Origin of the sequence: Paenibacillus catalpae, from assembly GCF_900112695.1 — a bacterium.
GTDB lineage: Bacteria > Bacillota > Bacilli > Paenibacillales > Paenibacillaceae > Pristimantibacillus > Pristimantibacillus catalpae.
Window position 1 is genome coordinate 589001 of sequence record NZ_FOMT01000005.1, and the last position, 57671, is coordinate 646671.

Consider the following 57671-nt stretch of genomic DNA (forward strand, 5'->3'; position numbering starts at 1 on the left):
TTCTTAATGAATGGCTTTCAGATCAGAGGCGTTATTAAAGCGTTCGATAACTTTACGATTATTATTGACAGTGAAGGTCGCCAGCAAATGGTGTACAAGCATGCGATCTCGACGTTTACTCCACAACGCAACGTATCTTTGATGCAAGACAACAGTGCTTCGGAAGCATAGAACGTAACGGTATTTGTGAAACCTTCTACTCACAGATAACGTTTAACTTGATAGCGGAAGGCAAGAACAACCCGCTCCAGCAGGGTTGTTCTTTTCATTCCGGGGTATATTGTAGGATATACAAACAGATATTGGAATTACAGGAGGGAGCCCTATGGCTGAACAACCAAGACGAAGCAAACAAAAGGAGCAGAAACGCGGGACGGCAAAGAAAAAGAAAAGAATGACGCCGCGCAAATGGTTTTTTGCTTTGTTTTTTACCGCCGTGTTTGCGGTCGTCTGCGGAATCATCGGATATTTGTTTATTACCTTGAATGGCGAACGAATCTTAACGGAACAGGCAGATAAGCTTGTACTCGGCGAAGCGTCGATTATATATGATGTGAACGGCAAAGAGGTTACAAAGCTGTACGACGCGAGCGCGAACAGGGAAAATGCCGAGTTTGACGAAATGCCGAAGCTCCTGCTGGATGCTTTCGTAGCGACGGAGGACCAGAGGTTCTACGAGCATTCCGGCATTGACTTCTTCTCCATCGGACGTGCAGTGGTGAAGGACGTTATCGCCAGAAGCAAAGTAGAAGGCGCAAGCACCATCACCCAGCAGCTGGCGAAAAATATATTTTTGACGGCTGATAAAACCTTTTTCCGTAAAGCGACTGAAGCATCAATTGCGGTCGCGCTTGAGAACAAATATTCCAAGCAGGAAATTTTGACGTTGTACCTGAATCGGATTCCTTTCGGTAAAGGGATTTACGGAATTAAAGGCGCGGCGGATTATTATTTCGATAAGGATCTTAAGGATTTGAAATTATGGCAGATTGCAACACTTGCTGGAATGCCTAAAGCACCCAACCGTTATAATCCGATTAATGATCCGGAATCCTCTATGGCACGAAGGGCAGTTATCTTGAAGCTGATGTATGACCAAAAATTGATTACACAGCAGGAGATGGAGGAAGCGAAAGCTGTTGTTTACGAACCGCCTGCTAATCTGGAAGAAAAGAAAAGCGATCCGTATAAAGCTTATATCGATTACGTTATCGAAGAAGCCGTTAAAGTCATACCGAATATGACGGAGGAAGAGCTGCGGATTGGCGGTTACCGGATTTATACGTCTCTTAACCCTACAGCACAACAAGCAGTGGAGAAAGAGTTTGCGGATGACGATAACTTCGAAAAGAGTACGGATGATCAGAAGGCACAAGGGGCTATGATCATTATGGATCACCGTGACGGTACGATTCAGGCGATGGCCGGCGGTCGTGATTACGTCCGTAAAGGCTTGAACCGCGTAGAAGTGAAACGTCAGCCGGGTTCGGCCTTTAAGCCGATCGTTTCTTACGGTCCGGCGCTGGAAACCGGGGACTACTATCCTTGGACGGTCATTAATCAGGAGCAGCAAAAATGCTTCGGCGACTATTGCCCAAGGGATCCTCATGGCGCGGGGGCTGTATCGATGCAGCAGGCGATCAAGGAATCCCGTAACCTGGCAGCCGTTTGGATGCTCAACGAAGTTGGAATCAACAACGGTATTGCTTTTGCAAAGAAGCTTGGCATTGAACTGGCACCTGAGGACCGTAACCTTGCGATTGCGCTTGGCGGTTTGACGAACGGGGTAACACCGCTGCAGATGGCAGAAGCATACAGTGTATTTGCCAACGGCGGCAAATCGGTTGACCCGCATACGATTACGAAGATCGAGAATACATCGAACAAGAAGGTATTTACTTATCGTGCACCGCAGGCGAAGCAGCTGATGAAGCCGGAAACAGCCTGGTACATGACACAAATGATGCAGACCGTTCTGGAGAGCGGCGGTACGGGTACAGGCGCCCGGATCGACCGGCCTGTAGCAGGTAAGACCGGTACATCCCAGCATGGTATCCCCGGCTTTAACTCGAGCGCGAACAGGGATGCCTGGTTCGTCGGCTATTCGCCGGAATGGACCGCTGCCGTCTGGATGGGCTATGATATTACGGATAAGCAGCATGTCATTAAAAAAAGCAGCTCGCAGGCAGCTGCGATGTTCGGCAAGGTTATGAAGCAAGCGATGAAGAACGTCAAGAAATCCTCCTTCCAGCAGCCAAGCGGTATTAAGCAGGAAGTGAAAGAGCAGACGGCGGTTACCAACTTTAACGCGGTGTTCCTGGCGGATCAGGCGAAGGTTCAGTTATCCTGGACTGCTCCGGAGGACAGTAAAGGCGTGACCTACCGTGTTTACCGCAAGGACTCATCGGAATCGGAATTCTCGGTATTTGTAGATGCGATTACGACTTCGGTAGACGATATGAGCGTATTCCCGGGCATGACTTATCAATACTACGTTGTGGCCTATAATGCGGAAGAGGATAAAGAAAGCAAGGCTTCCGAGTCCATTACGATTGAAGTGCCGGAGACGGAAGTGGATATTCCGGAGCAGCCGATGGAGCCGGATACACCGGATGACGGTGAATTGCCGGAAATCCCGAATGACGGAACAAATGGCGAAGTGACGCCTACGCCGCCGGTTGATCCAAATCAGCCGGTTGAGACGGAGACGCCGCCAGGTGACGGTGGTACGGATTCTCCTGGGCCGGGCAACGACAACGGAAACAACGGGAATGGCAACGGTAGCGTGGATCCTGGCCAAGGTGCCGACGGACCGGTCGAATCGACCGATCCGGGTACGGGAGACGGAACGGTAACGGGCAAAGGAACTACCGATAAAAACGATGCCGGAAGTGCGGGCGGCAAAGCGTAAGGAGCTGGACGTTAGAAATGGGCAAGCTCAAGAAGTTAAGCTGGAGCACGATCATCATGATTGCAGCAGTGGCTGTATTATTATCCGGCTGCGGCTCATCCGGCGATTCTTCCAAGCAAAAGTGGGATAAGATGCCGGAGATGTCGATTGATTTGAATAAGCAGTATTCCGCGAAATTTGCGACCAATAAAGGCGATTTCACCATTAAGCTTTATGCGGCGGAATCGCCGGTTACGGTCAACAATTTTGTGTTTCTTGCACGTAACGGTTATTATGACGGTCTTACGTTTAACAGCATTATTGAATCGTTTATGATTCAAGGCGGTGACCCGAAAGGCAACGGCACAGGCAATCCCGGATATTCGATTCCGGATGAATTTGATACGAGCATCAAGTTCGAGCCCGGCGTCGTGGCGATGATGAACAGCGGAAAGCCGAATTCGGGAGGCAGTCAGTTCTTTATTTGTACAGGCCCTGACTCCGTGAATTTGAATCAGACTCCTACTTATTCGATTTTCGGCAAAGTAGACACGGGGATGGATACCGTCCTGGCCATTGCCAAGACACCGGTGAATGAGAAGCATGTACCCAAGGACAAGGTCATCATAGATTCAGTTACCATATTTGAAACCTAATAAAACCGAGCAACGGGATGGAGCGGCTTGTCCGCTTTGTCCCGTTGTTTATTTTGCTGCAAAAAAGGCTCCTGGCTGTTCCCTCATGGTCAATTTCTGGGTGAAAGCTTGGTTTATTTTTCATGCGCGCTGGAGAAGAGCGTTAAGTTATGGTAAGCTTTTTACAACGCTATCCATCATCATCGAAAGCCAAGTAATTAAGGCTTATCTCAACGGAAAGGTACGTTCCGTATGAAACGAAAATTTTCGGACCGGGCAAACTGGCGTCGCATTATACGCAAAAGCTACAATTGTCTGGCGCTCGACAGTGATGAGTTCAAAGGTCTCGTTACGTTTTACCGGATTCATGAATTGCGTGAGCCGCTTTGGAAGGAATATAACGGGCGGCGTTTATGTCTGGCGGATCGCGGATATCTATGGATGCAGCATTTTCCGCGGGGCGAGCATTTTGTCGTAACAACGATGTTTGACGATAAGGGCCGTGTCGTGCAATGGTACATTGATATTTGCAAGACGCAAGGCCTCACAGATCAACATGTTCCCTGGTTTGATGACTTGTATCTGGACGTGGTTGTTCTGCCAAGCGGTGAAGTTTTTCTGCTCGATGAGGATGAGCTTGAGGATGCTCTTCGTGATGGAGAGGTAACCGGGAAAGAAGCGGCATTAGCGCGCAAGACAGCAGGGAGATTGCTTTCCAGTATCCGGAACGGCAGGTTCCGGTATTTCACGCTTAGCTTGAAGCACCGCAAAAGCTTGACGGAGAGAGAGCTTAGAGAATCATGAAAAGTATTGTTCAAACGAGGAGCAAGTCACGCAAACGCCGCGGGCTGCTCCTGTTTCGTATCTGTATCGGATTATGTCTCGTAGGTTTACTATACTGCGGTTATCTTCTCTGGCTTATTAACAGCTATGATGACTCCGCTCCGATTGAAAAGGCAGACGCGGCTATTGTGCTTGGCGCTTCCCTATGGTCGGACAAGCCAAGCCCTGCACTAAAGGAACGTCTCGATTTTGCATATAAGCTGTACAAAGAAGGTAAAGTAAAGCAGCTCATCTTAAGCGGCGGTCTTGATCACAACGGCTCCAAGCTGACTGAAGCGGAAGGGATGCGGGTATATCTGCTTGAAAAAGGGATTCCTGCGGATAAGATGCTTCTGGATAATGCGGCAAGAAGTACATATGAGAATCTGCTTAACAGCAAGGTCATTGCCGCCGATCATCAGCTGAAGAAGCTTCTGATCGTGACTCACGATTACCATGCGCCAAGAGCGATGGAGATTGCCCGTTATCTTGACTATCAGAATGCGGAGGCTGCGGCATTCCATTCTGAAGTGCTGAATCCGTTTAAAAACCAGTCTCGTGAAGTTCTGGCATTTGCCAAGTGGAAGGTGGATGCAGTCCTCCTCCATTTCGGATACCGTTCTCCTGACTATCCTTAATAAAATCTGTTAATATGACCGATTCCGATAGAATACACTTGTTAGAAGCGGGATATGCCGGGCTTATCTTATCGGCATGCCTAAGCTAGTGACGGTGCGAAGGATAGGTGATGCGATAGATGAACGGACATGTCATATCGGGATCGAATAATGGAGCGAGGCCGTCCCGTCAAATTAATGTAGTACTTCGAAGCCAGGAACCGGTTCAAATGACAGCTTCTGCGCCAGTGGTCGATAATGAGCCGCTGCCAGCCGTCAAGCCGCTCCCTCCTGGAGATCATTTTGCCGATATACAGAAAGAGCTTGAGCCTATGGTGGGCATGGATAATGTGAAGGCCCTCATCTATGAAGTTTATGCGCTTTTATATATAACCCGTATGCGGTCGGAAGCAGGCTTGTCCGGCGGCTCCCATGTCTATCATATGATATTTAAGGGGAATCCGGGGACAGGCAAAACGACGATCGCAAGAATTGTCGCGAAGCTGTTTCAGAAGATGGGCGTACTTGCGAAGGGCCATCTGATCGAAGTAGAGCGTGCTGATCTTGTTGGGGAGTACATTGGGCATACGGCGCAGAAAACACGGGATTTGGTGCGGAAGGCAATTGGCGGCGTCCTGTTCGTGGACGAAGCGTACAGCCTTGCGCGAGGCGGGGAGAAGGATTTTGGTAAAGAGGCGATTGACACACTGGTAAAAGCCATGGAGGATCACCGCAATCAATTTGTGCTGATCCTGGCGGGATATCCGGCGGAGATTGATCATTTTCTGCTTACCAATCCCGGGCTGCCCTCCCGCTTTCCCATCCAGATTGACTTTCCAGACTACTCGATTGATCAATTAATTCAAATTTCCGAGCTTATGGCGAAGGACAGGGATTATAATTTAATGCCGCAGTCCATATTTAAGTTAAGGCAGCATTTGATTCAAGAGAAGATGAGTGACTTGTTCTCATTCAGCAACGCGCGGTATGTACGGAATATGATTGAGAAAGCGATCCGGTACCAGGCGGTAAGGCTGCTGAATCAATATGCGAACAGCGTTCCCCCAAAGCAGGAGCTGATGGCGATAAAGCCTGAAGATTTCAAATGGGAACCGAAATAATGCTGAAATAACAACACTCTAGAAGGAGTACTCATGCAAAATAAAACATTTAATACGACAACTACCATGCAAGAACGCGCCGTGCTGGTCAGTCTGGTCACTCCCAACATTAAGCGGGGCATAAGCGATCCGGAGCATTCGCTGGAGGAGCTTGTTGCCCTAGCGGAGACGGCTGGTACAGAAGTGTTGACTACGATTACCCAGAATAAAGAAGCACCTGATACCAGATGGTTCATCGGCAAAGGCAAGGTAGAGGAGCTGCGGGCTGTTGCCGAGGAATTGGGGGCAACCACTGCGATTTTTGACCAGGAGCTTTCCGGTGCACAGGTGCGGAATCTCGAAGAAACGCTTGATTTGAAAATCATTGACCGTACGCAGCTTATTCTGGATATCTTTGCGCAGCGGGCGAAGACCCGTGAAGGCATTGTTCAAGTTGAGCTTGCACAGCTCAGCTATTTGCTGCCGCGTCTGTCCGGGCATGGCAAGAACCTGTCACGGCTTGGCGGCGGTATCGGCACAAGGGGTCCCGGTGAATCCAAGCTCGAGACAGACCGCCGTCATATCAGAGGCCGGATTGCTGATCTCAAGGCACAGCTTGACGAAATGGTCCGTCACCGGAAGCTGCACCGTGAGAGACGCAAGAAATCCGGCGTTATTCAAGTTGCCCTTGTGGGTTACACGAATGCAGGGAAATCTACGCTGCTGCGGGAGCTGACCAGCGCTGATGTGTTTGTCGAGAATCAGCTGTTCGCTACGCTGGATCCGACTTCCCGTACCCTGGAGCTGCCAAATGGCCGTGAAGTTGTCCTGACCGATACGGTAGGTTTTATTCAGAATTTGCCACATGACCTTGTTGCTGCATTCCGTGCAACGCTGGAGGAAGTGCTGGAGGCAGATCTGGTCCTTCATGTCGTGGACGGCAGCTCGCCAATGCGTGAGGAACACATGGCTGTCGTAGAGCAGATTCTTGGAGATCTTGGAGCAGCGGGGACACCTAGCCTAACGATTTATAATAAAAAGGACCTGTGCGAAGAGAAGCAGGTTGAACTTCCAACTCCGGTGACTGATACATTGGTCATCAGTGCTTACGTGGAAGATGACTTGACCTTGGTTCGGAACAAAATTCAGGATAAACTGACAGGAGATACCGTCATGTTTACTCTGCCGGCCGACCGCGGTGACTTGATTGCACTCGCTTATCGCAGTGGTGAAGTGGTAGGCAATGATATTAGCGAGGATGGCGAATCCTTGCGCCTTACCGTGCAAGTGAGCCGCCAGGCTTATGAATTAAACGGCCATAAGCTTCAGCCATATATAGAATAATGGAATTGGGTTACGCTAATAGAGGGAGAGACAGGCAGGAATGAGTGACAATCAACATCAAGATAGTCAAACGATTTGGAATGAACTTGAGAAATTAGCCGATCAAGCGGAGGAGCTGGCTGCCGGGCAGCTCCGTTCCATTGATCGGATTGCAGAAAAGAATCAGTGGAAAGTGATCCGTGCGTTTCAACGTCATCAAGTGAGCGATTTCCACTTCACCGGCTCGACGGGTTATGGCTATAATGACCGGGGCCGTGAGGTGCTTGATCTTGTCTATGCGGATGTATTTGGAGCAGAGGCGGCGCTTGTACGCCCGCATTTCGTATCGGGTACGCACACCATCGGGTGCGCGCTCTTTGGCGTGCTCCGACCGGGTGATGAGCTGCTTTATATTACAGGTAAACCATATGACACGCTGCACAAAGTAATCGGTAAACCTGGCGATGGGACAGGCTCCTTGCAGGACTGGGGCATCCGTTACAACGAAGTGGACCTTCAGGAGGATGGAAGCCTGGATTGGGATGGTATTGAGACAAGCATTAATGAGCGTACAAAGGTAATCGGCATTCAGCGCTCTCGGGGCTATAGCTGGCGAGCGTCATTTACCGTTGCCCAGATTGGCGATATGGTCCAGCGGGTGAAGCAGATCAAGCCGGATGTCCTTGTATTCGTTGATAATTGTTACGGGGAATTTACTGAGCTGCTTGAGCCAACCCAGGTTGGGGTAGATCTCATGGCAGGTTCACTTATTAAGAATCCGGGAGGCGGACTCGCTTCAACCGGAGGATATATTGCCGGAACTGCCGCTGCAGTCGAGCAGGCAGCTTTTCGTCTGACTGCGCCTGGTATTGGGGGAGAGGTTGGCGCCATGCTGGACACCCTCCGCGGGATTTATCAGGGCTTGTTCCTCGCCCCGCATCTCGTTGGACAAGCGGTGAAGGGAAGCGTATTTGCCTCAGCCCTGTTTGAGCAGCTAGGGTTCGAGACGAAACCTCATTGGACGGAGCCCCGCACGGATCTTATTCAGGCGGTCCGATTTGGCGGTGCCGAGCAGCTTATTGCATTTGTTCAAGGCATTCAACAGGCAGCTGCGGTAGATGCTCATGTCGTGCCGGAGCCATGGGATATGCCGGGATATGAGCATCCTGTCATCATGGCGGCAGGGACCTTTATTCAGGGCGGAAGCTTGGAGTTATCTGCCGATGCGCCGATCCGCGAGCCTTTTATCGCTTATATGCAAGGCGGCTTGACGTTTGCCCATGCGAAGTTTGGTGTACTTACAGCGTTACGTCGACTCATTACGAACGATCTTATCACAATTAAACGTAATTAAACCTAACACAACTTGACACGTTTTTGGTAGGACGTTATTATATACGTATAAATGAGCGACTGGAAGGTTGATGCGACATGGGTGACGATATTCGTAGAAACATGGCCTTATTTCCGATCGGTATCGTAATGAAGCTGACGGATCTAACGGCGCGTCAAATTCGTTATTATGAGCAGCATGAATTGATAGTTCCGGCCAGAACGGCAGGTAACCAGCGACTGTTCTCTTTTAATGATGTAGAGCGGCTATTAGAGATTAAAGCATTGATTGAAAAAGGTGTTAACATTGCCGGCATTAAGCAAGTCATGAATCCGGTTTCAAAAGAATCGGACGACGCGACAATTGTAAGCGAGCAATCAGAAGTGAAGCGCAAGGAGCTGTCCGATGCGCAGCTGCACCGCCTTCTGAAGCAGCAATTGCTGGAGAAACGTCCCGGCCAGGCTTCACTTATTCAAGGCCAGCTGTCACGTTTCTTGAACAAGCGCTAGTCTATTCCTAATAATTAAACAAGCAAGAGTCGATGCTTACGAAGCAAGAATTGCTTCACAATTCTTTAAGCCGATGCTTACGAAGTAAGAATTGCTTCACAATTCTTTAAGCCTATGCTTACGAAGTAAGAATTGCTTCACAATTCTTTTAAAGGAGATGAATGCTGTGAGCTTCACAAAAGAGGATATTAAACGCATTGCGGAGGAACAGAACGTTCGATTTATCCGTCTTCAATTTACCGATTTGCTTGGCACGATCAAGAATGTTGAAATTCCCGTAAGCCAGTTGGACAAAGCATTGGATAATAAAATGATGTTCGACGGATCTTCCATTGAAGGTTACGTTCGTATCGAAGAATCTGACATGTACTTATACCCTGATCTGGATACTTGGGTTGTATTCCCATGGGTTGCTCAAGACCGTGTTGCCCGTCTGATCTGTGATATTTATATGCCTGATGGCACGCCGTTTGCCGGCGACCCGCGCGGTATTCTGAAGCGCGCACTGATGGAAGCGGAAGAAATGGGCTTCACTGCAATGAACGTTGGTCCGGAACCGGAGTTCTTCCTGTTCAAAACCGACGAACGCGGAGAACCAACAACTGAACTTAATGACCAAGGCGGTTACTTTGACCTTGCTCCGATGGATATGGGCGAGAACTGCCGCCGTGAAATCGTACTTACGCTGGAAGAAATGGGCTTCGAGATTGAAGCTTCCCACCATGAAGTGGCTCCCGGCCAGCACGAAATCGACTTCAAATACGCGGATGCGATCAAAGCCGCAGACCAGATTCAAACCTTCAAGCTTGTTGTTAAGACGATTGCAAGACAGCATGGACTCCATGCAACCTTTATGCCGAAGCCGCTCTTTGGCGTAAACGGTTCCGGTATGCACTGTCACCAATCGCTCTTCCAGGGCAGCACAAACGTATTCTATGACGAGAAGGATCGCCTTGGTTTAAGTCAAACGGCTCGTTATTACATGGCTGGTGTTCTGGAGCATGCCCGTGCAATGGCAGCTATTACGAACCCTACGATCAACTCCTACAAACGGATGGTGCCAGGTTATGAAGCGCCTTGTTATGTAGCTTGGTCGGCGAGCAACCGTTCGCCAATGATTCGTATCCCGGCATCCCGCGGCCTCAGCACGCGTATCGAGGTTCGTAACCCGGATCCGGCGGCGAACCCGTACCTGGCTCTTGCTGTAATGCTGAAAGCAGGTCTGGACGGAATCAAGAACAAAACTCCGCTGCCTGCTCCAGTAGACCGCAACATCTACATCATGACGGAAGAAGAGCGCCTGGAGTCCGGCGTGCCAAGCCTTCCATCCGATCTGAAGGAAGCCCTCGACGAGATGCTCCGCAGCGACGTTGTCTGCGACGCACTTGGCGAGCATGCCCTTGCTCACTTCTACGAGCTGAAAGAAATCGAGTGGGACATGTACAAAACACAAGTTCATCAATGGGAACGCGATCAGTATCTGACGCTGTACTAGGATAAACAAAATAAAAATCCACTGCCTAACTTGGCAGTGGATTTTTATTTTTTATACAAAGATGGAGGACTATCCGGAATAAGGTTAGCCAGAATGATGTAGATGATCAGATTGGCGGGGACAAATAATACGAACAGTAGTCTTACGAATAAAGAGGACAGATTGCAGTAGTCAGCAATTCCGCCGCAAACACCGGATATGGATTTATCAAAGGATGATTTCGTTAATTTCTTGTTCAAATCTGCTCACCTCAGAAATATTCAGTTCTATTGAAACAATACCATATTTAGGCAACTAGGTGAGCGATGATTCCAAACAAATCCATAAAATAAAAAAAGAGGCTGTTCGCACTATCCGAATAATTAAATCGGGATAGCGGGAACAGCCACTTTTATGATGTGTGAAATTAGTGGAAGTCACGGAACAAGCCAACTACTTTGCCAAGAATCGTAACGGTGTTCAAGCGAATCGGCTCCATTGTGGAGTTCTCCGGCTGAAGGCGGATATGATCTTTCTCTTTGTAGAATGTCTTCACGGTTGCTTCGTCATCTTCCGTCATGGCAACAACGATATCACCATTGTTGGCTGTCGGCTGCTGGCGGACAATCACATAGTCTCCGTTATGTATGCCGACTTCGATCATGCTGTCGCCAACGACATTCAGGATAAATACTTCATCGTCACCGACGAAATGAGCGGATAGCGGGAAGTATTCCTCAATATTTTCAGTCGCCGTAATCGGCATGCCTGCCGTTACTTTGCCGACAATTGGTACTTGCGCTACAGCTGGGAGGATAATGCCGTCAACACCGTCTTGATCCAAAATTTCGATCGCCCGTGGTTTCGTTGGGTCACGTCTGATAAGACCTTTCTTCTCCAGACGATCCAAGTGGCCATGTACGGTGGAGCTTGATGCAAGGCCAACCGCTTCGCCGATTTCGCGAACAGAAGGCGGGTATCCTTTGTCCCGAACCTCATTCTTAATAAATTCAAGAATCGACTGTTGGCGGTTCGAAATCTTAGACACGCGAATCACTCCAATATAATATTTGAAGAAAATTATAACATAGAACCGGAGTTCGTACAAACATAAGTTCTTAAAAACAAAAGTTCGCATTTTTGTTGACTGCAAACATTTGTTCGTGTTATTCTAAGAACATAAGAAAACAGAACAAACGTTCGGGGAGCGATAATAATGATCATGAATCCATCTTTTTATAAGAGTATCCATAAGGAAGAAGCCGTTAAATCTTTCAAGCCGCGGGGCCATAACATGAATCGTCATGCTTTCAAACTTATTGTAAGTGCCACAGTATTCGTTCTTCTCTTTACAAGTTTCCTGATGATGCGTACGAATGCTTCATCCGATTATATAGAAGCAGCCGCAATAGATGAGCAGACCGTCGTTGTGTCGGCAGGTGATACATTGTGGGGGATTGCCGATCGCTTTGTTGACAACTCCAAGGACATTAGACAATACATCTATAAGATCAAACAACGGAACCAATTACGTTCCGCAGAGCTTCAGCCGGGACAAGTCTTGATTATCCCTTAGCAGCTATAGATTCAGATGGACAGGAAGTTCGGACACGGGATGTTCGAATCTTGCCTGTCCTTTTGTTATTCTTCGATCATTGCCTTGACAATTACTCGCGATAAAAGTCAAAATAGGTAGGAAGGATGAGTACTGAGCAAACGAGGTGAATGCAGTGGAAGAAATCATCGCGCGTATTAATGAATTATCCCGTAAAAATAAGACAGTTGGGCTAACCGAAGAGGAAATCGCTGAACGTGCCGTATTGCGTAAACAATATCTGGACAACTTCAAAAGAAATTTCCGTCAGCAGTTGGATTCGATTGAAATTGTAGACGGCGATTCGAAGGATGTAACTCATTAAGTTGGTCTAATCTTTATATAGCAAGCAGTGACGCCGTTCCATGAACGGCGTCTGCAATATACACTAGGAGGAATAAGCTTGTCTCGTACGTGGGAGCGCAAAGTGCGCAAAAATACGAACCAAATCAATAAAGCGCGTAAAAAGCATGGTGCATCACAGATTGGCACGTCAGCAGCACCCAAGGTAGAGCGGTTTAAAGGCCGCAACTACATATTTCCGATCTTTCTCGTATTGATGATCAGTATGTATACCATTCTGGTTACAACGGCTCCGGATTTCGAGCCAACAACGATGTTATGGGTCACGATTGGCTGCTATTTATTCCTTGCGCTGATCTTCCTGCTGCGCCGTCCTTACCTCGCGGTAGGCAAGGATTATATCCAAACCCGCAAATTAACGGGTGACAAACAGCTCCATGTGTCAAATATTAAGGGGATTAGCGTTCAAAAAGGCGCTGTTGTTATTATGCAGCAAAAAGGCGCGAACTGGGTGTTCTCGCGTTTGCTCAACCGTTATCCAACGGATGAAATGAGCAGCAGACTGCAGGATTTTGCAAAGACACACAACTTGCCTTTTGAAACCAAATAGAAGAAGAGTAGGAGAGTTATGCGAATTATGGGGAAGCAAGCGGTTCTATTTGATCTTGATGATACGTTACTGTGGGATGACCGCAGCGTAAAGGAAGCATTCGAGGCAACATGTCAAGCAGGTGCAGATGCTGCTGGCGTTGATCCGGAGCAACTGGAAGAAGCCGTGCGCAGAGAAGCGCGTGCCCTGTATGAATCCTATGAGACATTTCCGTTCACGAAGATGATTGGTATTAATCCGTTCGAAGGCCTCTGGGCGAACTTCCGTGAAGGCGAGCAAGAAGAGTTCCGCAAGCTTGAGCAGCTGGCACCTGGCTACCGCAAGGAAGCTTGGACTCGCGGGTTGCGTTCACTTGGCGTTGATAATCAGGAACTAGGCGAGAAGCTGGCTGAGCAGTTCCCAGCAGAACGCCGCCGTCGTCCGCTCGTTTATGATGAAACTTTCCGCGTATTGGATGCACTTAAAGGAAAGTACAAGCTGCTCCTCCTTACGAACGGATCTCCGGATCTGCAGCGTGAGAAACTGGCAGGTGTTCCTGAATTGGTTCCTTACTTCGACCACATCATTATTTCCGGTGAATTCGGAGAAGGTAAACCGGCTGCTTCAATTTTCCGTCATGCTTTGGAACGTCTCGGCATTGAGCCGGATCATGGCATTATGGTTGGCGACAAGCTGACTACGGATATTCTTGGAGCGAATACGATCGGCATGACATCCGTATGGGTGAACCGTCATGGTGCTGTACGCAATGATGACATTATCCCATCGCATGAAATTGCTCATTTGGAAGAATTGCTGCTATTGCTTGAGCAATAATGGACAAGACAAAGCCCCTCGCCATCGGAAGATGGAGCGAGGGGCTTTGTTCTACTTAATCATTTTACGAATGCAGGGTCTTCGAATGGATGAGCAATCCAGCCTTCTGTTTCGATGAAGAGACGTACCGCTACGATTTGACGGTTATCCATCAACGTAAAGAAGTGAGGAATTCTCTCAGGTACGGAAATAACGTCACCAGCTTCAAGTTCAACATCGAAGTAGCCCACTTCTTCTGTCCCTTTGATAACGAAGATACCTTTACCGGCAGTGATGGCACGTACTTCATCTTCTGTATGTGTATGCACGGATTCAAATTTTTTCAGCAGTTCATCGAGGTTAGGAGTAGCATCGGATAATGTAATGATGTCCCAAGTTTTATAACCGCGGCGACCAGCAAGATCAGTAATTTCTGTATTAAAGGTAGACAAAACCTCTGCTTTCTCTTCGTCGGAGAGAACAAATTTCTCTTGCAGATGTGCAGGGAGCTTGGATGCATCCCAATGTTCGTACAGAACTTCTTGATTTTCTAAAAATTCACGTACGTTCTGTTCACCAGAAATACGTTCGTTCGTATTGCGAATGCGGATTTCAGCCATTCTCAATCCCTCTTTCCCTATAGAAATTAACCGATAAGTCCAATTATATAGCAAAAGTAGTCAAATGTCGATGGACTGCCTTTTCAGAAAGCGGCTATTCTGTTACACTATTTGTTAATGATTTTCGGAGGAAGGGTGTACGAAATTTGTTGAAACCGACCATACAAGAATTGATGCAGCAACGGATACTCATCCTGGACGGAGCGATGGGAACGATGATTCAGCAGGCTGATCTGACTGCTGATGATTTCGGCGGGGAAGAGCTTGACGGATGTAATGAAATGCTCGTTTTAACGCGTCCGGATGTCATTTCGACGATCCATGAAAAGTATCTGGAAGCCGGCGCCGATATTTTGGAGACCAACACATTTGGCGCGACAAGCGTCGTGCTGGCGGAATACGATATCCCGGAAAAAGCACGTGAAATTAACCTTGCTGCTGCCAAGCTGGCAAGAGATGCGGCTGATAAATTCTCGACACCTGAACGCCCGCGGTATGTAGCCGGCGCGCTTGGACCAACGACCAAAACGCTGTCCGTTACCGGCGGCGTAACTTTCGAAGAGCTCGTAGACAGTTATTACGAACAGACGCTTGCACTGATCGAAGGCGATGTGGATGCCATTCTGCTGGAGACGTCACAGGATACGCTGAACGTAAAAGCCGGGAGTATCGGGATCCGCAAAGCGTTCGAGACTATGAACCGCGAGCTTCCGATTATGATCTCCGGTACGATTGAGCCAATGGGGACTACCCTGGCAGGCCAATCGATAGAATCCTTCTACATTTCCCTTGAGCACTTGAAGCCGATTTCTATCGGACTGAACTGCGCAACAGGACCGGAATTCATGCGTGACCATATTCGCTCGCTGAGTGAAATTGCCGACACGGCTGTAAGCTGTTATCCTAACGCAGGGTTGCCGGATGAGAACGGTAATTACCATGAATCTCCAGAATCTCTTGCGCGAAAAATGTCGGCATTTGCGGAACAAGGCTGGTTGAACATCGCTGGCGGCTGCTGCGGGACGACTCCTGCGCATATTAAGGCCTTGGCCGAGACGATGGCCACTTTTGCGCCGCGTACGCAGTACGGAACTCACCCGGCTGCTGTCTCCGGTATTGAGACGGTATTCATTGAAGACGATAACCGTCCGATTATGATCGGGGAACGGACCAATATTTCCGGTTCGCGTAAATTCAAACGTCTGATCAAAGAAGGCAAGTTTGATGAAGCATCGGAAATTGCTCGTGCCCAGGTAAAAGGCGGCGCCCATATCATCGATATCAACCTGCAGGATACGGATATCGATGAGGCTTATGCGGTTCACGAATTCCTTCCGCAGGTCGTGAAGAAGATTAAAGTACCGCTGATGCTTGATTCGACGTATGACCATATTATCGAGCTGGGACTGAAATATTCGCAAGGTAAAGCGATTATTAACTCCATTAACCTTGAGGACGGCGAGTCGAAGTTTGAGAAGATCCTGCCGCTTATTCATCAATACGGTGCGGCGGTTGTCATGATTCTGATTGACGAGCGCGGACAGGCGGTATCCCGCGAAGCGAAGATGGAAGTAGCGGAACGCTCTTATAACTTGCTTGTTAATAAATACGGAATGAATCCGGAAGACATTATTTTCGACCCGAATATGTTCCCGGTTGGCTCCGGTGACCCGCAATATATCGGATCGGCTGTTGAGACAATCGAAGGCATTAAGATGATTAAAGAGAGATTCCCGAAAGCGAAGACGATTCTGGGACTCAGCAATATCTCGTTTGGTCTGCCGGATGCCGGCCGCGAAGTACTGAACTCGGTTTATTTGTATCATTGTACAAAGGCCGGTCTTGACTACGCGATCGTTAATACGGAAAAACTGGAACGGTATGCTTCGATTCCGGAAGAAGAGCGCAAGCTGGCTGAAGATCTCATCTACAATACCAATGATGATACACTAGCTGCCTTTGTTGCCGCTTTCCGCGAGAAGAAAGTCGTGAAGAAAGAGAAGGTATCGAACCTGTCTCTGGAGGAGCGTCTTGCTTCTTATATCGTGGAAGGGACAAAGGAAGGGCTTATTCCTGACCTTGACGAGGCGCTGAAGAAATATACGGCGCTTGAAGTTATCAACGGACCGTTGATGCGCGGGATGGAAGAGGTTGGACGTTTGTTCAATAATAACGAGCTGATCGTAGCAGAGGTTCTGCAGAGCGCGGAGGTTATGAAGGCATCGGTAGCTCATCTCGAACAGTTTATGGAGAAGAATGAATCATCCGTGAAAGGGAAAATCATTCTGGCAACGGTAAAGGGCGATGTGCATGACATCGGCAAAAACCTTGTCGAAATTATTTTGTCGAATAACGGTTACAAAATTATTAACCTTGGCATCAAAGTACCGCCTGAGCAGCTGATCGAAGCGCAGCGTAAAGAGAATGCCGATATTATCGGCTTATCCGGTCTGCTCGTAAAATCCGCTCAGCAAATGGTCGTTACGGCACAGGACTTGCGTAATGCTGGCATCTCTGCTCCAATTATGGTCGGCGGCGCGGCTCTTACACGTAAGTTCACGAAGACCAGAATCGGCCCTGAATACGATGGCTTAACGCTGTACGCGAAAGATGCGATGGACGGTCTGGATCTCGCGAACAAGCTGATGGATAACGGGCATCGCAGTCGAATGGAAGAGGAAATGCGCATCTATAAGGAGTCTGGCGGTGAAGCAACCGAAGAGAAAAAAGCACAGCCGCAGCTGACGCGCATAGAGCGTTCCAAAATTTCGGTTGATGCGCCTGTCTATATCCCTCCGGATACAGACAGACATATTTTGCGGGATGTACCGATTCCGCATATCATTCCTTATGTGAATATGCAGATGCTGCTTGGCCATCACCTTGGCTTGAAAGGCAATGTGGATAACCTTCTTCAGGAAGGCAACGAAAAGGCCGTTCAACTGAAGGAAACGGTTGACGGAATTCTGCAGGAAGGTACGACGGACGGTATTCTGACGGCAAATGGCATGTACCGGTTCTTCCCGGCTCAGTCGTCCGGCAATGATATCATCATATACGATCCACAGGATCATTCGAAAGAAATTAAACGCTTCACCTTCCCTCGTCAGCAGGTTGAGCCATTCCTTTGTCTGGCGGATTATTTGAAACCGGTAGAGAGCGGAGTAATGGACTATGTAGGCTTCCTCGTTGTAACGGCCGGTCATGGCGTACGAGAGCTTGCTACGGAGTGGAAGGACAAAGGCGATTATCTGCGTTCACATGCACTGCAGTCGGTGGCCCTTGAGGTCGCAGAGGCAATGGCGGAACGCGTCCATCATATGATGCGTGATGTCTGGGGCTTCCCGGATCCGGCATCGATGACCATGAAGCAGCGTTTCGGCGCGCGTTATCAAGGTATCCGCGTATCCTTTGGTTATCCGGCATGTCCGAATTTGGAAGACCAAGGGCCTTTGTTCGAATTGATGAAGCCGGAGGATATTGGCGTAGAACTGACGGAAGGCTTCATGATGGAGCCGGAAGCATCTGTATCCGCGATGGTATTCGCTCATCCGGAAGCCCAATATTTCAACGTTGAAAAAGTAGAACGATAAGTGCAAGCTAAGCCTCCGTAAGCGCATGCTGGTTCACCAGCCGCCGCTCTCGGGGGCTTTCATCCTATAACGTGGCGATTAAGTGTCGTGAGGTGACAGCAGAATGGAAATTTGGTTTCTGGGAACGGGCGCAGGCCGTCCGATGAAGCATCGCAATGTAACATCCATAGCACTGAGACTGCCGGATCCGGACTGCTCGCTCTGGATGTTTGATGCGGGTGAAGGAACTCAGCATCAGTTAATGCGCACGCCGCTTAAGCTGGGCAAGCTGGAGGCGTTATTCGTTACCCATTTGCATGGCGATCATACATACGGCATTCCGGGATTGCTCAGTACCCGGTCTTATGTCGGCGGCAACAGTCCGCTGCAGCTGTTTGGCCCTCCCGGTATCCGGGAGATGATTGAAACAGCACTCACTCTGAGCAGCACACATCTTGATTATGAGATCACCTATCATGAAGTATTTGAAGGGGTAATCTATCAGACGGAACGTTACACGGTGGAGGCTTTGCCGCTCGAGCACCGCATTCCTTGCTTTGGCTACCGCATTACCGAATGCGAAAGCCAAGGCAAATTAAATGTAGAGCTGCTGCAGCAATTAGGTGTTCCTGCGGGACCTTTGTTTGGCCGGATTAAAAAAGGCGAAGATATTACGCTTCCTGACGGAACCTTGATTCGAGCTGCAGACGTTACGGGAACACCGGTATGCGGAAGAGTTATTGCCATTGCCGGCGATACAAAGCCATGCGACAATGCTTCCCGACTGGCACAAAATGCAGATTTGCTTGTGCATGAAGCCACCTTTGCTGCAGGTCAGGAAGAGAAAGCTCATCTGTACGGCCATTCCACAACAGTTGAAGCGGCAACAACCGCGAGAGATGCCAATGCGAAACGGCTGATCATGACGCATTTCAGCACCCGGTTTGTTGAGGAAGATCTTGCGGCGCTTGAAGAGGAAGCCAGAGCGATATTCCCGAATTCCTCAGCTGCTCATGATCTCTATCACACGGAGGTTCCGAGGGTTAGAGGCTAGCTTGTCTGCAGGGCTCCTTACAAATTCATCATGCCTCGGTAATAATCCGTTAATGAAGCCGTATTATGCTGGCCTTAAATCTGCGGGTAAGGGGATGAGGACAGATGGATACGGGAAGTCATTTGCTGTTTGGTGCAACGCTTGGCGGTCTTGCCATGCTTAATCCGGCAGTCGCGGTTCATCCGGCAATCGGCTATGCGGTTCTGGCCGGCACGGTGATTGGCAGCCATGCGCCGGATTTCGATGTATTCGCGAGGTTGAAGGGGAAAGCGGCCTATATCCGTAACCACCGGGGCATTAGTCATTCTGTACCTGCTCCATTGATTTGGGCTGCAGCAATCGGACTGAGTTCGGCTTGGCTGTTCGGCGTAATGGAGCATGTTCTGCTGGTTATGTTTTGGACGCTGGCAGCGGTATGTTTTCATATTGTCCTGGATCTCTTCAACACGTACGGCGTACAGTGTCTCCGGCCGTTCTCCAGAAAATGGTGGCATTTAGACGCTCTCTGCCTGTTTGATCCCTATTTGTTTGGAGCTCACTTGATTGGTTTAATCTGCTGGATGCTCGGAGTGCTTCCGCCAGGGCCGCTGTTTGCCTGTATTTATGTTCTAACATTTGTCTATATAGCCGTGCGTCTGCGGATGCGATGGCGGGTGAGAAGAAGGCTTAAGCTCCACCTTGGCAGTACGGCCAGGATCACACTGGTTCCGAGTCTGGCCGGAGGGAGCTGGCAGTTTACGGCGGATTGCGGTGACTGCTATCGCGCAGGCACAATATCAGGTAGTCAGATTCATCTGGAATCAACCGTGCTGAAGCATGAGCCGAGCGAGCATACGCCGGTCGTAAAGGCTGCAATGGAGGCTGACGGGGTAAAAGCATTCCTTGGCTTTGCCGAACAGGTACATCTGCAAGTCGAAGAGAAGCAGGATGGTTATGAGGTATCCTGGAAAGATGTGCGGTTCTGGCGTGACAACCGAATGGCATTTGGTGTTGAAGTTACACTGGACCGGGACATGAAAGTGCTCGGGCATCATGTCGGATGGAGCAAACGCTCTTGGGAATCACCACATGTATAAGACAGACCCGCCCTTACCCGGGGGCGGGTTTGTTGTTTTTTTGCGGTAAAATATGTCTTTCCTGAATCCTCTAGCCAAGCGAACAAATATTCGCTAAACTGTTGGTATCAAGGGGTGACGACCGTTTATGTTCAAGAAGAAAACTTTGCCTGAATTAATTGAGGAATTACGCTCAAATGAAAATATAGTGAATTGGTATGAAATGCAGCCGCTGGAAGCGAAAACAACGCCGTTTGACGACAGTGTGGACCCGCGTATTCGGGAGGCACTGCAAAAACGCGGTATTACGGAGCTGTACACCCACCAGGGAACAGCTTTCCGGCTGGCATCCAAAGGCGAGAATATCGTAGCGGTAACCCCGACGGCATCCGGCAAAACGATGTGTTATAACCTGCCTGTTCTTCAGGCTATTGCTAAGGATGAGACAAGCCGGGCTTTATATTTGTTCCCGACAAAAGCGCTGGCACAGGATCAGAAAAGCGAGCTGAACGAAATTATCGACGAGATGGGGATTGATATCAAGAGCTACACCTATGATGGAGACACCTCACCGGCGATTCGGCAGATCGTCCGTAAAGCCGGCCATATCGTCATCACGAACCCCGATATGCTTCATTCCGCCATTCTGCCTCATCATACGAAGTGGGTCAGCCTATTCGAGAATTTGAAATATATCGTAATCGATGAGCTTCATACGTACCGCGGCGTGTTTGGCAGTCATGTAGCCAATGTAATCCGAAGATTGAAGCGGATCTGCAAGTTTTACGGAAGCAATCCGACTTTCATCTGTACGTCGGCCACCATTGCGAATCCGAAGGAACTGGCGGAGCAGCTGACGGGGAGTCCGATGCGGCTGATCGACGATAACGGAGCGCCAAGAGGCCGAAAGCATTTTGTATTCTATAATCCTCCTATCGTAAATGTGCCGCTGAACATCCGGAAAAGCGCCACCGTTGAAGTCAATCATCTGGCGAAGGATTTCTTGAAGAACAAGATCCAGACGATCGTATTCGCCCGCAGCCGCGTAAGAGTGGAGATCATCCTCAGCCATCTTCAGGAGCTGGTTAAGAATCAGATCGGCACGAAGTCTATCCGGGGCTACCGGGGTGGTTATCTGCCCAAGCAGCGGAGAGAGATTGAGAAAGGACTTAGGGACGGCGAGATTCTTGGCGTTGTAAGCACAAATGCCCTGGAGCTTGGCGTGGATATCGGGCAGCTTCAGGTTTGTGTCATGACCGGATATCCGGGCAGCATCGCGAGCACCTGGCAGCAGGCAGGACGTGCGGGAAGAAGGCATGGAGAAGCGCTTATTCTGATGGTGGCCAGCTCTACGCCGATCGACCAATATATTGTTCAGAACCCGGAGTATTTCTTCGACAGAACTCCGGAATCCGCGCGGATTAATCCGGAGAATCTGATTATCCTGGTCGATCATATCAGATGTGCAGCTTATGAGCTTCCGTTCAAGAATACCGAGGAATTTGGGCCGGCAGAAGTAAGCGAGATTCTGGAATACCTTCAGGAGGAACGCGTGCTGCACCGTAATGGGGATACCTTTTACTGGGCAAATCAAGCCTTCCCGGCAAGCGAGATCAGCTTGCGCTCCGCTTCGCAGGAGAATGTAGTCATCGTTGACCAGTCGAATGTAGCGGATGTCAGAATCATTGGCGAGATGGACCGGTTCAGCGCCATGACCCTGCTGCATGACGAAGCGATCTATTTGCATGAAGGCGTGCAATTCCAGGTGGAGAAGCTGGATTGGGATCATAAGAAAGCGTACGTGCGGGAAGTGGATGTCGAGTATTACACGGATGCCAATCTCGCGGTGAATCTGAAGGTTCTGGAGATCGACAAGACCAGAAGCTCAGGGAATGGTGCTGTCCATCAAGGCGATGTGGCGGTAACGATGATCCCGACGATTTTCAAAAAGATCAAACTGACGACGTTCGAGAACATTGGATCAGGGCCTATTCATTTGCCGGAGCAAGAGCTTCATACCCGCGCAACGTGGCTTGAGCTGAAGGATACGGATCCGGAGCTCGGAACCAAGATACTGGAGCAGCTGCTGCTTGGCATCGCCAATGTGATTCAGCATATCGTGCCGGTTATGGTCATGTGCGACCGGAGCGACGTCCATGTGACTTCACAGATCAAGGCTGCCCATACGGGCTTGCCGACGATCTTTATCTATGATCATTACCCGGGCGGAATCGGGCTTGCTGACGACGTCTACAAACGTTTTGACGAAGTGAAGCAGGCTGCTGCCAATCTAATAAAAAAATGCTCTTGCAAGGATGGATGTCCATCATGTATTGGAAACGAAATAGAAGGAATCAACGGGAAGCAGAAAAGCGTACAGCTTTTATCCCAGTTATAAAATCACCTGTTGGCCAGGAAAAGGAGGGATAACAATGAGCAGTCTGCGTGATAAGATGAACCGTCTTCGCGGAACCGGCAGCTCTGCTACTGTTCCTCCCGCGGAAGAGACGGGGGCCGTTCATCAAACGGTCGAACCGCAGCCTGAGCCTGCGGATACCGATCATCTGGAGACTTTGTCGGAGGAATGGTCGTCGATGGGCGTAAAGCTGCTTCACAATGAGGCGGGCAGCTTCCTGATCCGGCGGAAGAGTTATTCCGCGCTTCACAAGCACGGCATTCATTGTCTGGGGGAGCTTCCTGCCGCAGCTTGCGGATTGTCTGCGTTCCATGAAGCACCGGTTGCTCCGGAAGAGCTGATGTATTTGGACCTTGAGACAACAGGACTTGGCGTCGGGACAGGCAATGTACCGTTTATGGTGGGCCTTGCCTATTGGATAGGCGAGGAGCTGATTGTGGAGCAGGCGGTTATCCGCCATCCGGCTGAGGAGCGGGCTATGCTGTACTATTTGAACAGTAAATTGGGAAGCTACCGCTACCTCGTCAGCTATAACGGCAAATCCTTTGACTGGCCGGTTATGCAGACCCGATTCATTATGAACGGGTACAACCGGAAGCTGTGGGAGCCTCTCCATCTGGATTTCCTTCATCCTTCACGAAGCATTTGGAAAAATACACTCGCATCGCTGAGGCTAAGCCATGTTGAGGAAGAGCGGCTCGGCATTGAACGAATTGACGATGTGCCAGGATCGCTGGCTCCGCAGCTGTACTTTCAGTTTCTGGCTGACGGCAATCCCGAACCGCTGAGAGGCGTATATCAGCATAATGAGATCGATATGCTGTCTCTTGTGTGCCTGTCCATTCGGTTCGGACATCTGCTTAACGGGGCTATGGAAGGGTGTTACCAGCTGCCAATGCCTGAAGAATCGGAGGAGCTTATCCGTACTGGATTATGGCTGGAGAAGATGGGGCATGGCGACCGTGCGGAGCTGATGTTTCAAGCAGCCCTTGCGGCCGAGCGTACGGCATCTTCAACTCTGAACATGCTGGCTGCCAGAGACAAGAAAGCTGGAAATTGGCAGCGAGCTGTGTTATTGTGGCAGAAGGCTGTAATGCAGTCCGTCCAGCCCGGATCGGCTGGCATGAATGCCAGCGTAGAGCTGGCGATGTATTATGAACATAAGCTGAAGGATTATGACTCAGCTCTATCATATGTGTCAGAAGCATTGGAACAGGCGCTCAGCCATCCTCTCGGCAGGAGGGACGCGAAGCGCCGCGACGAAATCGAAGGCCTTCGCAAGCGGAAGGAGCGGCTTCTGCGCAAGACGACGGGAAGGAAGCTTGCTGAATGAACGAACAACTAGCACCCATGAGAGGCATGCTCCTGGATCTGGATGGCACCTTATATCATGGTACCCAGCGAATTGACGGAGCGGATCTGCTTATCCGGCAGCTTCGGGAGTGGAAGCTGCCTTATCGTTTCGTTACGAATAATTCGACCGTATCCCCTGAAACTGTTGCCGAGCGGCTTCGGAATATGGGGATTGATGCAGATCCTTGCGATGTATGCACCTCTGCGCAGGCTGCGGCACAATATATAGCAAATAAGAAGCCCGGTGCATCCGTTCTCGTCGTTGGCGAGAGCGGGCTAATGGAAGCCGTTGAAGCAGCGGGCCTACAGCTTACGGATGAGCAGCCGGAGTTTGTCCTGCAGGGTCTGGATCGGCAATTATCGTATGAACGCTTGACTCAAGCGGTACGTTCGATACATCAGGGAGCCGAATTTGTATTAACCAATCCGGATTTACTGCTGCCTGGCGAAGGAGGTTTGTTCCCCGGTGCCGGGTCGATTGGCGCTATGCTGACAGCGGCTGGGGGCAAGGAGCCCACACTGATCGGCAAGCCGTCCAAGATCCTGATGGATTACTCGCTTCGCCAAATTGGCCTGTCAGCCGGGGAGACCTGGGTCGTCGGCGACAATATGGCGACGGATATCGCTGCCGGGCATGCCTCAGGCTGCGGAACATTGCTTGTGTTAACAGGCTTAACGACAAGTGATAACTATGAGTACTATGCACAGCGCGCAGGCTGCAGGCCTGATGTCATTTGTGACGATTTACATAAGCTGCTCTCGTATATTTCGTCCACAATCGGGATATAAGAGAAAGCAATAGAGCGGACAGGAAGGAAGCGAGCTTTAATGCCGGAATTGCCGGAAATGGAAAATTACCGATTACGATTATCGGAGCTTATTATCGGCTCGCCGATTACGGGCACGGAAGTGACACGGGACAAATCTATTAATATTAGTGCCGAACAATTTGAAGCCGAGCTGGTCGGCCGGACCATATGGTTCGTGGAACGCAGAGGCAAACATCTGTTATTTCATCTCGATAACGGTAAACGCCTTGTGCTTCATTTGATGCTGGGAGGCACGATATTCTACGGAACGGATGAAGAACGTCCTGACCGCACGGTCCAAGTGACGATTCGGTTTGCAACGGGCAATTTATATTTTATCGGGCTGAGGCTTGGTTATTTGCATTTCATGTCGGTGAAGGAAGCGGATGCGAAGCTGTCTGAGCTTGGGCCGGATCCTTTCGATAAAAGACTAACGCTTGAGCATTTTAAAGCACGCTTTGCCAAGAAGAGAGGAGCTCTTAAAACGGCTCTTGTTGACCAGCATGTATTGTCGGGTATCGGGAATTGCTATGCGGACGAGATTGCTTTCGCAGCCAAGATTCGTCCGGATGCAAAAATTCCTTCCTTGACAAGCGAAACATGGGAACGACTCTATGAATCGATGCATAGTGTGTTAAAGGAAGCGATTTCAAAGGGCGGCTACATGGAGCTGCCATTAACAGCAGGGGATACGTTGACCGGCGGGTATAACGATCACTGTCAGGTATACGACCGTGGAGGCGAGCCTTGCTTCGTCTGCGGCACCTTAATCGAGCAATTTGAGATTTCGTCGCGCAAAGCTTTCGTTTGCCCGACATGCCAGAAGGAACAGTAATAGCGATGTATGTCGGCCGTCATCTCAGTATAAAAGAAGGCTACTCCGCCGCTGCCAAAGCCGCCTATTCAGGCGGCATTAGTGCTTTTCAGTATTTTCCGAAAAACCCCCGCAGTCTTGGTCTTAAATCCTTTGACCGGAAAGATGCCGAGCGATGCGCGGAGCTATGCAGGCAGTACGATATTCAGACCATTGCCCATTCCCCTTATCCGACGAATTTGGCTTCGGAACGTGAGGATGTTCGCCAGCGTACAGTGGAATCGCTGCTGAATGATCTGGATATTGCAAACAGCTGCGGATCAATAGGCGTAGTCGTTCATTTTGGCGTATATAAGGGGAAAGAGCCGCTGACCGGTTATCAATCGATTATCCAGTCGATAAATGACGTGACGAGCCGATGGAACGGGAATGCCAAGCTGCTTATTGAGATTCAATCGGGCGAGCATACGTTTATGGGTACAACCATTGAAGAGCTGGCCCAAATCCGGGGGTTATGTGCAGAGCCGCCCAAGCTGATGTTTTGTCTGGACACCTGCCATATGTTCGCGAGCGGTTTGTGGCATGGGGAGACCGATGCGGAGTGGCTGAAAAAAGCAGCCTCGTTAGGTGTACTGGAGCAAGTAGCGGCCGTTCACTTTAACGATTCGATGTTTGCGGCAGGCGCACGCCGGGACCGGCATGCGGCACTGGGGAAAGGACACATCGGTGAAGCGGGATTAAAGTGGCTGATGTCCGTACCTGAGCTTGGCAAGGTTCCTTTCATACTGGAAACGCCTTCAGACGAGGACGGCACTTATGAAAGACAATTGAATCTGATGCGCGAATGGGGGACACTATGATGATTCATGTGTATTTGGATGATTACCGCCCATGTCCAAAAGGCTTCGTGCTTGCCCGAAATGCAGCGGAATGCAAGCTGCTTATAGATTCAGAGCCCATAGATATCTTATCGCTTGATTACGACTTGGGCTGGAATGAGCCAACGGGCTATGAGGTTGTCCGCTATTTGGTGGAATCTGCCCGCTATCCGAAAAAAGTGTATTTGCATACCTCCAGCACGGCGGGGAGAATGCAGATGTATCATATGTTGTCGAGCCATGCGCCGCTGGACATGAAGATTATGAACGGACCTATGCCGGATTCGCTGCTTGATGAGATCGCAGCCGGCGGCTGACAGATAGATTTTTGTTTGGTGCAATAACGGAGGTGTTGGAGTGAGCCGATGGATTGGTACGGCTAATCAGGGGTATTCCCCTTATGCAATTGAAGAGCTTCGGCGGCTGTTAGACGGCGTGAAAGTGACGCAGCTTGCCGCCGGAGAAACTTTTTTATTTGACAGCGAGCGGCAGGCAGAAGAAGTAGCCGCGGCTGTTGCAGCGGACAAGCCGATCTTCCTGCGGCATTTGCAGCCAGTCGACCGTACGGTTGAGATCAAGGGCAACGCCGATGATCTGCAGGAGCTGTCGGAGACGGTAAGACGTTCCCGACTGCTGTTTGAGGACAAGCAAGTGGCGATTCACGTCAGGCGTGTGAGTAAAACGGCATTTCCTTATTCGGCTTCGGATACAAAAGCCGTGCTGGATGCGGTATTGGAGGAGCTGGATGCTGAGCCGGTTGTCCAACAGCCGGATATTATCATTGCTATCTATGCTGCGGCAAGCGAGCTGTATATCGGATTTGGCAACCCGGAGGACATGCTGTCGGACTGGCCGGGCGGAGCGGTCCGATTCCAGCGGGAGGAAGGCCAAATTTCCCGTGCCAAATTCAAGCTTCTTGAGGCCGAGCGGGAGTTTGCACTCGATTATTCCAAGTTCCGCAATGCGATGGATATCGGGGCAGCGCCTGGCGGTTGGACATCCCTGCTGCTGGAAAGAGGACTTCGCGTTACAGCGATTGATCCCGGGGATTTGCATCCATCACTAGCCGGACATCCTGCTCTGACGTACTTGAAACGGAACGCATCGGAAGTAAAGTTCAAGCCAGGTGCCTTTGACCTGCTTGTATGCGATATGAGCTGGAGTCCCATGCAGATGTGCAGGCTGGTGCTGGATCTGGAAGAGGCGCTTGCGCCGCATGCGACAGCTATCATTACAATAAAACTCATGCACAAGAAGCCTCTGCAGACCATCCGCGAAGTGAAGGAACGCTTCTCCACCGCGTTTATCATCAAACGGGCGAAGCAGCTATTCCATAACCGCGAAGAAATTACGCTTTACCTGGAAAAGAAACAGTAGGTACTTAGCTTGCGCCTATGCTGCGAAAAGGATAAATAACAGAGCAACGCCGGGAAAGCATCCCGGTTTGATCAGAAGTCCACATGGATTTCTGCTTCAAACCGGGATTTTTTGTTGCCGTGATAAATGAACAGGGAGGCTGACGGAATGAAGCATGAAGGGAAGCTGTTTAGTCTGGATTCAGGTATGGTGATCGGAGAGAGGTACACCATTGTAGGAAAGCTTGGAAGCGGAGGAATGGGTGATGTGTACGCAGCTGAAGACCGAAAGCTTCAGGGAAAGCTCCGCGCCATTAAAGTGACTGATTCGGAGCAGGCTTTGGATGAAGCCAGAATGCTGATGCGCCTCAGCCATCCGAACCTGCCTCATATTATGGACAGCTTTGCGTTAACCGATCATGGCGCCGAAGCGATCGTCATGGATTATATTCATGGTCTGACGTTAGGCGAGTGGTTTAACCGGCAAGAGAGAAAGTTTGCCTTCCGCGAAGTGCTGCGGTTTGCTATTCCGGTTTGCTCGGCGCTCGTCTACTTGCACAGCCAGTCCCCGCCCATCATTCATCGGGACCTCAAACCCTCCAATATTATGATTGAAAATAACGGACATGTCCGCCTGATCGACTTCGGTATTGCAAAATCAAAGACCGTTATGCAGACGCAGACGACGATGAAGCTGGGCACGCCAGGATTTGCCGCGCCGGAGCAGCATCTCGGACGAAGCGAAGTCCGGACAGACGTTTACGGTTTTGGAGCGCTCCTCTATTACTTGCTAAGTGAAGGGAGCTATCTGAATCACGCGGAAATCATGAATCGGAGCAGCTTTACCAGACAGCTTCAAGCGGATGTACCCGGTCGTTTTGCAGATATGCTGTGGAGAATGGTTCAGCCAAAGGTTGAGGATCGTTATAGCACAATGGCCCAGGTAGAAAAGGAGCTGCAGGTTTTTGCAGGCTTTCAGCCGGACAAAAACACATTTATGACCTCTTCAGCAACATCCAGGCTATCTTACGGGGGCGGCAGGGAAAAGGTACGTACCGTTAAGATTTCCGTTGTGCCAGTCTCCCCTGGCGCGGGAGCAACGTTTGTTGCAATAACGCTCGCCAAGATGCTGGCAGCCCGGGGATTGCCATGCGCGGCGGCGGAATTTCCGTCCGAACGGCCTGAATGGTCGGCGTTGTTACGAAGTAATATGAGTGGACGAGATCAACTGGAAGACAGGTATTATAGCTGGAATGAGCAAGGGGTATGGTGGCATGCCCAGCAGCATCCGGTTACACAAGACCAGCGAGATGAATTGGACAAGCTGCGGCTTCGTCTCAAAGCAAAACAACCGGCTGCTGCAATTACGGATGTATCGGGAGGGTCGATGCTCCATCGTCAGGACTGGCTGCTTCAATCGGATCTCGTAATTGCGGTAGCGGATCCTTATCCCTCCAGATGGAGAGCGGATCAGCTTCTGGAGCTGGGTCAAATGAGCAGAAAGCTTGCAGCAAATGGCGCCTCGCTGTTATGGGTGGTCAATAAGGATGTGAAATTCCATGGCCGGAGCGAATGGATCAGCATGCTGCCTGAGCCTCCCATTGCCGCTATTCCGCTGCTGCCGGTATCCGATTGGCTGGATACCCTTTGGAAGGGAAAGTGGCCAACGGACGTGAGAAGTTTAGGCAAACCGCTTGAGAAGGCTTTTATGCCGTTAAACGAATATATACTGAAGGCTGCACGAAGGAATGAGGATCATTCCAGCTTTAGGCGCTGACCTTGCTTGCAATTGAAATAAACCTTCTTTATGATGAATACGAGTCCATAAGCAAAATTGGAAGCAGGTGAACATCCTAATATGAATGAACGAGTATTGGTAGTAGAAGACGAGGCGGGCATTTCCCGCATTTTACAGCTCGAATTAGAGCATGAGGGATATACGGTCGGTACAGCAGCCGACGGACGCACTGGATATGAGATGGCATCAACAGGCGAGTGGGAGCTGGTTCTGCTAGATGTGATGCTCCCCGAATTAAACGGGATTGAGGTGCTCCGCCGTTTGAGGCAGGCAGGTAATCCGGTTCCTGTTATTTTGCTCACGGCAAGAGATACCGTTCCGGATAAGGTCAGCGGCTTTGAGCATGGAGCGAATGACTATATTACAAAGCCGTTTGCGATGGAGGAGCTGCTTGCGCGTGTCCGCAACATTTTGCGCATATTCCAGCAGTATCCGAAGGAATCCGAAGGCTCTGATCTGATTAAGGTCGGGGATTTGACGATCGAGCTGCGTACACGCAAGGTGTACCGCAAGGACATCGTCATCGAGCTGACGCCGCGCGAATTCGAATTACTCGTTTATCTGGTCGAGAACAAGAACGAGGAGAAGTCGCGGGAAGATATTTTGTCTGAAGTTTGGGGGTATGATTTTATCGGGGAAACAAACCTGGTAGACGTCTATATCCGATATTTGCGTCAAAAGCTGGACAAGGGCTACCGTCACAAGCTGATTCATACCGTAAGGGGCGTCGGCTATATGATTAAGGAGCCTGACGCATGACGCTTCGCAAACGATTCACGCTTTTTACGATTTTCTGGCTGATTTTCATTCTTATTCTGTTTAATATCTTTGTTTATTTCTACGTCATCAAGATTACGACGGAAAGCGAAGAGCGCGTGATCGGGAATAAAGTGAATCTCATGCTGGAAAATCCGTTAATACAGGACGGTAAAGGGATCTATGATCCCGATCTGCTAAGCGAATATTACAACGTGAATGAAATGATACGTATTATTAGGCCGGATAACAAAATCGTCAATATTACCGGTTCGGATCCCATATTATTGAATCTGCCCGCAGCCTTTCAGGGTCATCACGATACCGGGATGATCAAAAAAGGCAACGAGCGTATTATGTATATGCGCGTGCCGATCTACGACGGGCCTAATGTTGTGGCTATGCTTGAAATTAACCGTGTTCTCAATGAGCTGGATGATTATCTGCAAATTCTGGTCGCAGCTCTATCGGTGACGAGCGCAGGTGCTATTCTGTTTGCGATCTTCGGAACATACTGGTTCACCTCGCGTCTCACTTCGCCTATGCAGCAAATGATTAATACGATGCGTGAGATCGACAGAAGCGGGAAGCTGCGCAAGATCGAAACTTCAAGTCATGAGGAATCGGCAGAGCTGCAGCAGCTTGTTCGCGCTTTTAACCAAATGATCGACCGGCTTGACCGGACCTTCGCCAGACAAAAGCAGTTTGTTGCCGACGCTTCCCATGAGCTGAAGACCCCACTAACCGTGATCAGCAGCTATGCAAACATGCTGAAGCGGTGGGGACGCGATGATGCCAACATCCGGGATGAGGCGATTGAAGCCATTGATAAAGAAGCGAACCGGTTGCAGAACCTGACGAAATCCATGCTGATGCTGGCGGAAGCTGAGCAGGAGGATTGGCTGAATCAGGAGATGTTTGATGTGGTGTTGGTTGTAGAAGAGCTGGCATTAATGCTCCAGACTACCTTCCAGCGTCCAATCCGCGTGAAAGCTTTATCGCGTTCGGTCCGGCTGTATGGGGATAAGGACAAGATCCGGCAGCTTCTGGTCATCCTGCTGGATAACGCAATTAAATACAGTAAAGATCCGATTGATGTCTCTGTCAGCTTGACGAGAAATATCGTGAAGATCGAAGTGAAGGATAAAGGAATCGGCATTCCGGAAAACGAGATTCCGCATATGTTCGAGCGCTTCTACCGCGTTGACGGGGCAAGAAGCCGTGCAACCGGCGGGGTAGGTCTTGGCCTGTCGATTGCAAAGCGTATCGTCGATCTGCATGAAGGCAAGATTGATGTATTCAGCCTGCCAGATCTCGGGACGACAATTTCGATTCAATTCAAGCAAAGAAAGTAAGGGAGCAAAGGGGAGAGGTCTGTTGAAATACCGGGTTGCCTCTGTGCAATATAAACTGGAAGATATCCAGACGTTTGATGATTTTGCAGCACAAGTGACGCATTATGTCCGTAATGCCTCCGAATACGGGACGCAGTTTATTTTGTTCCCGGAGTTTCTGACAACGCAGCTGTTATCGATTGGCGACGATACGGGCGCAGCTTTGCCGATTGACCGTTTGCCTGAGTTTACGGAGCAGTATGAGGGCTTATTCCGTTCACTTGCAGCCGAGTACGGTGTATATATTGTAGGCGGCACGCATGTTGTTGATGCAGGAGGCGGCAAGCGCCAGAACACGGCTCATCTGTTCCATCCGGACGGAAAGATTGACCGTCAAGCCAAAATCCATCTGACGACAACCGAGGTAAGCGAATGGAACATGTCTCCCGGAGACGGCCTTCAGGTCTTCGAAACAGCGTTTGGCACCATTGCCATGCTTACCTGCTATGATATCGAGTTTCCGGAGATCGTCCGGATGGCGCGTGCCAAGGGAGCGGATGTTATTTTCTGTCCGTCCTGCACGGATGACCGTCACGGCTTCTATCGGGTGCGGTACTGCTGCCATGCCAGAGCAGTAGAAAACCAGGTATACATTGTAACTACCGGTACGGTAGGGGCATTACGCAAAGTTGACTTTATGCGTGCGAATTACGGTCAGGCAGCCGTTATTACACCTAATGATATTCCGTTTCCGCCTGCGGGGATTCTGAGCGAGGGTATCATTAATGATGATATGCTGATCGTTGCGGATCTCGATCTTAAGCTGCTGGACGATGTCCGTGCCGCCGGTTCGGTAACGACCTGGAGGGACCGTCGGACAGATCTCTACACGGATTGGGCCTAACATGCGAAAGCAATTGTACGTCATTCATGACGGTATACCAACAGAAGCAATTATCCGTTCCTATACTTCGCAAGACTTTAAGGGATTGATTGCCGTACAGAGTGAATGCTTCCCGCCTCCATATCCGGAAGAGCTGTGGTGGAATGAGGAACAGTTAACCGAGCATATTACCCGTTTCCCTGAAGGAGCGCTATGTTGTGAGATTGGCGGCAGAGTGATTGGCTCCATGACAGGTCTAATCGTGGATATGACGCAAGAACACGAGGCTCATAGCTGGGAGCAGATCACAGACAGCGGCTATATCCGGAATCACAATCCGAACGGTGATACCTTATACGTTGCGGATATTTGCGTCATCCCGGAATACCGGAAGGCAGGCATCGGCAAATGGCTGCTTCAGTCCATGTACGAGACTGTCGTACATCTTGGCCTAAAGCGTCTGCTTGGCGCCGGAAGAATGCCGGGCTACCACCGCTGCGCGGCAGAAGAAACGCCGGAGCAGTACTTCGACAAAGTGATTAAAGGAATCTATAAAGATCCCGTCATTACGTTTCTTCTCCGCTGCGGCCGAACGCCTGTCGGTATTGCAGCAGACTATCTGGACGATGAAGAATCCTGCAATTACGCTGCTTTGATGGAATGGCGCAATCCGTTCCTTTAGGTTTAGGTTAATGCTATTAATCTTTCGACTTCGAAATTTGTAGCCCGTGCGGGCACGGAGAGGAAGCTTGGAGCTTTCGGAGCGGGAGCGTCCGCCTTTGTTTTTGAAAGTCTACCGCAGCCAACTTTAATTGGATGACATTCAAAAACAACACTGGCCGAAAGCCCAAGCATCCTCATAGTGCCAGCCCCACGGCTATCCAGAGAGAGAGGAAATAATCATGCAATACCACCGAATTACTTCCATCAACGATCCTTACTTCGCCTCCCTTCACGCGCTGCTCAAACGGATTTTCCCGCCTGAAGAAGTATTGGCTTATGAGCTTTGGAAAGAGCCTCTTGAAGATCCTGGCATCCATGTTTATGTCGCAATAGACAACGGAGAGGTTGTAGGTTCGACCGAGTACCGCTACTATCCGGAGCTGCGTGTAGCGATGACCGATTTTACGATCATCGGAGTGGCGAACAAGGGAATCGGACGCTTCCTGATGCGGAGCCGCGAGAAGGACTTGGCCAGACTGGCCCGTGAATCCGGTACAGCACCAATCGGCATGTTTGCCGAGATTTACAACCCGTACGAAAGCGGAGAGCATGAGTTTGGCGGAGTGACGCCCATGAATCCATTTATCCGTCGTGAAGTACTGTCGCATATCGGCTACAAAATGATTAACTTCCCGTATGTTCATCCTTCATGGGAGCATACAGGTGAAGCTGTAGAAGGGCTTAATCTTTGCTTCCTGCCGGTTGATGAAGAGCTGTCTTTTATTCCGGCTTCCCTTGTTGTTCAGTTCCTTGAAGGCTATTATTCTGCACTTCCGAATAAACCGCAGCAGTGGCTGGATATGGTGGAAGGATTGCGCGGACGGGACCAAATCGAGCTGCTGCCGATATGATGACCATTACATTCCGCGGAACAGGGGATGCGATGGGCGTGCCGCGAGTCTATTGCGACTGCGAGATATGCAGCGAATCGCGTGCGGGTGGTGTTAACCGTCGTTACCGCTCCCTTGTTCAGCTTGAAGCAGCAGATTTTGGTACGATGATGATCGACTGCGGGCCGGACTGGGGAAAGCAGATGGAAGCTGCAGGTTTGCGGTTTGTGAACCGTATTCTTGTAACGCACGCTCACTTCGACCATATTGGCGGTTTGCCCGAATGGGCAGATGCCTGCCGCTGGTTGGGCGTGAAGGGTGAAGCGTATGCACCTGCTGAAGTACTAACGGAAATTACTCAACGTTTTCCGTGGCTGGGAAGGAACATTACGTTTATCCCGATCGATCAGCCTAGTTACTTCGGAAGCTGGGATGTGTCCGCCTGGAAAGTGAACCATGGCAAGAACGGTTACGCGTATGCTTTTCGGTTTGACCAGCGGGAGTCAGGCGTATCATGGGCATATTGTTCCGACTCCATCGGTCTTACCGAAGAGCAGCAGAAGCCTCTTTATGGACTTGAACTACTTGTCCTCGGCACAAGCTTTTACAAGGAAAACTTCCCTTACGAGACGCGGTCTGTGTATGATGTGACGGAGGCGCTTGAACGGCTTCCCGTGTGGAAGCCGAAGCGTACGCTGTTTACTCATCTGTCGCATGATATTGATTTAAGAAAAACCTATTCGATTCCTGCCCATGCTGCATTTGCGTCTACCGGTTTGGAAGTTTCTGTAGGTGAATAGATTGACAAAAGGTAATCCGTTAGCGTACATTGTGTGTATAGCTAACGGATTTAGCTATTTAATAGCATTTTGCTTTATTCCGGAAGGGGAAATTTTAATGTTTGCTGGTGTTCTTAACTCCTAATTGGATAGATCGGACTTGTTAGATAAGCTTGAACGGCTTGCGTGTGCAAATTTGCATCAGTACGCATGCTTCTATTGCGACGTCTTCTGACAAGGACCGGTGCCATGAGTTAAGAACATGAGGATTTCCGCCTGAATGCTATTCGGCAGCGGCCAATCACCGTGCTCTTGCAGCACGGTTTTTTTACGTGCTGATGAGCATATAACGGGATTGGTGTATGCCGGACCGTCAACAGGAATGGAACGCTTCTGCGTTCTGTTCCTGTTTTTTTATACCCAAAAACAGATAAAGGAGCATCTAAACATGAACGAAGCGGTATTTCAAAGACTGGAATATGACAAATTGAAAAATAAAATGATCGACTACACGGTATCCCCTGCAGGCCGTATGCTTGCTGAACGCCACGTGCCCAGCATAAACCGTAATCAAATCAGAGCATGGCTGAATGAGACGGAAGAGGCTTCGGCCTTGCTGGCGACAGGCGCAAGCGTTCCATTGTCAGCCATGGAGGGGATCGATACATTCCTGGCTTTGCTGGGCAAAGGCCGCATCTATACGGAAACGGAGCTTGATCAGCTGTTAGCCTGGCTTGTATCCATTTCCCAGATGAAGCGTTACATGGACAACAAGCGAATGATTGCACCTACGATAGCTGCCTATTCAGATTCCATGAATGATTGCCCAACTCTCCGGCAAGAGCTGGACCGCTGTATCCGTTATGGCCGTCTTACGGATCAAGCCAGCCCCGATCTTGGAACGATCAGGCGCCATCTGATTGTTGTTGAGGATAAAATTCACAAGAAGCTGGAAGCTTCGCTTTCCAAATATAAATCAGCGCTGCAGGATCCGATCATAAGCAAGCGCAGGGGACGTTCCGTTATTTCGGTCAAACGGGAGCACCGGAAGCTGGTTCCCGGTACCGTATGGGATGAATCGGCAAGCGGTCAAACCTTGTTTGTCGAGCCGATTGATGTAGCGGAGCTGCAGCAGGAATGGCAGGAGTGGTCGGCCGAAGAAGAGCGGGAGAGAACGATTATTTTATCCAGATTGTCGGATCAAGCAGAGCAATACAAGCTGGAGCTGCTTCAGAACCGGGAAGCGATGGCATCATTTGATTTCATGCTGGCCAGAGGCAAGCTGTCGCTCTCCTATAACGGTCAGCCTGTAACCCTATGCGATGAGCCTATGATCAAGCTCGTCGAAGCCCGCCATCCTCTGCTTGGCCATCAAGCAGAACCGATCCATGTGGAGCTTGGCAAGCGATGGAAGCAGCTTATTATTACGGGTCCCAACACTGGAGGCAAAACCGTAGCGTTGAAGACTATAGGAGTACTTGCGCTGCTTGTTCAATCCGGCTTGCTTGTGCCGGCATCGCCGGAGAGCCGGTTTGGCGTCTTCCGACATATTATGGCGGATGTAGGTGACGGGCAAAGTTTGGAGCAGTCGCTTAGTACGTTCTCCTCGCATATTGCCGTTTTGAAGGAAATGCTGCATGCCGCGGATGACCACACCATTATTCTGCTGGATGAACTGGCAGCAGGGACCGATCCGGGCGAAGGGATTGCCTTGTCCATTGCGGTGCTGGAGGAATTGCTGAAGCGCAAAGCATTAACCGCGGCGACAACACATTTTAACGAGATTAAGAAGTTTGCTTCCAGAACTGCCGGCTGCATGAATGCGAGAATGGCCTTTGATGCCGAGACTCTTCGTCCGCTGTACCGTTTGGAGATCGGGGAAGCGGGTGAAAGCCACGCCTTTGCTATAGCGAGACGTTACGGGCTGCCGGAGCATGTGATGCTGCGGGCTGAGAAGCTAGCCGAAGGCAGGGTGGAGATCCGGCTGGACGAATCAGCTGGGGAAGAAATAATAACAAACCTGGAAAGCAAAGATCGGTTGGAACAAGAAGAAGCTAAACAGCCTGTCACGCCGACTAATCCAAAGGAGAAATCCCCGGCGCTAGAATATAACAAGGGAGATGCGGTATGGATTTATCCGCTGAAGCGTGCAGGGATTGTTTTTCAGCCGGCTGATGAGCGGGGAGAAGTGATCGTACAGGTACAGGGGAAAAAGATGGCGTTCAACCGAAAGCGGATCAAACCCTATATCAGCAAGGAAAAGCTGTACCCGGGCACGGATTACGATATGGATATTGTGTTCGACTCGAAGGAGAACCGGAAGAAGCGGAAGCTGATGAACCGCAAATATGTAGAGGGCTTAACGATAGAGACGAAGCCGGATGTAATCGGGGAATAAATGCTTCGCCCCGTTAATCTTTACTCTGGATAACAAGAAGTGTACCGGTGCGGACGGTTAGAGTACCGACAGGGTCTGCAAGAATGTTGCTTATTCCAAGGGATTGACCGATCCGCAGCGTTGCTTCATGAAGCGGGTATGCAAAGCCGTGCAGGGTAATTCCGGTTACCTCCTCGGACAGGGGCAGAAGCGAAACATGGCTGTATTCGCCTTGATGCAGCTGGACCGATCCTTCCTGCGCAAGTGAAATGGTATTATTCGCATCCGTTATAGAAGCCGGGATGCCTTGCTCCAGTGCCAGCTTCAGCAGATGGACATTCGCGAGCGAATGGTCAAAGCGGCTTCCCAATGCACCAAGCATTCTAATCTCGGACGGCGATTGGTCCAGCGCATATCGGAAGGCCAGCTCGGTGTCTGTATAGTCCTTGTCTATCGGATCGTATGTGATTGTCTCCCTGCTGATGGAACGGATAAGCTCCAGTTGCTCCGGGGTTACGGAATCGAAGTCGCCAAGCGCGAGATCCGGCGTGAATCCGTTCTGTACGAGGAACAATGCACCGCGGTCTGCGCCAATTAACAGATCTCCGGGGCTGATATAGGTACGTACCCAATCGCCTAATCGACCGCCTGTACAGATAATAATCCGGTTGTTCATGTTCACATTTCCTTTCGTCTTATATAGTGCTGAAGCCAGTATAATGCGAATGCCGGGTATAAAACTAGATTTTTGTGAAAAAAGAACGAAGAAGGGTAAAAGAAGCAATTGTCAAACCGGATATCCGCGGCTAAAATGATGAAGGACATACCCGACAGGAGTGGCGGAACGTACGCAAATGGACGGTCATCATGGAAGCGGAGGAGTAGGGAGCTTGGACATCTTTGGCGTTTTCAGTATTATCGGCACGGTTGCTTTTGCAGTCAGCGGCGCGATCGTAGCCATGGAGGAAGAATACGACATTCTTGGCGTATTCGTGCTTGGCCTTGTGACCGCGTTTGGAGGCGGGGTCATACGTAATTTGCTGATCGGCCGGCCGGTTACGACATTATGGAATCAGGGAAGCTTGCTGGAAATAGCTGTTATCGCCATGACGATAGCATTCCTGCTGCCTGTATCCTGGATTAACAAATGGAAAAAAAGCGAATCATTCTTTGATGCGATCGGGTTGTCAGCCTTCGCTATTCAAGGTGCTTTATATGCTACCGAGATGAATCACCCGATCAGCGCTGTACTTGTAGCCGCCATGCTTACCGGGATTGGCGGCGGCATCATCCGCGATGTGCTGGCGGGACGGAAGCCGCTTGTGCTTAAGGATGAGATCTATGCGGTGTGGGCGATGCTCGCAGGCCTGGCTGTAGGTGAAGGCTGGTTCCATACAACGCTGGAGCTTTTGGTTCTGTTCGTTATTGTTATCGTGTTCCGCATGCTGTCGGTTTACTACAAATGGAGACTGCCTCGCCGGTCGCTTAAACAGAAGGAGGGTGGCATCATATGAATAAAGCACGTGTTCTGTTTGTTTGCCTCGGCAACATTTGCAGATCGCCTATGGCGGAGGCTGTATTCCGCAATCTGGTGGAGAAAAGAAAGCTGTCGGACGTGATCGAGATTGATTCTGCCGGGACAGGGGATTGGCACATCGGGAAACAGCCTCATGAAGGAACCCGCAAGCAGCTCGATCTTCATGGCATCTCGTATGCCGGAATGAAGGCAAGACAATTTACAGCTAACGATCAGGAATTTGATTATATCGTTTGCATGGATACGAAGAATGAAGCAGATGTCCGCCGCATTATTGGGGATGCTTCCCATTCAGCGAAAGTATTTAAATTTATGGACATGCTGCCGCATCTGACTGAAGATGATGTGCCGGATCCGTATTACACAGGCAATTTCGATTATGTGTATGAGCTGGTTACAGAAGGCTGCGAGAGACTGCTTGACCAGATTGTTAATGATCTAAAATAAGTAAAAAAGCCTTCCTTGTCCGTAGACAAACAGGAAGGCTTTTTTATATTTCATGTATCGGTTATTCCATTTCAATAAAATGCATCAAGCCTTCGGGCAGCTCCAGCTGCCAGAAGCCCCATTGATGGCCGCCGTCTTTCTCGGCATAGGTCACCTTTGCGCCTCTGGCTTCCAAGATAGAGCGGGCCGTCCGGTTAATGTCGAGGAAATCGAACACGCCGTGGCCGGTATCATAAGCCGTCTCCTGGAAACCGGCAATCATATAGATTTCCAGCCAAGATAGGTCCTTTTGTGCTTCCATTATCTCGCGCGAACGGTCATAATAAGCACCGGATAACGACAAAATGCGCGTAAACAGTTCAGGATAGTTGAGAGCCAGGTGGAAGGAGATGGTGCCGCCCAGGGAGTCACCAGCCAGCAGGCGATGCTCCGGAGACGTACGGACCGGATATTTGCCTTCAATAAAAGGAATTAGCTCTTGTCCAAAGAAGCGTACATAAGCCTCGTGGCGGTCGCCGTCAGGTGAATATTCAGCTGATCGATGCGTTTTATCGACTTCTACGCCAACTATAATAAAAGGTTCAACGCCTTCATCTAGAATCAGTCGGTTCGCCGTTGTTGCAATTCGTCCAAAGTTGAAAAAGTCTTCGCCGTCCTGACAGTATACAACCGGATAGCTCAGTACTTCGTTATAACCGGGCGGCAAGTAAACGCGCAGGCTGCGTTCGCCTTCAGCCAAATAACTGCTTTTTACAATTTCTTTCACAACGGTTCGTTTTAAATATCGTTCATCAGTCATATGTGGATCCTCCTGAATGGAATGGTTAGCATGTGGGTAAACAATAGTAAGGTAATGTGAATCTGCCCGTTCCAAGTCTGCGACTGGATTTGACCCCTGAGTGTATTATGCTGTTATACAGAAAAAACAAATCTGTTACACATACAATTCATCAGTAAAACAGTCCAGATTAGCGAAAAAACAACGGTTTTTTTGTTTTTTTCTTTGACCACATTCGGTAAACAGGTGTATTATGATTCTATAACAGAGAGCTCCGATTTTCAAATATTAATGATCGAGGTGAGCGTTCAAAATGAGCAAAGTGCTTAACAAACTGCCATATGAAGTTCAAACGGAACCTGTAAAACCATTATCCGTGTTGTCGCTCGACGGCGACGTGGTTAATCCGGAATATATGCCGGATCTGACTGACGACCAATTGAAAGAATTAATGTACCGCATGGTATTTACGCGCACATGGGATGAGCGTGCCGTAAACCTTGGCCGCCAAGGCCGTCTTGGCTTCTACGCTCCGGTATCCGGACAAGAAGCATCGATGATCGGCAGCGAATATGCGATTAATAAAGATGATTTCATCTGCCCAGGCTATCGCGATATCCCGCAGCTTGTATGGCATGGTTTGCCTATGTACCAAGCTTTCCTATATTCCCGCGGCCATCAACATGGCGGACAAATTCCGGCTGATGTACATGTGCTTATGCCGCAAATCATCATCGGCGCACAAGTGCTTCATGCAGCCGGCGTTGCAATGGCATTCAAGAAACGCGGCGAGAAACGTGTAGCGATCACTTTTACAGGTGATGGCGGTTCCTCCGAAGGCGACTTCTACGAATCTATGAACTTTGCTGGAGTATTCAAGCTCCCAGTTATTTATGTTGTACAAAACAACCGTTATGCCATCACAACTCCATATGAGAAGCAAACAGCTGCTATGTCGGTTGCTCATAAAGCGGTTGCAGCCGGTATCAAAGGCGTGCAAATTGACGGCATGGACGTTCTTGCCGTTATCAAAGCGGTATCTGAAGCAGCTGAACGCGGCCGCAACGGTGAAGGAGCAACTCTGATCGAGATGTTGACTTACCGTTTCCGTCCGCACTCGCTGTCTGACGATGCAACGAAATACCGTACGAAAGATGAAGAAGCGGAATGGGGCCTCAAGGATCCTCTTATTCGTTTCGGCAAGTTCCTGGAGAAGAAAGGCCTCTGGACGGAAGAAGATACAAACCGCGTGAAAGAGGAAGCGAAAGCGGCTGTTAACGAGAACATCAAGAAAGCGGAAGCGACTGAGAAAATGACAGTTGGCGGCTTGATTGATTCCATGTTCGAAACAACGCCTCAGCACCTGGAAGAGCAAAAGGCTGATTTTCAATAAAACCCTTGCCTGACGATGGGATTTTGCACGAGCAAAAATGAAGGAGGATCTGACGATCATGGCTCAAATGAATATGTTGGAAGCAATCCGCGACGCTATGCGTGTGGAGCTTAAACGTGATGAGAACGTACTTATCTTCGGTGAGGACGTTGGTAAAGTCGGCGGTGTATTCCGCGTAACAGAAGGTTTACAAGAAGAATTCGGCGAGGAACGCGTATTCGATACGCCTCTTGCCGAGTCCGCAATCGGCGGTCTGGCGGTTGGCATGGGTATTCAAGGCTTCCGCCCGGTTGCCGAAATCCAGTTCGTCGGCTTCATCTATGAAGCAATGGACCAAATGTTCATTCAAGCGGCGCGTATGCGTTACCGTTCCGGCGGCCGTTACAATTCGCCAATCGTATTCCGTACGCCATTTGGCGGCGGCGTTAAGGCAGCGGAACTTCACACGGATTCCCTGGAAGGCCTTGCTGTTCAAACTCCGGGTATCAAGGTAGTTATTCCATCCAACCCTTACGACGCAAAAGGTCTGATGATCGCCGCAATCCGCGATAACGACCCAGTATTCTTCATGGAGCACCTGAACTTGTACCGTGCATTCCGTGCAGAAGTGCCTGAAGGCGAGTACACGGTTGAGATCGGAAAAGCAAACGTGGTTCGCGAAGGTACGGACGTAACCATCATTGCTTACGGCATGATGGTTCACACAGCTGTGAAAGCGGCGGACGAGCTTGAGAAAAACGGCATTAAAGCGGAAGTTATCGACCTGCGCTCCCTCGTGCCGCTCGATATCGACACCATCGTTGCTTCTATTAAAAAAACAAACCGCGCAATCGTTGTTCAAGAAGCGCAAAAAACTTCTGGCGTAGCCGCAGAAGTTATTGCTCAAATCAACGAAAAAGCGATCCTGCACCTGGAGGCGCCAGTGCTTCGCGTTGCCGGTCCGGATACGGTATATCCGTTCGCGCAAATCGAAGATACTTGGCTTCCAACACCAGCTCGTATCGTAGATGCGGTTAATAAAGTACTGAACTTTTAATGTTATTCATCCTTAGGATGATGGATATAAATTGCCCGCTTAAATAGCGGGCAAAGCCGTCATTTGGGCGGCAAATATGAAGTGATTGCTTACGAGGTAAGAATTATCACATTCTTTTAAGGAGGATACTACAGTGGCGAAATTTGAATACAAATTTCCGGAGCTTGGCGAAGGCTTGCACGAAGGCGAAATCGTTAAAGTGCATATTAAAGTCGGCGACAAAGTAACGGATGACGATATCATCATGGAAGTACAGAACGATAAGGCAGTTGTAGAAGTGCCTTGTCCGGTTAACGGTACAGTTTTGGAAGTTCGTATGAAAGACGGTCAAGTGTGCCATGTTGGCGAAGTTGTGGCTATTATTGATGCAGAAGGCGATATTCCTGAGCAAGATACTCCTGCAGCAGCAGAAACGCCAGCACCAGCGGCTCCTGCGGCATCGGCTGCTCCGGCAGCAGCTCCTTCTGCACCAGCAGAAGCACCAAAAGCAACTGGCGGCCAAGTATTGGCTACACCTAGCGTTCGTAAATTCGCACGTGAGCAAGGCGTTGACCTGACGACGGTTAACGGCACGGGCAAAAACGGCCGGATCACTCGTGAAGACGTAACGAACGGCGGCGGTGCAGCGCCAGCGGCAGCAGAAGCGCCAGCAACGGAAGCGGCAGCTCCTGCAGCAGCAGAAGCACCAGCGGCTAAACCAGCAGCAGCGGCAGCTGACGCATACCGTCCGGAAGAGCGCGTGCCGTTCAAAGGTATCCGTAAAGCAATCGCTAACGCGATGGTTAAATCGGTATACACTGCTCCTCACGTTACAATTATGGACGAAGTGGACGTTACTGAACTGGTTGCTCTACGTGCGAAATACAAACCATATGCAGAGAAAAAAGGTTCCAAGCTGACTTACCTGCCATTCATCGTGAAGGCACTCGTTGCAGCTTGCCGTCAATTCCCGATTATGAACTCTACTCTGGATGAAGCCAGCCAAGAGATCGTCTACAAAAAGTACTACAACATCGGTATCGCGACAGATACAGACAACGGCCTGATCGTTCCTGTTATCGAAGACGCTGACCGTAAAAATATTTTCATGGTTGCTGACAAAATCCGTGACCTGGCTGCGAAAGGCCGTGAAGGCAAACTTACTGCCGCCGAGCTTAAAGGCAGCACAATTTCAATCTCGAACATCGGTTCCGCTGGCGGTATGTTCTTTACTCCGGTAATCAACTTCCCTGAAGTTGCGATCCTGGGTACTGGCCGTATCTCTGAGAAACCGGTTGTTCGCAACGGCGAAATCGTGGCAGCACCTGTAATGGCACTGTCGCTGAGCTTCGACCACCGTCTCATCGACGGCGCGACCGCTCAAAACTTTATGAACTACATTAAACAACTTCTGGGTCAACCAGAACTATTCATCATGGAGGTGTAACTACAATGGTAGTAGGAGATCCGTCTTTAGATATTGATACTCTAGTCATCGGTGCAGGTCCCGGCGGTTACGTTGCCGCGATCCGCGCAGCACAATTGGGTCAAAACGTACTTGTTGTCGAGAAAGAAAATGTGGGCGGCGTTTGCTTGAACGTTGGCTGTATTCCTTCCAAAGCGCTTATCTCGGCATCGCATCAATACGAATCCATCAGCCATGCATCGGCGTTCGGCATTACTGCCGGCGACGTGAAAGTGGAATGGAACAAAGTACAAGAATTCAAGAACGGTATCGTTAAAAAACTGACCGGCGGTGTTGCATCGCTTCTGAAAGCGAACAAAGTACAATACTTCAACGGCGAAGTCATGTTCATTAACGAAAACGAAGCACGTGTCTTCAACGATCAAGAAGCACCGCGCTACCGTTTCAAAAACTGCATTATCGCTACAGGTTCCCGTCCGATCGAGCTGAAGGCATTCCCGTTCAGCGGCCGTATCGTATCGTCGACCGGCGCATTGTCCCTGCCTGAAATTCCGAAGAGCATCATCGTTATCGGCGGCGGCTACATCGGTATCGAGCTTGGTCAAATGTACTCCAAATTCGGCACTAAAGTAACAATCATCGAAGGCGGCGACGCTATTCTGCCAGGCTTCGATAAAGATATGGGTTCTATCGTTGCTAAGAAACTTAAAGGAACAAACGTTGACATCGTTACCGGCGCAATGGCTCAAGGCGCTGAACAAACGGATAAAGACGTGACGCTGACTTACAAAGTAGGCGACAAAGAAGAAAAAGTAACAGCAGACTACCTGCTTGTTACCGTTGGACGTCGTCCTAACACTGACGGAGACCTTGGTCTTGAACTGGCTAACGTTAAAGTTGGCGAGCGCGGTCTGGTTGAAGTTGACGCACAATGCCGTACAAGCAACCCGCATATCTATGCAATCGGCGACATCATCGCAGGTCCAGCACTTGCGCACAAAGCTATGTATGAAGGACGTATTGCTGCAGAAGCAATCTCTGGTCTGCCAAGCGTGATCGATTACAAATGCGTGCCTGCCGTATGCTTCTCCGATCCGGAATGTGCCGCGGTTGGTCTTTCCGAGAAAGAAGCAAAAGACAAAGGCTACAAAACAAAAGTGGGCAAATTCCCGTTCGCAATCAACGGCCGCGCAATGTCGCTTAACGCGACTGAAGGCTTCGTGAAGCTCGTTTCCGATGCTGACACCGGTCTTGTTCTGGGTGCACAAATCATCGGTCTGGAAGCTTCCAACATGATTGCAGAGCTTGCTCTGGCAATCGAGATGGGTGCTACTCTCGAAGATATCGCACTGACGATCCATGCGCATCCTACACTGGGTGAGATCGTTCTTGACGCAGCAGAAGTAGCGCTTGGACATCCGATCCACACGGTAGCAAAATAATTACCCCGCTAAATGATTTTTAGTGAAAGAGGTCCCGCAGCTTGAACAGCATGCGGGCCTCTTTTTGCATATTATAACTGTACATAGCATAAGGAGCGAAAGCTTATGGAAAAGCCGGCTAGAGCATCGAGAACGGTCATGACGCAGATCATTTTTCCGCTGGACACGAACCATCATGAAACGATGTTTGGCGGCAAAGTGATGGAGTATATGGACAAGGCGGCCGCAATTGCAGCGATGCGGCATGCACGGATGCAGGTGGTTACGGCATCTACGGACAGCCTTGATTTTGTGGCTCCAATCAAGGTAGGGGAAGTCATTGAGGTGGAGGCGTATGTTACCTGGACGCATGACAGCTCGATGGAAGTGTGCGTCACGGTGGAGTCCGAGAATTTGTATACTTCGCAGCGTACAACAACGGTGACAGCCTTTTTCACCTTTGTAGCCTTAAACGACCAGGGTAAGCCCGCCAAAGTGCCTAAGGTGTACCCGGAGACGGATGAGGAGATTCGACTATTCGCAACAGCTCCAGAACGTTATGAATTACGAATGAAGAGAAAACGGGAAAGACAAGAAGCGGCGAAAATGTTAAAATAGCGAGATAGCCTCTATCGAGGCTTGTCGAAGATGAACGATTTGTAAACCTTGGATCGGCGGCGTATGCCGGGAGAGGTACGCGTCTTTTGATCGATAATCAAGGAGCTGAATAAAAGTGACAGTACAATCAACGGAAGTCGAATATTTGCAATTGCTGCGGCATGTGCTTGCTAACGGTGTAAAGAAAGAGGATCGGACGGGTACCGGCACGATCTCGACCTTTGGTTACCAGATGCGGTTTGACTTAAGCAAAGGGTTTCCCATTCTGACAACGAAGAGAGTGCCTTTCAAGCTGATCGTCAGCGAATTGCTTTGGTTTATCAAAGGTGATTCCAATATCAGATACTTGCTGCAGCATAATAACCATATATGGGATGAATGGGCGTTTAAGAGGTGGGTGGAGAGCGCCGATTATAACGGTCCGGACATGACGAACTTTGGCCTTCGGTCTCAGACGGATGAAGCGTTTAATGCGTTGTACAAGGAGCAGATGGATAAATTCACGCAGCTTGTGCTGACCGATGATGCGTTTGCCGCACAATACGGCGAACTGGGCAATGTATACGGCAAGCAGTGGCGTGAATGGCGCACAACACAAGGGGAAACCATTGATCAGCTTAAGGGAATTATTGATACGATCAAGAAAAATCCGGATTCCCGGCGTCTAATTGTTTCGGCATGGAACCCTGAGGATGTACCGTCCATGGCGCTGCCTCCATGTCACACCATGTTCCAATTTTATGTCATTAACGGTAAGCTGAGCTGCCAGCTGTATCAACGCAGCGGAGATATTTTCCTCGGCATTCCGTTTAATATTGCAAGTTATGCTCTTCTTACTCATCTGATCGCTCAGGAGTGCGGGCTGGAGGTCGGCGAGTTTATTCATACGCTTGGCGATGCCCACATTTATTTGAACCATATGGAACAGATCGATATTCAATTAAAGAGGGACATGCGTGAGCTGCCAGTGCTCGCGATCAATCCGGATTTGAAATCGATCTTTGACGCCGAGGTTGACGATATTAAGCTGGAGAACTATCTGCCTCACCCGACTATTAAGGCTCCGGTAGCCGTATAAGAAAGCAGGTGCGAACACGATGTCGATTACGATGATCGCAGCAATGGATCGAAGCCGTACGATCGGAATCGGGAACAAGCTGCCGTGGCGTCTTCCGGCTGAGATGGCCTATTTTACGCGTCATACAACGGGGAAAACAGTCGTCATGGGGCGCAAGACGTTCGAGTCGCTGCCTAAGCCGCTGAAAGACCGGACAAATGTCGTCATAACTCGCCAACCGGATTATGCCAAAGAAGGCTGCGAGGTTGTTCATTCCGTGCAGGAAGCGGTTGACCGTTACGGAGATGGCGAACTGATGGTTATAGGCGGCGCTGATATTTACGCGCAGTTTCTTCCATTTGCGGACAAACTTCTTCTGACCGAAGTAGATACCGACATTGCCGGAGGCGACGCTTTCTTCCCGGTGTTTCAAGAGGACGAGTGGGAGCGGGTGGATGCTGAGCGGGTGGAGAGCGATGAGCGTAACGCCTATTCCTTCACCTTCCAAACCTTTAAGCGTCATCAAGCATAGGATAAAGGACTTCAACAAATGACGAACGTTATGTCATTAAGTGCAAAAGATTGTGCGGATAATCCATTAACGACAGAAAGCAAGAATGATAGGCTTTTTTAATACGATATTCGCGTAATAAATGAAGTTTTTTGTTGAAATATTTAAAGATTCCCGATATAGTTTTAGGAGAATAATGATATAGGCTTTTCGGGAATATTGGATGGAGGAAATTCGCACATGTCTACACCTACAGGATTTATGCAGTATCAACGTGAATTGCCGGCCGATCGCGATCCTCTTGAACGGATCAAGGATTGGAATGAATTTCATAAGCATTTGTCGGATGAACAGCTGCGTACGCAAGGCGCTCGCTGTATGGATTGCGGAACTCCATATTGCCATACAGGCATGGAACTTGCAGGATCGGCATCCGGCTGCCCGGTTAACAACTTGATTCCAGAATGGAATAACCTGATTTATCGGGGATTGTGGCGTGAAGCGCTTGACCGCTTGCACAAAACAAATAACTTCCCAGAATTTACGGGACGTGTATGTCCGGCTCCATGTGAAGGCTCCTGTACAGTTGGCCTGATCGGCGAACCGGTAACGATTAAGACGATTGAAAATGCCATTATCGAACGCGGCTTTGAAGAAGGATGGGTTGTCGCACAACCGCCTAAAGTGCGCACAGGTAAAAAAGTGGCTGTAGTAGGCTCCGGTCCTGCAGGTCTTGCGGCAGCAGCGCAATTGAATAAAGCGGGTCATAAAGTAACCGTATACGAACGTGCTGACCGTCTTGGCGGACTTCTCACTTACGGTATTCCTACAATGAAGCTTGAGAAGCATGTTGTAGACCGCCGTGTGAACCTGATGAGAGAAGAAGGCATCGAGTTCATTACGAATACAGAAATCGGCAAAGATATTTCGAGAGACGAGCTTTTGAAAGAGTTCGACGCGGTTATTATGTGCGGCGGTGCTACGAAAGCCCGTGATGTTGAGATGGAAGGCCGTGAACTGAACGGCATCCACCTTGCAATGGATTACCTGAACGGCACAATCAAGAGCTACCTGGATTCGAACCTGGAAGACGGCAACTACATCTCGGCTAAAGATAAAGATGTTATCGTTATCGGCGGCGGCGATACGGGTACGGACTGTGTAGCAACGGCGCTGCGTCATGGTTGCAAATCGGTTACACAATTCGGTACGGTTGCGAAAGCGCCTCTGGAACGTGATATCGTGAACAACCCTTGGCCGCAATTCCCGAACGTGTACACGCTTGATTATGCACAAGAGGAAGCAAAAGCCCTTTACGGTGAAGATCCTCGTGCATTCTCCGTACTGACGAAGAAATTCGTTGGCGACGGCAATGGCAACTTGAAAGAACTGCACACGGTACAAATCGAGCGTACGGTTGATGAAGAAACGGGCCGTAGAATTTATAAAGACATCCCAGGCACAGAGAAAGTATGGCCGGCTGATCTTGTATTCATCGCAGTAGGCTTTGAAGGTCCGGACAGCACGCTGATCGATTCGTTTGGTCTTGAGCAAGACCGCCGCACGAATGTGAAAGCGGCTTATGGCAAATACAAAACCAACGTTGATAAAGTATTCGCAGCAGGCGATATGCGCCGCGGACAAAGCCTTGTTGTATGGGCGATCAACGAAGGACGCGAGGCTGCTCGCGAAGTGGATAAATATTTGATGGGATCGTCGATGCTGCCTTAAGCTTTAAGGAGATGACGAGAACGATCTATAACAGAAAGCGCCTCCGGGCGCTTTTCTTGTCGATTATAGGCATTAACATTCTTTTCAGGAGGCAAAGAGGAATGATTCAATACGGATTAGACCGGGTGACGGAACTGCGGTTCGAGTCGATGACGGCGACGATGGAGCGCAGAGACAATCAGTGGGTCGATATTATTTTGCGTTTTGAGGTATCGGAGCAGACGCCTGTGCCGGCGGATCTGATTGATTTCAGTGGCCTTGTCATTTGTACGCTAAGCGGTGCAATCGCGCAAATCGTTCCTCAAGACGAGGACATCGACTGCGAGTATCAATTCACGACTTTTGAGAAAGAGCAGATTCGTGCTTTTATTGAAAGTGAAGAAATCCAGCAGCGCATTACAAATCTAGCCTCCCCAACATAAAGAAAATTGTGGTAAAATCGGTGTAAGATGACGTTAAGGGGAGATTTCGTCATGGCCGCCGAGGAAGCTTATGTGTTAACCCCAACGGATGTACGCAATATCAGACAATACGTTCAACATAAATATTCGGCTATGCCACAGGATAAAAAAGCGGAGATTGTAGCCGATGCAGTCAGCCGTATCATTCAAAAGCAGCTTCCGTCCTTCGAAGGCAAGCTGAGGCGTGAGGTGACGGCGAAGCTGATCCGGACAACCGTACTGGAGAAGCAGATGCCGGTTCGGTCAGATGATATTTTTGAAGCATGTCTCGGACTAAATCTGACGGATACCGAAGTGATTACTCCGCTGCATAAGTGGATAGAAGATCAGACTGGCGTGCATCTGGAATGGAACATATTCCATATCCAAATGGACAAGCTTTTGCAGAAAAGTCAGGTACCGGCTGTTTTGCCCGATGCTTGGGAGCAGTTTAAGGAATGGCTGAAGTCCGAGCACCGGTTAGAGGGGACGAAAGAGAAGGTTCCTGAGCTGGCTGAGGTAATTTCTCTGTCTGTAAACAATCGAGGCAAGGTGGTTGTGAAGCTTTTTCGGAGGAAGCAATCCTCGATATACCTTCTGTTATCTTTATTGCTGGTAAGCGCGTCTCTGCTGTATGGCTGGTCCTTATTACAACCTTCGCCAAACAAGCTGCAGCCTCCCGTCACATTGCAATCATTTGAGAACGTCATGCCAGTGGTGGAGAATAACGAATTACCGGAAGAGCTGCGTTACACGGAAGTGGATAAGGTCAAGCTGGCCGACTATTTAAAGAGCAGAGACTCTATATTAGCGGAGCAGCCCTATTTGGATGCCATCATGGATGCCGCGAGAACATTTGATATACATCCTCTCTTTTTATTCGCGATAACGGGTCAGGAGCAGGCTTTTGTACCTAAGTCGAATAAACAGGCGAAGAAAATCGCCAATAATCCGTTCAATGTTTTTTATAGCTGGAAAGACTACAATACGACCATTCATGACTCTGCGCGCATCGCTTCCGAGACTGTCTTGAAATGGAGCAGGAACCGGCCGGAGGGCAAAGACCCGATTGCATGGATCAACCGCAAATATGCGGAGGATCAGAATTGGGCGGCTGGCGTGAGTAAAATTTTTGCAACGATGAAAAGCAAAGTGGAACGAACAAGCTAGAAGTAAAGAGGCGATTAGTTGAAGACATTAATTATTGCGGAAAAGCCGGATATGGGACGGACGATTGCCGCGGTAGTAGAGCCAAAAGCGGTAAATAAAAGGACGTACCTGGAAGGCGACCGTTATATTATTACATGGGCGATCGGTCATCTGGTTACTTTAGCTGAGCCTGACCAATATGACGCGCGTTATAAAAGATGGAATGATCAGGATCTGCCGATTATTCCGCAAACATTCAAGCTGTGGCCTAATGCCCGGACAAAGGATCAACTGAAGACGATCGGAGAGCTCGCGAAGCGATGCGGCCGTCTCGTGAATGCCTGTGACGCCGGGCGCGAGGGACAGCTTATTTTTCATCTAATCCGGCAATATTTGAAGCTGCCCCAGCCGACAGACCGTCTGTGGATCTCGGATTTGACGCCTGAGACGATCAGAAAGGGCTTTGACGCCATTCGGAGCGATGAAGAGTATGCTCCGCTTACAAGGGCAGCCAGAGCGCGCAGCGAGGCCGACTGGCTGATCGGGATGAACGCATCCCGTGCCTTCACGATTCGACATAAAGCTTTACTCTCGGTCGGAAGGGTGCAGACGCCTGTTTTAGCGCTGCTGTATGACCGGCATAAGGAGATTACGGCTTTTCAATCGGACATGTATTATGTCGTGAAGGCGTTATTTGATCAGAACGGCTTTCAATATTCAGGCATATGGCAGGGGGATCGGATAACGGACAAAGCGAAGGCAGAGGCTTTGGCGTCGAAGACGCAAGGCAAGCCTGGCGTCATTAAAGATTATCAGACGGCGGAGAGCAAGGAGTATCCGTTCCGCCTGCATGATCTGACGCTGCTGCAGCGGGAAGCAAACGGCCGTTACGGCTACTCGGCAAAGAAAACGCTGGATATCGCCCAGGCTTTGTACGAAAAGCATAAAGCGATTACCTATCCTCGCACGAACTCCAACTATGTAACCGAAGAGAATCTGCCTGTCATGCAGAAGGTGCTGTCCATGCTGCAGGGGACGGATTCCTATCGGGAGCTGGCGGGCGGAGCAGACCGCAGCAGGGTGCACAAAGGCAATAAGGCCGTATGTAATCCGGCGAAGGTCGAAGATCACCATGCGATCATACCCACGCCGAAGCGTCCTTCCGGATTAAATCCGGAGGAGCAGAATATTTATGATATGATCGTCCGACGGTTCCTGTCGCAATACTACCCTCCGGCGATTTATAAGAATCATACGGTGCTGACAGAAGTCGAAAGCGAGATCTTCCGCACGAAGGCGAAGGAGCTGCTCGATCTTGGCTGGAAGGTTGTCCTTCAGGATCAGGCTTTGGCAGCGAAGAAGACAAGCAAGAAGAAGTCGAGCGACAAGGAAGAGGCTGAAGGCGATGAGGAAGAGCTGCTAACAGACAAGCCATTCGCCATAGAGCCGAAGCAGGGCGTCATTTGCGTGAAGTCGGATGCGCTCGAGAAAACGACGCAGCCGCCAAAGCCCTTTACAGAGGGTACCTTGCTGAAAGCGATGGAGAGTGCCGGCAGGTCGATGGAGGACGATGAGCTCCGCGAGGCGATGAAGGATACGGGGCTAGGGACTCCGGCGACACGGGCGGCGACGATTGAACGGTTGAAGCAGGTTGGTTATGTCGATCTGTCCGGCAAGAAGCTGGAGATCACATCGAAGGGCTGTGCCGCCATTGAACTAATCCGCGGCGCGGGGGTGGATCTGTTAGCCTCACCGGAGATGACCGGCCGCTGGGAACAGCGTTTGCATCAGATCTCGCGCGGTGAAGCATCGGATGATCAATTTATTATGAAAGTGAAGCAATTTGCCGCAATGATCGTAGACAAGGTGCGGCAGCAGCGTCCTGCAGCGCCAGGGACGTTCGAGGAGCGGGAGAATAGCGGCAAGCGGGGAACAGCAGGTTCGAAGAGAGGAAGCCGTTCAGGAAAGACAACGGGCTCCAGCAGAGCAGCTGCCTCGGCCTCGAGGTCATCCTCGTCGGCCACAGCCACGGCTTCAGCAGCTTCCAGAACAATACAACGAACTGCAGGTTCATCTGTACGGGAACCGATTGCAGCATGTCCAAGAGGCGGCTGCAGCGGACATATTATTGAAGGAAAACGCGGATTTGGCTGCAGTGCTTTCCGTGATGGCTGCACCTTTGTTATCTGGAAGGAGCAGCAAGGCAAAACGTTATCGATCCCAATGATCCGTTCTCTTCTGGAAAAAGGAGCTACCAGCCAGCTGACCTTCAAGCGTCCGGATGGAAGCAGCGCCAAGGCTAAGCTTGTATTGACTGACCGGGATAAAGGTACAGTAACCGTCCAAGGCGTGTAGACCTATGGTCAGCAGGCTGTGGTCATGAGGAAGCGTATCAGGATGCTTTTATGAAAACAAAAAGGAGTAAAGCAGCGCGCTGCTTTACTCCTTTTTGTTAATTAACCAGGTTAAGGTTGTTGTCGGATCACGTAGTCATGAATCGCTGGCGGGACTTCAAGCAGGTTGTTCAGCGTGAAGAAGGCTCCCTTAGGTTCAACCTCAATATTAATGACGTTGTACTGCCATTCGGATTCCGCTCTCATATGGATGGCATGAATGCCTGCAGTCAGTGCAGGTACAACATCTGTCCGGATCGAGTTGCCAATCATCCAGGTCAGGCTGCGGTTGTAGTTGCCTTCCGCCAATATTTGCTCAAGCGCTTCACTGTTCTTGTGACGGCGGATATAAACCCTTGTATCGAAATAACGCTCCAGCTTCATTTGTTCGATCTTGCGGCGCTGAATCGTAATTTCTCCTCCGGTATAGAGATGCAGTACATGTCCTTCACCGGCAAGCTTATCAAGAGTAGATTCCATATTGGGATAAGGTTCTGTTTCATGCTCATATACGCTCAGGCCAAGCTTCCACAGGAAGTCCTGTTCCGTTGTAGACTTTTTGCGGCCCGTCAGGTCGCAATAGTAGTTGTATGTATCAAGAAAAGACTGCGGGAAATGCTCGCTCTTGAATCCGAGCACCGCTACGCCCGCAATATCAATCTCCGTCTGTTTATTGCGCACAGCTTCCGCGCTTACCCCTTCATAGCCGGCAAACCACGTTGTCATCGCGTCAACAAACTGTTCGATGACAAAGTAGAAATATTTATTGCAGTGAATGAGGGTGTCGTCAAGGTCAAAGAATAGGTTTTGCTTCATCTAAAGCACGGCTCCTTTGGTGAAGTTCGTCGTATGAACAATCTACCTTATTAGAAGCCCTACGTCAACGAAGGCACAATTGGGATGTTTAATTCAGGCGGTTTTAGCTAATCATTCTCATAAAGAGCAGGGAGGTGATGAGCATGCCATTTAATAAAGCCGACAAAACCCAAAACCGCCAAAATCACTCCAGCATGAAGTCGGAAGCTATAGGCCTTAAGTTGAACAAACTCGCCAGCCGTCCTCCAAGTATGAATGGAATTAATAAACAACTGCCGTAAACAGGACAGGCGGAATACAAGGTACGCCTTGTATTCCGCCTATTTATTAACCGTGCCCCTCCTGAGGGGGATATGTTAAGCATATTTCTGCTGGGCAGCCGTCAATTTATTCTTAATAAAGGCGATTCGACGCCGTACATAAAAGTCCATGCTGTCTCCCTTCAAATCATTTGGCGAGATCACCTCCTCTGCACGATTATCGATAATCGTTAATGTTCCGTCCGTGTAAAACTTAAATGTAAGGTCCCGGCGCGGCCATCCTTTCTCTAAATAACGAAAGTTTTCGCAGCTTTTATTCATGGTGAGTCAGCCTCCTTCAAATGATTGTGGGATATAAGATAAGGGAACATTTGTTCTGTTTTTATTATAGCAAACATTTGTTCGTGTGGAAACAATTTTTTGTTTCTCGTAAACTAGATTCATAGAGTGGCGAAGCGTTTACAAAAAAGGGGCATGGACTTATGTTGAGAATATCGAATTTAACACAGCAAATACCCGGCGGACCAACGATTCTGAAGAACATCAGCTTTGAAGTCCAGCCTGGCCAATTCATTGCGATAAAAGGCGCAAGCGGCAGCGGCAAGTCAATGCTGCTCAAATGTTTGGCGCTGCAGCAGAAGTGGAGCGGGGGCAATTACTATTTCGAAGGCGAAGACGTCTTCAAGCAAGGACTCGCCGGCAAACTCAAAATCCGCCGTGCGGTTGCGTATCTGGAAGAGAAGACGGTGCTGCATCAGAATAAGACCGGACTTAAAAATGTTAGTATCGGTGCGGTAGCCCAAACACCGGCTTGGCGCAGATGGACAGGGATGCTGCGCAACGATGATTATATGGGCGCTATGGATACGATCGAGAAATTGGGCCTGCTCGATAAAGCCCATCAGAAAGCCAGCACGATGAGCGGCGGCGAACGCCAGCGTATTGCTATTGCCCGGGCGCTTGTTCACGGCGCGAAGGTTATTGCGGCAGACGAGCCCGTGGCTGGTCTGGATCCTCATACGGCAGACCGGGTATTGTCCGATCTGAAGAAGCTGTCCACGGAACAGGGAGTAACGGTGATCGCCGTGCTTGATCAAGGGGATTGGGCAGAGCGGTTTGCAGACCGGATTATCGGCCTGAACAACGGCGAGCTCGTGCTTGACGTGAAGGGGAGAAGATTGACTGAGCGGGAGAAAATGCTGCTGTGAACATCATTAAGCTTCGTTTAATAAAAGAAGATGAACTGGAGGAAGCGCTCCTGCTGGAGCAGCGCTGTTACCCACCGGATGCGGCGGCAACGCGGGAGGGCTTCCTTTACCGGTTCGAGCACTATCCGAATTATTTCTGGTCGGCCTGGTCGGGTGGAAAGCTTCTTGGCATCACGAACGGAATTCGTACTTCGGCATGGTCCTGCGGAGACGAGATGAAAGGAGATCATCAGGATGACGGAGACGGTAACAACTTCTGCATTCTGACGGTCGCCGTGGCGGCAGAAGCAAGAAGGCAGGGAATCGGAGCCATGCTTCTTAACAGGCTCGTCGAGGAATGCGATGCTGCGGGTCATGAAGCGATCCTGCTCATGTGCGAGGAGCATTTGATCTCCTTTTATGAGAAGGCCGGCTTTACGTACCTTGGAGTTGCTGAATCAACGCACGGCGGGATAGAGTGGCATGAAATGAGACGCACCCTGCATATAATGGAGCATCTGACCAAATAGGTAGGTGTCTTCGAATATGGCATTTCAGTCTCCAGTCATTGTCCAATCTGCAAGAGCGGCATTCCCTAAAGCGGAGCTTTGGATTCCTTATGTAAGCGGCGGTCCCAACGAGAATGCAATGAAGCGGATCAATGAATCCATTCGAAAAGCGGCTCAACAGCTGGTAGACGAGCAGGGCTCGCTTGAGGATCCGCGGGCTGAAATGAGCGGGTATTACGAGGTGAAGACGAACGAGCGGGATATTCTCAGCCTGTCGTTATTCAACTACACCTATTCAGGAGGTACGCACGGACTTACCTTGCAGGTATCCCTTACCTTTCGTGTGTCGACTGGACACGCTTACAGCCTTCCGCAGCTGTTCAAGCCGGGAAGCGCTTATGTTCAGCGTATATCCGAGATGGTAAACACACAGATTCAAGAACGTGATATAAGTACACTCGAGTCATTCCGCACGATCCGGCCGGATCAGGACTATTATATTGCGGACCGTTCGATTGTCGTTTATTTTGCCTTATACGAATTAACGCCTTATGCCTACGGGTTCCCGTATTTTCCGATCTCGGCCTATGATCTCCAGGATATTGTGAATGAGAACGGTCCATTAGGAGCTATGGTGCCCAATAATTAGTGCGGTGCCGGACATGCTGGCCGGGGACGATCAAAAGGAGCTGATCCTTAGATGGACAGGAAGAAATGGTTCGGCCTGGCCTCTCATCTGCTGTTAGGATTCTTGTTTCCATACGTACTGATTGGCGGCATCGTTCTGCTCTACGGTTTCATGGCCCCATCTACGGGCTCTCAGAAGGCATATGGGACTGCCATCATTCTGGTTTACGCCTTGCTTATCATAGGGACAAATCTATGGACGTTAAGACGGCTTGATTTCCGTGCAAAATGGCGATGGCTTGTTATTCATACAGCCCTCTGGGCTGCGGCAGCAATTGCCTCGTTTGCCATGCTTCGTTTCTCGGAATAATGTCATTCTTCATTTCGAATAATAACCGGCTTATTACCGGCATGAAAGGGCTGTCCTTGCGGGCAGCTCTTTGTCGTCTGACATGACCTTAATTCCTCTCTCATACATTATCGTAGGGAGGGGTTCTATGATGCTTGCGGTATGGATCGGTTTGCTGCTCTTTGCTTTCGTATGTGGCTGCGCTTTGCTTCTGACAGCAAGGGCACAGCACAGGATAAGGGCTTCGAGGCACATTAGCATGACCGCATATGGTTCTTATGCGCAAGCGCAGCAGGATAAACATGACCTGAATCTGTTCGGGCTTGCCCAGCAGCTGCGGAGACGGCTTGGAGCAGCTGCGTCATTTGGCCTTTCTTTTCAATCCCTTGGTTTGATAGGCGCTGTATTTCTGTTTGCGGGTCCGGCACTGCAGAAGGGGGGACCCTCTGTAGTCAGTATCGGATTACCGATCCTCGCTTTGTTTGGCATTCTGGTCAGCGCTTCCCTTGCCGAGATGTCTTCTGCTGTGCCGACGGCGGGCGGCGTCTACCACTGGGCTTCCGCCCTTGGCACCAGGCGGTGGGGCTGGTATGCAG

Annotated in this window: 58 protein-coding genes (2 of these 58 running past the window's edge); 51 read left to right on the forward strand and 7 right to left on the reverse strand. The window is 49.8% G+C overall.

Translation table 11 applies throughout. The annotated features are described in order from the left end of the window. The 10 genes from hfq to glnA form a co-directional block, all read left to right on the forward strand. On the forward strand, positions 1–171 hold the 3' portion of the coding sequence (hfq, locus tag BM200_RS24095) for an RNA chaperone Hfq (protein ID WP_015844208.1). It extends 72 nt beyond the left edge of the window; 171 of the gene's 243 nt are visible here — the last part of the coding sequence; its start codon lies beyond the left edge, outside the window; it ends in the stop codon at positions 169–171. A 154-nt stretch (positions 172–325) separates the two neighbouring features. Further along, complete coding sequence (locus BM200_RS24100) at positions 326–2911, forward strand: PBP1A family penicillin-binding protein (RefSeq protein ID WP_091189192.1); 2586 nt, start codon at positions 326–328, stop codon at positions 2909–2911. Between the two features lie 17 nt (positions 2912–2928). Beyond that, the gene (locus BM200_RS24105; RefSeq protein WP_091189193.1) at positions 2929–3546 is read left to right on the forward strand and encodes a peptidylprolyl isomerase; all 618 of its coding nucleotides are present in this window, start codon (positions 2929–2931) and stop codon (positions 3544–3546) included. 231 nt (positions 3547–3777) lie between these two features. After that, a complete protein-coding gene (locus tag BM200_RS24110; protein ID WP_091189194.1) occupies positions 3778–4329 on the forward strand; it encodes a ribonuclease FAU-1 family protein in 552 nt (183 codons plus the stop codon). Continuing rightward, entirely contained in the window at positions 4326–4985 is a 660-nt protein-coding gene (locus BM200_RS24115; protein ID WP_091189195.1) for a SanA/YdcF family protein, read from the forward strand. Before BM200_RS24110 ends, BM200_RS24115 begins: the two co-directional genes overlap by 4 nt. A 119-nt stretch (positions 4986–5104) precedes the next feature. After that, positions 5105–6085, forward strand: coding sequence for an AAA family ATPase (locus BM200_RS24120; RefSeq protein WP_091189196.1), 981 nt, complete (start codon positions 5105–5107; stop codon positions 6083–6085). 33 nt (positions 6086–6118) lie between these two features. Then, positions 6119–7408 (forward strand): GTPase HflX, encoded by a 1290-nt coding sequence (gene hflX, locus BM200_RS24125; protein ID WP_091189197.1) that lies wholly within the window; start codon positions 6119–6121, stop codon positions 7406–7408. Between the two features lie 40 nt (positions 7409–7448). After that, positions 7449–8741, forward strand: a complete 1293-nt coding sequence (locus tag BM200_RS24130) for a methionine gamma-lyase family protein (protein ID WP_091189198.1) — start codon at positions 7449–7451, stop codon at positions 8739–8741. 77 nt (positions 8742–8818) lie between these two features. Further along, positions 8819–9229, forward strand: a complete 411-nt coding sequence (locus BM200_RS24135; protein WP_015844216.1) for a MerR family transcriptional regulator — start codon at positions 8819–8821, stop codon at positions 9227–9229. Positions 9230–9395: 166 nt separating this feature from the next. Continuing rightward, positions 9396–10724, forward strand: coding sequence for a type I glutamate--ammonia ligase (glnA, locus tag BM200_RS24140; protein WP_091189199.1), 1329 nt, complete (start codon positions 9396–9398; stop codon positions 10722–10724). Positions 10725–10768: 44 nt separating this feature from the next. Here glnA and BM200_RS24145 read toward each other — a convergent pair whose 3' ends face one another. Next, positions 10769–10963 (reverse strand): PspC domain-containing protein, encoded by a 195-nt coding sequence (locus BM200_RS24145; RefSeq protein ID WP_091189200.1) that lies wholly within the window; start codon positions 10961–10963, stop codon positions 10769–10771. 167 nt (positions 10964–11130) lie between these two features. Continuing rightward, the gene (gene lexA / locus BM200_RS24150) at positions 11131–11751 is read right to left on the reverse strand and encodes a transcriptional repressor LexA (protein ID WP_091189201.1); all 621 of its coding nucleotides are present in this window, start codon (positions 11749–11751) and stop codon (positions 11131–11133) included. Between the two features lie 168 nt (positions 11752–11919). On the opposite strand from lexA, the gene BM200_RS24155 reads away from it, so the two are divergent. From BM200_RS24155 to BM200_RS24170, 4 genes are all read left to right on the forward strand, one after another. Continuing rightward, on the forward strand, positions 11920–12279 hold the full coding sequence (locus tag BM200_RS24155) for a LysM peptidoglycan-binding domain-containing protein (RefSeq protein ID WP_091189202.1): 360 nt from the start codon (positions 11920–11922) through the stop codon (positions 12277–12279). A gap of 154 nt (positions 12280–12433) precedes the next feature. Beyond that, a complete protein-coding gene (locus BM200_RS24160; RefSeq protein WP_091189203.1) occupies positions 12434–12622 on the forward strand; it encodes a DUF896 domain-containing protein in 189 nt (62 codons plus the stop codon). 78 nt (positions 12623–12700) lie between these two features. Beyond that, positions 12701–13210, forward strand: a complete 510-nt coding sequence (locus BM200_RS24165) for a hypothetical protein (RefSeq protein ID WP_091189204.1) — start codon at positions 12701–12703, stop codon at positions 13208–13210. A 27-nt stretch (positions 13211–13237) separates the two neighbouring features. Continuing rightward, on the forward strand, positions 13238–14026 hold the full coding sequence (locus BM200_RS24170) for an HAD family hydrolase (protein ID WP_091189205.1): 789 nt from the start codon (positions 13238–13240) through the stop codon (positions 14024–14026). Positions 14027–14085: 59 nt separating this feature from the next. On the opposite strand, the gene BM200_RS24175 is transcribed toward BM200_RS24170, so the two are convergent. Beyond that, positions 14086–14625, reverse strand: a complete 540-nt coding sequence (locus tag BM200_RS24175) for a 1,2-dihydroxy-3-keto-5-methylthiopentene dioxygenase (RefSeq protein WP_091189206.1) — start codon at positions 14623–14625, stop codon at positions 14086–14088. 146 nt (positions 14626–14771) lie between these two features. On the opposite strand from BM200_RS24175, the gene metH reads away from it, so the two are divergent. From metH to BM200_RS24265, 18 genes are all read left to right on the forward strand, one after another. After that, positions 14772–18218: a methionine synthase gene (gene metH, locus BM200_RS24180; RefSeq protein WP_091189207.1), complete on the forward strand. Its 3447-nt coding sequence runs from the start codon at positions 14772–14774 to the stop codon at positions 18216–18218. 103 nt (positions 18219–18321) lie between these two features. After that, positions 18322–19251 carry a ribonuclease Z gene (gene rnz, locus BM200_RS24185; RefSeq protein ID WP_091189208.1) on the forward strand — a complete coding sequence of 310 codons (930 nt, stop codon included), beginning with the start codon at positions 18322–18324 and terminating at the stop codon, positions 19249–19251. Positions 19252–19355: 104 nt separating this feature from the next. Next, entirely contained in the window at positions 19356–20327 is a 972-nt protein-coding gene (locus BM200_RS24190; protein WP_091189209.1) for a metal-dependent hydrolase, read from the forward strand. A gap of 127 nt (positions 20328–20454) precedes the next feature. Further along, the gene (locus tag BM200_RS24195; RefSeq protein WP_091189210.1) at positions 20455–22704 is read left to right on the forward strand and encodes a DEAD/DEAH box helicase; all 2250 of its coding nucleotides are present in this window, start codon (positions 20455–20457) and stop codon (positions 22702–22704) included. A 34-nt stretch (positions 22705–22738) separates the two neighbouring features. Further along, a complete protein-coding gene (locus BM200_RS24200; RefSeq protein WP_091189211.1) occupies positions 22739–24055 on the forward strand; it encodes a ribonuclease H-like domain-containing protein in 1317 nt (438 codons plus the stop codon). Continuing rightward, a complete protein-coding gene (locus BM200_RS24205) occupies positions 24052–24864 on the forward strand; it encodes a TIGR01457 family HAD-type hydrolase (protein ID WP_091189212.1) in 813 nt (270 codons plus the stop codon). The genes BM200_RS24200 and BM200_RS24205 overlap by 4 nt, the downstream gene beginning before the upstream one ends. Before the next feature lie 39 nt (positions 24865–24903). Next, entirely contained in the window at positions 24904–25719 is an 816-nt protein-coding gene (gene mutM, locus BM200_RS24210) for a DNA-formamidopyrimidine glycosylase (protein ID WP_091189213.1), read from the forward strand. Positions 25720–25724: 5 nt separating this feature from the next. Beyond that, positions 25725–26558, forward strand: coding sequence for a deoxyribonuclease IV (locus tag BM200_RS24215; RefSeq protein ID WP_091189214.1), 834 nt, complete (start codon positions 25725–25727; stop codon positions 26556–26558). Next, positions 26555–26893 carry a cyclic-phosphate processing receiver domain-containing protein gene (locus BM200_RS24220; protein ID WP_425434614.1) on the forward strand — a complete coding sequence of 113 codons (339 nt, stop codon included), beginning with the start codon at positions 26555–26557 and terminating at the stop codon, positions 26891–26893. Before BM200_RS24215 ends, BM200_RS24220 begins: the two co-directional genes overlap by 4 nt. A gap of 40 nt (positions 26894–26933) precedes the next feature. After that, positions 26934–27953 carry an SAM-dependent methyltransferase gene (locus tag BM200_RS24225; protein WP_091189216.1) on the forward strand — a complete coding sequence of 340 codons (1020 nt, stop codon included), beginning with the start codon at positions 26934–26936 and terminating at the stop codon, positions 27951–27953. Positions 27954–28100: 147 nt separating this feature from the next. After that, positions 28101–29708 carry a serine/threonine protein kinase gene (locus tag BM200_RS24230; RefSeq protein WP_175532994.1) on the forward strand — a complete coding sequence of 536 codons (1608 nt, stop codon included), beginning with the start codon at positions 28101–28103 and terminating at the stop codon, positions 29706–29708. Between the two features lie 81 nt (positions 29709–29789). Next, positions 29790–30488 (forward strand): response regulator transcription factor, encoded by a 699-nt coding sequence (locus BM200_RS24235; protein WP_091189218.1) that lies wholly within the window; start codon positions 29790–29792, stop codon positions 30486–30488. Next, positions 30485–31840 (forward strand): HAMP domain-containing sensor histidine kinase, encoded by a 1356-nt coding sequence (locus BM200_RS24240; protein ID WP_091189219.1) that lies wholly within the window; start codon positions 30485–30487, stop codon positions 31838–31840. Before BM200_RS24235 ends, BM200_RS24240 begins: the two co-directional genes overlap by 4 nt. Positions 31841–31862: 22 nt before the next feature. Beyond that, positions 31863–32723, forward strand: a complete 861-nt coding sequence (locus BM200_RS24245) for a carbon-nitrogen hydrolase family protein (RefSeq protein ID WP_091189220.1) — start codon at positions 31863–31865, stop codon at positions 32721–32723. A gap of 1 nt (position 32724) precedes the next feature. Next, entirely contained in the window at positions 32725–33384 is a 660-nt protein-coding gene (locus tag BM200_RS24250; protein ID WP_091189221.1) for a GNAT family N-acetyltransferase, read from the forward strand. A gap of 220 nt (positions 33385–33604) precedes the next feature. Then, positions 33605–34276, forward strand: coding sequence for a GNAT family N-acetyltransferase (locus tag BM200_RS24255; protein WP_091189222.1), 672 nt, complete (start codon positions 33605–33607; stop codon positions 34274–34276). Next, positions 34273–35055, forward strand: coding sequence for an MBL fold metallo-hydrolase (locus BM200_RS24260; RefSeq protein WP_091189223.1), 783 nt, complete (start codon positions 34273–34275; stop codon positions 35053–35055). Before BM200_RS24255 ends, BM200_RS24260 begins: the two co-directional genes overlap by 4 nt. A gap of 427 nt (positions 35056–35482) precedes the next feature. Then, a complete protein-coding gene (locus tag BM200_RS24265; RefSeq protein ID WP_091189224.1) occupies positions 35483–37432 on the forward strand; it encodes an endonuclease MutS2 in 1950 nt (649 codons plus the stop codon). 13 nt (positions 37433–37445) lie between these two features. Here the strand turns inward: BM200_RS24265 and BM200_RS24270 are convergent, their stop codons facing one another. Then, positions 37446–38087 (reverse strand): thiamine diphosphokinase, encoded by a 642-nt coding sequence (locus tag BM200_RS24270; RefSeq protein ID WP_091189225.1) that lies wholly within the window; start codon positions 38085–38087, stop codon positions 37446–37448. A gap of 214 nt (positions 38088–38301) precedes the next feature. Here BM200_RS24270 and BM200_RS24275 point away from each other — a divergent pair, with 214 nt between their 5' ends. Continuing rightward, positions 38302–38925, forward strand: coding sequence for a trimeric intracellular cation channel family protein (locus tag BM200_RS24275; RefSeq protein WP_091189309.1), 624 nt, complete (start codon positions 38302–38304; stop codon positions 38923–38925). Next, complete coding sequence (locus BM200_RS24280) at positions 38922–39395, forward strand: low molecular weight protein-tyrosine-phosphatase (protein ID WP_091189226.1); 474 nt, start codon at positions 38922–38924, stop codon at positions 39393–39395. The genes BM200_RS24275 and BM200_RS24280 overlap by 4 nt, the downstream gene beginning before the upstream one ends. 61 nt (positions 39396–39456) lie before the next feature. Here BM200_RS24280 and BM200_RS24285 read toward each other — a convergent pair whose 3' ends face one another. Continuing rightward, on the reverse strand, positions 39457–40194 hold the full coding sequence (locus BM200_RS24285) for an alpha/beta hydrolase (protein WP_091189227.1): 738 nt from the start codon (positions 40192–40194) through the stop codon (positions 39457–39459). Between the two features lie 292 nt (positions 40195–40486). Between BM200_RS24285 and pdhA the strand changes: the two genes are divergently transcribed. The 11 genes from pdhA to BM200_RS24340 all read left to right on the forward strand — a co-directional run bounded on the left by pdhA (position 40487) and on the right by BM200_RS24340 (position 53289). Beyond that, positions 40487–41566, forward strand: a complete 1080-nt coding sequence (pdhA, locus tag BM200_RS24290; protein ID WP_091189228.1) for a pyruvate dehydrogenase (acetyl-transferring) E1 component subunit alpha — start codon at positions 40487–40489, stop codon at positions 41564–41566. A 58-nt stretch (positions 41567–41624) separates the two neighbouring features. Next, complete coding sequence (locus tag BM200_RS24295; RefSeq protein ID WP_091189229.1) at positions 41625–42602, forward strand: alpha-ketoacid dehydrogenase subunit beta; 978 nt, start codon at positions 41625–41627, stop codon at positions 42600–42602. A 133-nt stretch (positions 42603–42735) separates the two neighbouring features. Beyond that, a complete protein-coding gene (locus tag BM200_RS24300; protein ID WP_091189230.1) occupies positions 42736–44028 on the forward strand; it encodes a dihydrolipoamide acetyltransferase family protein in 1293 nt (430 codons plus the stop codon). Positions 44029–44033: 5 nt separating this feature from the next. Beyond that, positions 44034–45449, forward strand: a complete 1416-nt coding sequence (lpdA, locus tag BM200_RS24305; protein ID WP_091189231.1) for a dihydrolipoyl dehydrogenase — start codon at positions 44034–44036, stop codon at positions 45447–45449. A gap of 105 nt (positions 45450–45554) precedes the next feature. Continuing rightward, positions 45555–46046, forward strand: a complete 492-nt coding sequence (locus tag BM200_RS24310) for an acyl-CoA thioesterase (RefSeq protein WP_091189232.1) — start codon at positions 45555–45557, stop codon at positions 46044–46046. 115 nt (positions 46047–46161) lie between these two features. Beyond that, a complete protein-coding gene (locus tag BM200_RS24315) occupies positions 46162–47124 on the forward strand; it encodes a thymidylate synthase (RefSeq protein WP_091189233.1) in 963 nt (320 codons plus the stop codon). A 19-nt stretch (positions 47125–47143) separates the two neighbouring features. After that, entirely contained in the window at positions 47144–47635 is a 492-nt protein-coding gene (locus BM200_RS24320; protein WP_091189234.1) for a dihydrofolate reductase, read from the forward strand. A gap of 219 nt (positions 47636–47854) precedes the next feature. Then, a complete protein-coding gene (locus BM200_RS24325) occupies positions 47855–49345 on the forward strand; it encodes a glutamate synthase subunit beta (protein WP_091189235.1) in 1491 nt (496 codons plus the stop codon). A 101-nt stretch (positions 49346–49446) separates the two neighbouring features. Next, positions 49447–49767, forward strand: coding sequence for a hypothetical protein (locus BM200_RS24330; RefSeq protein WP_091189236.1), 321 nt, complete (start codon positions 49447–49449; stop codon positions 49765–49767). A gap of 51 nt (positions 49768–49818) precedes the next feature. Then, entirely contained in the window at positions 49819–50955 is a 1137-nt protein-coding gene (locus BM200_RS24335; RefSeq protein ID WP_091189237.1) for a glucosaminidase domain-containing protein, read from the forward strand. A gap of 18 nt (positions 50956–50973) precedes the next feature. After that, positions 50974–53289 (forward strand): type IA DNA topoisomerase, encoded by a 2316-nt coding sequence (locus tag BM200_RS24340; protein WP_091189238.1) that lies wholly within the window; start codon positions 50974–50976, stop codon positions 53287–53289. Between the two features lie 110 nt (positions 53290–53399). Here BM200_RS24340 and BM200_RS24345 read toward each other — a convergent pair whose 3' ends face one another. Further along, on the reverse strand, positions 53400–54143 hold the full coding sequence (locus BM200_RS24345; RefSeq protein WP_091189239.1) for an HAD family hydrolase: 744 nt from the start codon (positions 54141–54143) through the stop codon (positions 53400–53402). A gap of 143 nt (positions 54144–54286) precedes the next feature. Here BM200_RS24345 and BM200_RS30125 point away from each other — a divergent pair, with 143 nt between their 5' ends. After that, the gene (locus BM200_RS30125) at positions 54287–54424 is read left to right on the forward strand and encodes a hypothetical protein (RefSeq protein WP_175532995.1); all 138 of its coding nucleotides are present in this window, start codon (positions 54287–54289) and stop codon (positions 54422–54424) included. A gap of 75 nt (positions 54425–54499) precedes the next feature. On the opposite strand, the gene BM200_RS24350 is transcribed toward BM200_RS30125, so the two are convergent. Next, positions 54500–54724, reverse strand: coding sequence for a hypothetical protein (locus tag BM200_RS24350; RefSeq protein ID WP_091189240.1), 225 nt, complete (start codon positions 54722–54724; stop codon positions 54500–54502). Positions 54725–54885: 161 nt separating this feature from the next. Here BM200_RS24350 and BM200_RS24355 point away from each other — a divergent pair, with 161 nt between their 5' ends. From BM200_RS24355 to BM200_RS24375, 5 genes are all read left to right on the forward strand, one after another. Continuing rightward, positions 54886–55611 (forward strand): phosphonate ABC transporter ATP-binding protein, encoded by a 726-nt coding sequence (locus BM200_RS24355; protein WP_091189241.1) that lies wholly within the window; start codon positions 54886–54888, stop codon positions 55609–55611. Then, entirely contained in the window at positions 55608–56120 is a 513-nt protein-coding gene (locus BM200_RS24360) for a GNAT family N-acetyltransferase (protein ID WP_091189242.1), read from the forward strand. The genes BM200_RS24355 and BM200_RS24360 overlap by 4 nt, the downstream gene beginning before the upstream one ends. 16 nt (positions 56121–56136) lie before the next feature. Beyond that, entirely contained in the window at positions 56137–56748 is a 612-nt protein-coding gene (locus BM200_RS24365) for a DUF3298 and DUF4163 domain-containing protein (RefSeq protein ID WP_091189243.1), read from the forward strand. Between the two features lie 51 nt (positions 56749–56799). Then, positions 56800–57096 carry a hypothetical protein gene (locus tag BM200_RS24370; RefSeq protein ID WP_091189244.1) on the forward strand — a complete coding sequence of 99 codons (297 nt, stop codon included), beginning with the start codon at positions 56800–56802 and terminating at the stop codon, positions 57094–57096. 127 nt (positions 57097–57223) lie between these two features. Then, positions 57224–57671, forward strand: the 5' end (the start) of a protein-coding gene (locus BM200_RS24375; protein ID WP_175532996.1) for an amino acid permease. It continues 1184 nt past the right edge of the window; 448 of the gene's 1632 nt are visible here — the first part of the coding sequence; it begins with the start codon at positions 57224–57226; the stop codon falls past the right edge of the window.

What these genes read in the sequence shown, in the direction of transcription:
- BM200_RS24260 (WP_091189223.1), top strand. Translation starts at nt 34,273, where the DNA reads ATGATGACCATTACATTCCGCGGAACAGGGGATGCGATGGGCGTGCCG.
- BM200_RS24335 (WP_091189237.1), top strand. Translation starts at nt 49,819, where the DNA reads ATGGCCGCCGAGGAAGCTTATGTGTTAACCCCAACGGATGTACGCAAT.
- BM200_RS24220 (WP_425434614.1), top strand. Translation starts at nt 26,555, where the DNA reads ATGATGATTCATGTGTATTTGGATGATTACCGCCCATGTCCAAAAGGC.
- BM200_RS24270 (WP_091189225.1), bottom strand. Translation starts at nt 38,087, where the DNA reads ATGAACAACCGGATTATTATCTGTACAGGCGGTCGATTAGGCGATTGG.
- lpdA (WP_091189231.1), top strand. Translation starts at nt 44,034, where the DNA reads ATGGTAGTAGGAGATCCGTCTTTAGATATTGATACTCTAGTCATCGGT.
- BM200_RS24345 (WP_091189239.1), bottom strand. Translation starts at nt 54,143, where the DNA reads ATGAAGCAAAACCTATTCTTTGACCTTGACGACACCCTCATTCACTGC.
- BM200_RS24215 (WP_091189214.1), top strand. Translation starts at nt 25,725, where the DNA reads ATGTATGTCGGCCGTCATCTCAGTATAAAAGAAGGCTACTCCGCCGCT.
- pdhA (WP_091189228.1), top strand. Translation starts at nt 40,487, where the DNA reads ATGAGCAAAGTGCTTAACAAACTGCCATATGAAGTTCAAACGGAACCT.
- BM200_RS24350 (WP_091189240.1), bottom strand. Translation starts at nt 54,724, where the DNA reads ATGAATAAAAGCTGCGAAAACTTTCGTTATTTAGAGAAAGGATGGCCG.
- BM200_RS24280 (WP_091189226.1), top strand. Translation starts at nt 38,922, where the DNA reads ATGAATAAAGCACGTGTTCTGTTTGTTTGCCTCGGCAACATTTGCAGA.
- BM200_RS24325 (WP_091189235.1), top strand. Translation starts at nt 47,855, where the DNA reads ATGTCTACACCTACAGGATTTATGCAGTATCAACGTGAATTGCCGGCC.
- BM200_RS24255 (WP_091189222.1), top strand. Translation starts at nt 33,605, where the DNA reads ATGCAATACCACCGAATTACTTCCATCAACGATCCTTACTTCGCCTCC.
- BM200_RS24170 (WP_091189205.1), top strand. Translation starts at nt 13,238, where the DNA reads ATGGGGAAGCAAGCGGTTCTATTTGATCTTGATGATACGTTACTGTGG.
- BM200_RS24130 (WP_091189198.1), top strand. Translation starts at nt 7,449, where the DNA reads ATGAGTGACAATCAACATCAAGATAGTCAAACGATTTGGAATGAACTT.
- BM200_RS24115 (WP_091189195.1), top strand. Translation starts at nt 4,326, where the DNA reads ATGAAAAGTATTGTTCAAACGAGGAGCAAGTCACGCAAACGCCGCGGG.
- BM200_RS24295 (WP_091189229.1), top strand. Translation starts at nt 41,625, where the DNA reads ATGGCTCAAATGAATATGTTGGAAGCAATCCGCGACGCTATGCGTGTG.
- BM200_RS24110 (WP_091189194.1), top strand. Translation starts at nt 3,778, where the DNA reads ATGAAACGAAAATTTTCGGACCGGGCAAACTGGCGTCGCATTATACGC.
- BM200_RS24320 (WP_091189234.1), top strand. Translation starts at nt 47,144, where the DNA reads ATGTCGATTACGATGATCGCAGCAATGGATCGAAGCCGTACGATCGGA.
- BM200_RS24355 (WP_091189241.1), top strand. Translation starts at nt 54,886, where the DNA reads ATGTTGAGAATATCGAATTTAACACAGCAAATACCCGGCGGACCAACG.
- BM200_RS24205 (WP_091189212.1), top strand. Translation starts at nt 24,052, where the DNA reads ATGAACGAACAACTAGCACCCATGAGAGGCATGCTCCTGGATCTGGAT.
- BM200_RS24230 (WP_175532994.1), top strand. Translation starts at nt 28,101, where the DNA reads ATGAAGCATGAAGGGAAGCTGTTTAGTCTGGATTCAGGTATGGTGATC.
- BM200_RS24365 (WP_091189243.1), top strand. Translation starts at nt 56,137, where the DNA reads ATGGCATTTCAGTCTCCAGTCATTGTCCAATCTGCAAGAGCGGCATTC.
- BM200_RS24285 (WP_091189227.1), bottom strand. Translation starts at nt 40,194, where the DNA reads ATGACTGATGAACGATATTTAAAACGAACCGTTGTGAAAGAAATTGTA.
- BM200_RS24190 (WP_091189209.1), top strand. Translation starts at nt 19,356, where the DNA reads ATGGATACGGGAAGTCATTTGCTGTTTGGTGCAACGCTTGGCGGTCTT.
- hflX (WP_091189197.1), top strand. Translation starts at nt 6,119, where the DNA reads ATGCAAAATAAAACATTTAATACGACAACTACCATGCAAGAACGCGCC.
- BM200_RS24240 (WP_091189219.1), top strand. Translation starts at nt 30,485, where the DNA reads ATGACGCTTCGCAAACGATTCACGCTTTTTACGATTTTCTGGCTGATT.
- BM200_RS24330 (WP_091189236.1), top strand. Translation starts at nt 49,447, where the DNA reads ATGATTCAATACGGATTAGACCGGGTGACGGAACTGCGGTTCGAGTCG.
- BM200_RS24370 (WP_091189244.1), top strand. Translation starts at nt 56,800, where the DNA reads ATGGACAGGAAGAAATGGTTCGGCCTGGCCTCTCATCTGCTGTTAGGA.
- rnz (WP_091189208.1), top strand. Translation starts at nt 18,322, where the DNA reads ATGGAAATTTGGTTTCTGGGAACGGGCGCAGGCCGTCCGATGAAGCAT.
- BM200_RS24105 (WP_091189193.1), top strand. Translation starts at nt 2,929, where the DNA reads ATGGGCAAGCTCAAGAAGTTAAGCTGGAGCACGATCATCATGATTGCA.
- BM200_RS24195 (WP_091189210.1), top strand. Translation starts at nt 20,455, where the DNA reads ATGTTCAAGAAGAAAACTTTGCCTGAATTAATTGAGGAATTACGCTCA.
- BM200_RS24135 (WP_015844216.1), top strand. Translation starts at nt 8,819, where the DNA reads ATGGGTGACGATATTCGTAGAAACATGGCCTTATTTCCGATCGGTATC.
- BM200_RS24200 (WP_091189211.1), top strand. Translation starts at nt 22,739, where the DNA reads ATGAGCAGTCTGCGTGATAAGATGAACCGTCTTCGCGGAACCGGCAGC.
- BM200_RS30125 (WP_175532995.1), top strand. Translation starts at nt 54,287, where the DNA reads ATGCCATTTAATAAAGCCGACAAAACCCAAAACCGCCAAAATCACTCC.
- BM200_RS24155 (WP_091189202.1), top strand. Translation starts at nt 11,920, where the DNA reads ATGATCATGAATCCATCTTTTTATAAGAGTATCCATAAGGAAGAAGCC.
- BM200_RS24250 (WP_091189221.1), top strand. Translation starts at nt 32,725, where the DNA reads ATGCGAAAGCAATTGTACGTCATTCATGACGGTATACCAACAGAAGCA.
- mutM (WP_091189213.1), top strand. Translation starts at nt 24,904, where the DNA reads ATGCCGGAATTGCCGGAAATGGAAAATTACCGATTACGATTATCGGAG.
- BM200_RS24310 (WP_091189232.1), top strand. Translation starts at nt 45,555, where the DNA reads ATGGAAAAGCCGGCTAGAGCATCGAGAACGGTCATGACGCAGATCATT.
- BM200_RS24100 (WP_091189192.1), top strand. Translation starts at nt 326, where the DNA reads ATGGCTGAACAACCAAGACGAAGCAAACAAAAGGAGCAGAAACGCGGG.
- BM200_RS24265 (WP_091189224.1), top strand. Translation starts at nt 35,483, where the DNA reads ATGAACGAAGCGGTATTTCAAAGACTGGAATATGACAAATTGAAAAAT.
- BM200_RS24120 (WP_091189196.1), top strand. Translation starts at nt 5,105, where the DNA reads ATGAACGGACATGTCATATCGGGATCGAATAATGGAGCGAGGCCGTCC.
- BM200_RS24175 (WP_091189206.1), bottom strand. Translation starts at nt 14,625, where the DNA reads ATGGCTGAAATCCGCATTCGCAATACGAACGAACGTATTTCTGGTGAA.
- BM200_RS24235 (WP_091189218.1), top strand. Translation starts at nt 29,790, where the DNA reads ATGAATGAACGAGTATTGGTAGTAGAAGACGAGGCGGGCATTTCCCGC.